This is a genomic window from Corynebacterium lowii, assembly GCF_001412085.1.
Taxonomy (GTDB): domain Bacteria; phylum Actinomycetota; class Actinomycetes; order Mycobacteriales; family Mycobacteriaceae; genus Corynebacterium; species Corynebacterium lowii.
Map to the genome: position 1 here is coordinate 344,062 of NZ_LKEV01000002.1, position 56,858 is coordinate 400,919.

The window sequence follows — 56,858 nt, forward strand, 5'->3', positions numbered from 1 at the left end:
CAGCACGTCGAGAACGTCGAGGGTAGAGGTATTGTGCAGAGCCGGATGCTCATGGGCGTGCATCATCGTGAGCAGCTGCACCGTCCACTCAATATCCGTTAGTGCCCCTCGGCCTAGCTTCGTGTGCGTATTGCGATCGGCTCCGCGCGGCAGGCGCTCCTCATCCACGCGCGCTTTCATACGCCGCACCTCCCTGATCGTGGAGGCCGAGATCCCCTCGCTGGGATAACGGAAACTATCAATCATGTGCAAGAAGTCCGTGCCAACGGCCCTATCACCGGCTACCACCGTGGCTCGCAAGAGCGCTTGGGTTTCCCAGACCTCCCCCCACGTGGAGTAATAGCGCCGATACGACTCGATGGATCGCACCACCGCGCCGCTGCGCCCCTCGGGGCGCAGACCCAGATCAACCTCCAATGGAGGATCGCCCGAGGGCTTAGCCAGACGCGTGCGCATAGATTCGCACACCCCTGCCGCCCAGCGCAGCGCCTCATGCTCCTCATATCCCGGCTGCGGCTCCGCCACGAACATCACATCGGCATCCGAGCCAAACCCCAACTCCGCACCACCGAGGCGCCCCATACCAATTACCGCAATACGCGCCGGAGGACCCTGCTCCTCTCCTTCTTGTTCTGCCTGGCTGTGGCGTATCTCCGCTTGGAGGGCAGCCTCTAGTACCGCATTCCATACCATCGACAGCCCACGGCACACCGAACGCACATCCATCATCCCCAGCAAATCTGCCGAGGCCAATCGCGCCAATTCCGCCCGGCGCAGGGAGCGCGCCACCGCAATCGCCTTATCCGGAGTCTTATGCCTATTCGCCGCCGCGACCAAGGAAGATGAGACCGTTCCCGGAGCCTTATCCAGAAGTTTTGGCCCGCTAGCGCCATCGCCCAGTGACTTCACGAACTCCGGCGCGGAAATGATGAGATCCGCAGTATAAGGGGAAGAGCCCAAAATCATCATGAGGCGTTGCCCCACGACACCCTCATCGCGCAGAAGGCGCAAAAACCAACTGCGCTCATAAGCGGCATCCGATAATTTTCGGTAATTGAGTAGGCCGGCATCGGGGTCTGCCGTCTGCGAGAGCCAATCCATCAACGTGGGCAAAAGCATGGCCTGAATCTTGGATTTACGGCTATTCCCCGAGGCCAAGGCCGTGAGATGCTCAAAAGCACGATCGGGAAAACGATAGCCCAAGGCGGCCAGCTGTAACTTAGCAGCATCGGGAGAGAGCTTAAGCGTATCTACCGTCATATTCACCACTGAGTTCAACAGCGGCCGGTAGAACAACTTAGAGTGCAATTCCAAAATGAGAAAACGCACGCGGCGCAGAATCGTCCGCAGGTTATCCACGGAGGATTTTCCGTCTTGAGCGGCATACCCCGATGTCAAAGCCAAGCGGGACATCGCCACTCGATCATCTTCGGCGGGAAGCGTATGAGTACGCCGCAAACGATAAAGCTGCAATCTATGCTCTAGCAATCGCAGAAACTCATAGGCATCAATAAGACCTTGGCCATCCTCACGTCCGATTGCCCCCGCCGTTACCAAGGCCCGCAGCGCTCCCACCGTAGCCGGTACCCGCAGAGATTCATCGGAACGGCCATGCACCAATTGCAGAAGTTGCACGGCAAACTCCACATCCCGCAATCCACCGCGGCCGAGTTTCAGTTCCCGATCCCGCATGTCCTCCGGAACGTTATCCAGCACGCGACGTCGCATAGCCTGCACATCCTCCACAAAGGATTCCCGCTGGCTAGCACCCCACACCAAAGGATCAAGGACTTCACGATAGCGCTGACCCAAGGGCATATAACCCGTTTGCGCACGAGCCTTTAATAAGGCCTGGAACTCCCAGGTTTCCGCCCACCGCTGGTAGTAAGTGAGATGAGATTCCACGGTACGCACCAGCGCCCCAGAGCGCCCTTCAGGGCGTAAATTGGCATCCACCTCAAAGAAAGATCGGGAACCAATGCGCGCACATTCTCCGGCAACACGGGTTATCCGCGGAGTCACGGTGCTGCCGACGAAGATGACGTCCACATCGGAGATATAATTCAACTCTCGCGCGCCGCACTTCCCCAATGCGATAACGGCCAGTCGAGCATCCAAAGGAGAATCTCCGTAGACGTTATTAACGGCAATGGCCAAACTAGCCGTGAGAGCGGCATCTGCGAGATCGGATAGGGACTCCGTAATTTGCTCGAAAGGTACCGTTTCAAGGCCCTCCTGTCGCTTCGTGGAGGGATACGTGCCAGCAAGGTCATGTGCGGCAATGCGCATGAGGAAAAGCCGGTAAGCCTCCTTTAAACGACGTTGGGCATCTCCATCTGCCACGCGGGCTCGATAGGTGCCGGCCACGCTTCTATCTGTACAAGCGGGATCGGGAGCATGTTTTTCCGCGGGGGCTCCTTCCCCGCCGTTTTCTTTTTCAGGTTGTTCTTGCTCCGCATCGCCGCTCTCCAGATCATCTTTCGCCAGATCACCCCCCTCCCGTTCGCCCTCCTCGGCAAAAATCGCGGGCACCGCGTCAACGACTTCTAGCAACCCCTTCATCATTTCCACGCGCGTGGGGAGTTCCTTAGTCAATTCCCTCCACGATTCCGGATGAGCCGCCAGTTCATCTCCCAGGGCCGCCGATCCCCCCACCAATGCCATCACCCGAATGCGGAAAGCATGATCTTCCCGCAGCACCCGCTGAAACTCTGCGGATTGCCCCTTTTCCTCCAAGCCCCCATGCAGACGCACCAATACGTTTAGAGCTTGATCGGGGTCTCCGCACCCAGCAAGGGCCCACAACACATCTACTGACTCGGCGGTATCCCAGCCCAAAAGATGAATGTCCTCCGCCGCACGAGGTCCACCCAACCCTAATACCGCTGGAGTGGGAATGGAGGCGCGTTTACCCGATAACGTCATACCGTTTTCCTGCTTTCTCACGGGCCTAGTAATTGAGGTTATGGCGCAATTCCCAAGGGGTGATCTGCTCTTGATAGTCATGCCACTCACGCCATTTGGACCTCAAGAAAAACTCATATACGCGCTCCCCTAGAATCTCCGCCATCAGCTCCGATTCCTCCAAGCGATGAAGGGCCTGGTCGAGGCTGGAAGGAAGATCAACGTACCCCATTGCGCGCCGCTCCCGGCGGGTGAGCTGAGAAATGTTGTCCTCTGCCGGTTCACCCAGCTCGTACCCTTCGCGTATGCCCTTCAAGCCCGCGCCCAGCAATACCGCATACGAGAGGTAGGGGTTGCACCCACTGTCCACGCTGCGCACCTCCACGCGGCGCGATTCCGCTTTAGTGAGGCGATACGTGGGAACTCGCACCATCGCAGAGCGATTGGATACCCCCCAGGTGGCTGCGGTGGGAGCCTCATCGCCAAAGATAATTCTCTTATAAGAATTAGCCCACTGATTCGTCACCGCAGTTATTTCCGGAGCATGCTTTAGGATACCCGCGATGAACTGCTTGGCCGTCTCAGAAAGCGAATATTCAGCGTCGGGGTCATGGAACGCATTACTATCCCCCTCGAATAGGGAGATATGGCTGTGCATGGCCGAGCCAGCCCACTGCTGGAAGGGCTTAGGCATGAAGGTCGCCTGAGCGCCATTATGCAGGGCTACCTGCTTCATCAAATAGCGGAAGGTCATAATGCTATCCGCCATCGGCAGAGCCTCGGCATGGCGCAAGTCAATCTCCTGCTGGCCGGGCGCCGTTTCATGGTGGGAAAACTCCGTGGCGATCCCCACCGCCTCTAGGGCCTGCATGGCCTGACGGCGGAACTTCGGGGTGTCGTTATGCGTGGATTGATCGAAGTATCCGCCATTATCGGTGGGTTTTGGCTTGGGATCCTCCCCTTCCTTAGCCGAGTTCGTGTGGAGGTAAAACTCAATCTCCGGAGCAATCATGCACGTAAACCCCTCATCGGCGGCCTGTTGCATCTGCCGCCGCAGCACCTGACGAGGGTCGTTCCACGAGGGCTGTCCATCGGGCATAGAAATGTCACAGAACATTCGCGCCGTCTGCACCTCAGCGCCTTCATCGAAAGGCAAGATCTGGAAGGTGGAAGGGTCGGGAAGCGCAATGGTATCGGCTTCCGAGATCCGCGAGAATCCCTCAATCGCAGAGCCATCAAACCCTACTCCCTCCTCAAAAGCGCTCTCTAGCTCAGAGGGGGACATCATGACGGACTTGAGGTATCCCAGAATATCCGTGAACCACAGGCGAATGAACTTAATATCGCGCTCTTCCACGGTGCGCAGCACGAACTCTTGTTGACTGTTCATGCCACCACCTTAGCCACGAACACGGACCCCGGCCCCACATTCGTACCAGCGGGGGTAAGGCGTCTATCGGATCGTCACTGCCTAGCAAGGTTAAGAGATCATATTTTCGAACAGTTGGGGGTAGAGACGCCACGGCCATGCCCTAAATTTTCCAAACAACAAGATCAGAACGATAGAAGGGGTATAGCCATGAACGGCAAAACGCAGGGAAGGGAATATATTTTCGATAAAGATTGCACCCCCACCCGCATCCATCTCCGACCTCCGTGGGTACGCCATCAGTTCTTCCTCTTACAGGTAGTAGCAGCTGCCCAAGGTGGTCAGGCCTTCTTGATCGACCAACGCGGTATCGCCCTACTTGGTTCGCCGCACCATGACCATGCGCGTACCCTTACGCTCTTCCATTGTCTCAACCAGCACCAACAGCACATTCTCTACTCCAATCCCCTCCCTTCCCGTCACCGCGCTTATCGCCCGAGTTTTATGCTCGGCTATGCGCACCACCTGGCCCAGGCCCTCCCACTCACGCAGACGTGTCCCCTCCCGCTACGCCCCCCGCACCCTCCGGGGTACCGCGACGGCATGATCGCCGCCAGCAACATGCTCGCCACGCCTCGGGCTACCCTGGTAGGCAAGCCATTGCCCTCAGAATCAAGCAGCGCAGATACGAAGGAGCATCATGAGCACCGATCAATTTCTTGAGGTAGAAACCAAGTACTCCGTGGATAACGATGCCGCGATACCGAATCTCACCAGGATTCTTAATGTGCACTCTGCGGCGGCAGCTCAGGATTACGAGCTCTCCGCTATTTATTACGACACGCAGGATTTACGCCTTACCCGAGCGAAGATGACCTTGCGGCGGCGCACCGGGGGCAAAGATGACGGCTGGCACCTCAAACTCCCCGATACTGGCAGCGGGCGCATGGAGATTAGTGCACCTCTTGCCCCGGAAGATAAAACGACGGACGGCGCAACCGTACCGGAAGAGTTACTGAGCCAGGTGCGAGCCATCGTGCGCGGACACCGGCTCGTTCCCATCGCCCAGGTAGATAATTTTCGCTCAGAATCCACTCTGAAAGCAGAAGATGGCAGTGCCGTAGCGGACTTCTGTGATGATCGTGTTACCGCGTGGTCTCTCCTCCCCGGCGCTTCTCCCGAGCAACGCCAATGGCGGGAGTGGGAACTAGAGCTCACGGGCTCCCTCGCCAATACCAAGTTAGGAAGGCAGATACTCGAATCTGCCGATGAACAGCTCACCACCGTGGGCGCGGTAGATTCTCACTCCCCCTCTAAACTCCTCACCGCTTTAGGGGAAAGTTTTGAGCTCGCCCCCACTCCGCCCACCCCTATTTCTTTCCGCAAGTACGATGATCGCGATGAAGCCTTTGCCGGGGTCTTGCATGCCATGATCGCCACCCGAGATTCTCTCGTAGAGCAGGATCCCGGTGCCCGGCGCGGGGATCACCGCTCGGTGCTCACTATGCTCAACGCAATCCGGGATCTCCGCAGCGTGCTCACTATGTTTATTGAGCTCTTTGACCACGAACGGTGGGATAATCGCATTGCCACGGCTTCTTCCATCGAGGAAGAGCTCAAGCAATTGACCCTCGTTTTGCATCGGGCTTGCGATGCCGATGCCGTGGCCCAGCAAGTTCATCATCTCCTCGAAACCGATCCCACGGGATTAGTAGATCAACAGGCCCATCAGCGTCTCCAACACGATGTGGATTCACGCAAGCAGCGCGCCTATTACCGGGTGGTTGCCGCCCTGGAATCGGAGCGCTATCTTTCCATGCTCGATGCGCTTGATGAGTTCCTGGCCGATCCGCCGCTGCCAGGGCGCATGGAGCGGCGTAAAGCCACGGCCATCATCGTCAGAGCCGTGAAACGCGCTTACGTTGATTTCAAAACTCTGCGTAGTTCGGCCCTGGAAGTCTTTGACGACCCCGAGGTCACCGAGGCCGAATATGAGGAACACCTTTCTCAAATGCACAAGGTGGCCGAGCGGCTCCGTACTGTCTCTCGCGTGGCCTTGGAGTTCACACCCTATGACTCCGCACGACTCTCGCAGGAGTCCAAGAAACTGGTGGGTGTTCTCCTGGAGGCACAGTATTCAATATCCGTATGCGAGCTGATCCTTCGGCGCGCGCGTCAAGCTGCAAACCGCGGTGAAGATACCTTCTCCTACGGTCTCCTCTATCAAGCGGAAAGGGAGCGTTCCAGGAAAGTTCTGCGCGCCATAGATCAGCGCCATCGTTCCGTGAAGTCCAGCTACAAGCGCTTTAAACGATCCATCGCCTAGGCGATATTTTCACGGACACCGCCACAGAAAAACCGAGGCAGCCGACTAGTCCCAATCCTCATCCTGAACATCATAGGCGCTGTTGCGCTTAGCAGCGGTCTCCAAGGCCTGCTCGGCTTCTTCCTTAGTGGCGTAAGGGCCCATGCGATCTTCCCATGAGCCCTGAACCCCTTGGGTTACCTTCCCCGTGGTGGGATGATAAAACCACTGTGCCTCGGTATTCTCCATAGCCCTTATCCCTGCCTTCTTCTCATCGGTTTCCACCGCTTGGTGTGCATCCGCGCGCGTCCGCATGTATCCGTACACGTATCCACGCGTATCCACCGCGAGATTACCGCAACATAGAATGTCCCTGTTCACCACTTCCGCATCGTCAGGAGTTATTGCGATCGTGCCGCAACCCACCGCTTCTTCCGTCGCAGACCGCGCCCGCGCTATGCACCAGGCTTTTTTTGGGGTTCTCCCTTCCCACATTGCTCAGGCTCCGGGCACATGGTGTGTTCTAGGAGAACAGACCGATGATTTCGGTGGAATCGTGGTGCTTTCCCGTTTAGATATTGCCACTGCGGTTGTCTTAAGCCCCCGCGATCCGGGCGACACCCACCAAGGCACCCCGGGCACCCCAGACACCCCGGCTATTCACCTGCGCGGTTCCTTCCCCGGCATAGAGCTTCCCGAGCTCAGCTCCGATATTCACGGCGCGCGCTCCGCGCAATCCTTCAAGGACCCCCAAGAGAGTGAGTCCTCCACACCCCAGTACCTCATACGCCGCGCCGCTCTCCTTATATCAACGCTCATTCAACGCCAGATGCTCAGCCGAGATACCCCCGGTTTTAATATCACCGTGTGCTCGGACATCCCCCTCGAATCCGGGCTCGGCGCCCTTCATTCCTTCGATGCCGCTCTCGGGCTCGCCCTTTACCCAGAAGCACACTCACTAGACGATCCTCCGGCGCGGGCACGCCTGGCGGCCGTGTGCTCTCACGTCGCCTCTGCCTTCCCCGATTCTTCTCCTCTGCGCGCCCGGCATACTGCTGCGCTGCGTTCTACCTCGGGTTCCATCTGCGTGGTGGACTACGCAGATGGCTCGGTCACCACCACCCCGGCGCTCTTGGAGGCCGATACCGTGGCCTTCGCGGTGGGCAACACTGACCTTCCTCGCACCCATAGCGACGAGCCGACCGTCACCATGAGAGCAAACCTCATCAACCAAGCGTCTCATGCCTTCGGCGCGGAACACCTGCGCTCGCTCCCCCACGCCACTCCCAGGGTTCTTGATTGGTTGAAGGCCGTTCACGATGTCCACGGCCCCCAGGGCTACCCCACGGTGGAGGAGGCTGCCACATGGCTGGCCTTCTGGGAAGAGGAAACACAGCGTTCCCGCACGCTGGTGTCCTTGTTGCGGGGGCGACGTCGCTCGGAGGTGGCGAGCCTGCTGCAAGAATCCGCAACGGCCCTGAGTACCACGTACTCTCCGCACACAGATGAGCTCGTCGCGCTGTGCCGTAGCCACGGTGCCTATAGTGCGCGGCCTGCCTGCGTGACTTCTTCCGGGTGGGTCACCGCCCTGGTTCCCGCTGCCAAGGCCACCGCGTTCCAGGAAGCACTAGAAGAAGCAGAGTATTCCGTGATCGCGCTGCTCCCTGGGGAGGTGGCCCAGGCCCAATAAAAGAGGCGAATGAGTCGATCTATGAGCCGGATTCTGTTCCGCCCACCATCGGTGGGCGGCGGTGAACATCCATCTGGGTCGATCATCGCTGATCGCCTCAAGCAGCTACCTGCGAACTCGGGCGGGCAGCCCTCAAACATTCGCTCCCGGCGCACACAGGGGTGCGCCTCGTTGCCTTGCTCCCGGTGGGGTTTACCTGGCCGGGATAGTCACCTACCCCGCCGGTGCGCTCTTACCGCACCCTTTCACCCTCACTCGCGCTCACGGCGCGGGCGGTCTACTTTCTGTTGCACTTTCCCGCGGGTCGCCCCGGGTTGCCGTTAGCAACCACCGTGCCCTGTGGAGTCCGGACTTTCCTCGGTGTTCCGCCTGGCCACATACGTGGTTGGTTCGGAGTGCCGCGTTCACCCGATCGGCTCATTCGCGGCTTTTAAGATTACCCCCGGCCCCGGCGCGAGTACAACGCCGACGCCGCGCAGAGCACAGCACACAGGCAACCTACTACTGCCCGATGTTGATTCCTCGCACCACGCCGCGCTCCCCCATGAACTCCACCACGGAGACCGAGGCAATATCCAGGAAAATCCCCCGGAAACATTCGGGGCCACCGCCGAGGGCCTGGCGCAGGAGGGACTTAATGGGGTTCACGTGGCTGACCAGCACCAGCGTGGCACCCTCGTGGTCTTTCACCAACCGCTCGCGCAGGGCACTCACCCGACGGTGAAGTTCGTCCAACGATTCCCCTCCCGGAGGGGCCACGGCGGTATCTTCCAACCACGCGGCGTGCTCTGCGGGGTAGGCGTCCCGCACCTGGGAGAACTCTTTGCCGTCCCAATCGCCAAAGTTCAGCTCGATAAGATCGGCCTCTACTTTCACGGCCGCGCCGATGGATTGCGCCACCGCTTGTGCCGTGTGGCGGGCGCGCCGCAGCGGGGAGGACAGCACAACAGCCTCCCTCGAGGAAACCAATCCCTGAACCAACTGCGCCGCGCGCTCCGCTTGAGCGGTTCCGATAGAGGTCAAGTCCGGATCGCTATGCCCGGAGTAGCAGCCGCGCACCGTGTGCTCGGTCTGGCCGTGACGCACCAGAATGAGCCGAGTAACCGGCGCTCCCTCGGGATTGAGCACCCGAGTGGGGCTAAACGAGGCCTCGCCGACGGTCTCCGCAGCAGCGACCTCAGCAGAGCCAGAAGTATCTTTCACCAACCCCGGCTTGGCCCCGGCCGCCGCGGCGTCCATCGCCACGTTGGAGAGTTCATCGGCCTTCTTGTTCTTCTCGCGCGGCACCCACTGGAAGGTCACGGAGTCAAAGGAGGCCATGATGTCCCTGGCGCGCAGGGCGAGTTTCTGCATGTCCGGGTGCTTGATCTTCCAGCGCCCGGTCATCTGTTCCACCACGAGTTTGGAGTCCATGTACACGGCCACCTCGGTGGCCCCGTAATCACGCGCAGCCTCTAGCCCGGTAATGAGCCCGTAGTACTCGGCCACGTTATTGGTAGCAGAGGTGCCCACCACATAAGCCTGCTCGCGCAGGATGGTGGTGCGGGTGGCGTCGTAAAGCACACTGCCGGAGCCCGCGATGCCGGGGTTGCCGCGCGAGCCGCCGTCGGCCTCGATGCAGACCTTCATTAGGACCCCTGCCGCACCAGGTAGGAGCCGCAGTTGGGGCACTGGGGCAGATCATCGGCAGGGGCGAGATTAATGGCGGAACGGTCGGCGGCGGGCAGCACGATGAAACAGCCGCCACAGGAACGCCCGTTGAAGGCGGCCGCGCCCACGCCGTTTTCCTCGCGCTGGCGCTGGTATTCGGCCACGATCTCCGCGCCCAGTTCTTCTTCGAGGGCGCTTATGCGCGCCTGAGTATCGCCTGTCTCCTCCCCGGACGCAGCAACAGCTTGCTCGGCTACCTCGATCTGCTTGTTGAGGTTGGCGAGTTTCTCCGCGTGCACGTCACTATTGGCGCGCAGGGCGTGAATCTCATTATGGGCCTCTTGGAGTTCGCTCATCAGGTCCGCGATGCGGGACTTCGCGGAATAGAGATCGTGTTCGAGGTCGCGGCGTCGCTCGCGGTCCTCGGTGGCCCCGAGTTCGCGCTTGTCCTCGCGCTCGCGCTTGCGCAGTTTGCGCTCGTCCTCCTGGATACGCAGGATTTCCACCTCCATGTCATCCACCGCCATACGGGCGCTGGCGGCGGCGCTGTGCAGGCGCTTGCGCTCGGCAAGCAGGCGCTCCAACTCTTCCGCCTCGGGGCCACGGGCGGGACGCGAGCCGGCCACCTCCGCGGAGCGTTGCAGGGTGGATAGTTCCAGCAGGGCGCGTTGTGCGGAGTTACTGAGCTTCATGTCTTTCCTTTTTACCCGCGCGGGTGGGCGGAGATGGTCCAGGGGTCGGTGCGAATGTCAATGACCTCGGTATCCAGCCCCGTTTGCTTGGCGACGATCTCCGCGGCCTGGGACGTCCACGGAAACTCACTGGCCCAGTGGGCGGTGTCGATCACGGCGGGCCCGCCCGCGCGCAGGTACTCGTCCACGGGGTGATGGCGCAGGTCAGAGGTGACATAGACATCCACACCGAGGTCGCGCACGGCGTCGAGAAAGCTATCACCGGAACCGGAGGAAACCGCCACGGTGCGCACCATCTGCTCCGGGTCGCCGGTGGCGCGCACGCCCCACGCGGTTTCAGGGAGGGCGTCAGCCACCTGCTGCACGAAGTCGCCCAGGCGCATGGGGGCGGGCAACTCTCCCACCCGGCCCAGGCCGGTGGCCTCATTGAGGGGCTGGAAGGTGGGGTCGGTGGGCTTGATGGGGCGGCCTGGGGTAATGCCCACCAGTTGCGCCAGGCGATCGTTCACGCCAGGGCGGGCGGAATCAGCGTTGGTATGCGCGGCTATGAGTGCCACGCCGCCGGTGATGAGCGTATGCAGCACCTTGCCTTTGGGGGTGTCGGCGGCCACGCTGTGCACCCCGCGCAACAGCAGCGGGTGGTGCACCGCGAGCATCTGCGCGCCGATCTCCACCGCGCGCTGCGCCACCGCCAGGGTGCAATCCAGAGCAAAGGCCACCTTGGTCACCGGGGCCTGCGGATCACCGCAAATGAGGCCCACCTGATCCCAACTCTCCGCGAGTTCCGGCGGATAAGCCTCCTCTATAACCTCGCGCACGCGCGCTACGGTATTCACTGCTGTGCCCCTTTCTTTTCTGCTGCAATCCCCCATAGTTTAGGTAATTTCTGCCAAACTAGAGAACAGCCTTTTCCCCTACCGCGATTGGGAGTTTTTTATGGCCCAGCACCTGCACATTGATTGCGTATGCACCGGCAATATCTGCCGCTCGCCGATGGCCGAGGCACTACTGCGCGACGCCGCCCTCGACGCCGGATTGGCCGACCGCCTCACGATTACCTCCTGCGGGCTCGGAGGCTGGCATGAGGGCAACCCCGCCGACCCGCGCACCCTGGCCGAACTTTCCGCCCACGGGCACGACGGCTCGAACTTGCGCGCCAGTATCTTTGGCCCCGCCGACGCCCAGGCCGATCTCCTGCTTGCCCTGGATACCGGACACCGCTCCCGGCTCATCGTGGAACACGGCGTGCCCGCCGAGCGCGTGCGCCTGCTGCGCAGCTTCGACCCCGACTCCCCGCCCAAGTCCTCCGTGGCCGACCCCTACTACGGCGGCCAAGAGGGGTTCCGCACCTGCTACTCGCAGATCAGTGCGGCACTCGACGGCATCCTTGATTGGGCGCGCGCCCGCCTGGACTAGGCTCGATAGGGTGAGCAGCACGACGGTCCAAGAACGCTACGGAAACCAGCGCCACCGCCCCACCTGGCGGACCTTCCTCAAACCGGGGTGGATCATCGCCGCCCTGCTGATCGTGGTGTTCTCCTACTTTGCCTTTACTTTCCTGGCGCCCTGGCAGCTCAACAAGGACTCCGACATCGTAGAGCGCAACGAGCGCATCACCACCGCCTTTGAGCACGAGCCCCTGCCCATCGGGGAGGTATTCACCGACGGCACTATCGACGCCGCCCAGGAATGGCAGCGCGTGAGCCTCACCGGGCGTTACCTCCCCGAGGACGAGGTGGTGCTGCGCATGAGGGCCAGCGAATCCGGGCCGGCGGTGCAGGTGTTGACGCCTTTTGTGTCGTCCTCTGACGGTGTTACTTACTTGGTGAACCGTGGCTTTGAGCCTGCCACGGGGGCCGGGGTGCCAGATTATGTGGCCGCACCCACGGGTGAGGTGAGCATTGTGGCCGTGGCCCGGCTCGACGAGGTGGAGCCCGATAGGCAGCCGATGGAGGAACAGGGGTACCTCCAGGTGTACGGGATTAATACCGAGCAGATTAGCGAGGCCACGGGGGTGGATCTGGCACGAGACTACCTGCAACTGACCGAGGGGCAGGCCGGTGAGGTGGCCGCCATGCCGATACCGAAGCTGGACCGGGGATCGCACCTCTCCTATGGGTTGCAGTGGATCGCCTTTGGCGTCATGGCCCCGCTGGGGCTGGGGTACTTTGTGTACGCCGAGATGCGCGAGCGGCGGCGGGCTAAGGAGGAGGAAGCGGAGATGATGGGGGGTGGGGTTGGTGCTGTTCGAGGTGGTTCTGGTGGTGAGGGGGCTGGTGATGCTGAGGGGGCTCCGGGTGGCACTTCCGCTTCTGGGAATGCTGACGTTGAGGGGGTTGCTGCTGGGACTACCACACCTGTGCGGCGGCTCTCCCGGAGGGAGAAGCGCAAGCGCTTTCAGGAGGAACTGTGGGATGAGGGGGAAGGTGACGGGCCTGGGAGGTTGGAGGGGAGGTATGGGGGTTAGTAAGGACTACCCCTCATTTCCTCCCGTTTCTCCAACAATGAGACCTCACCATAGCTAAAGTCATATACACCATCTCCCGCAGAAGGAAGATCATGCCTGCGTTGAATCTACATCAAATCGAGTCTCGAGTCGAAAATTTGGGAAACCGTGACGCTACCCGCGAGTTTAGGGCTATACGACAGTGCAGCTTCAGTCAAGTTTCTCGCGCAGGTCAACTACTACCGTTTCTTCGGATATTTCCAATACTGGCAGGATGACCCAGCTCGGGGCGACAACCAGTCCTTCAAAAGCACCTCATTCGAGACCATTTGTGCTCTCTATTACGCCGAGCAAGAGCCTGTGACTGTCTGCGATGAACTGTTACACCCCCTTGACGTTCTCCTTCGCGCCCGATTCGCTTATGCTTGTGGTCGCAGTGTAGGGGAAACAGGGATGTTTGCACACGATGTGGGCTTTATGCAATCGCCCATGCCGATGCTGAACGTGTCGAAGAATATGCGCTTTCTAACCTTGATCGCAGTAAAGAAGCATTCGTCGCTCACTACCGCGGTGACATCAAGCAAGGATGCACCTACAAACCTGAAACCTACGACCGCATGTCGGTTTGAGTCGCCGTGGAAACATGCTCTTTGATAATCTGTCGCGTCTTATCGAAGCTTCGAGCGATTCTGGGAGGGTGTCTGGTGGTTGTGTACGGGGTGACCCCGTACACAACCACCAGACACCCTCGCGGAGGTCGAGACCGAGTTTTGGAGCCAGCAGCAGGCCTCAGCGATACTGGAAACTATGGAAAACGCCTAGGAAGGAAACCCGACACGCTCTCATAGTGACCCCTTGGGTGACCGACCCAGCACCAACCAGGCTTTCACTGCATTGTCTGGCGCAAACCCATCTACCCCTTCAACACGAAACAACAAGCGGCGAACAACGTCCGGAACCATCAAGAAAAAGGTGTAACAATGAAGTTCCTACAAGAACTCGAAGGCGTGCTCAAAAGCGATGAACGTTTCGTTACCCAAGACGGCCAACTACTCAAACCACGAATCCAGGATGCGGTCAGACAGCTCGACTCACAGCTGATCCGCTATCTCATGACATCACCAGTACTGAAAGAACACTTCTTCAAAGACGTCGACGGCGTGACTATCTTCGACCAAGAGAAATTCATGTGGGTCGTCAACTCCAAAGAATTCCTGCCCGACAGCTACACCAGTTACCGAAACAAAATCGGCCTCTCCACCAACGACCACGACCTCCTCACCTCCTCAAACGAAGTCTCCCTCGTGTGGCCATACAAAGACTGCGTACTTGAAGGCAGTCAAGACAAAGAAGACGAAAAACGCGACGAAATCTTCTACAACGAAACCCTCGCCCCAGACGAAGTCGGCAGATTACTGGCCCCGAAAGCATTCTGTAACGCAGCCCGCTACACCGAAGACGGATCGACGCCAGTGTCCGAGTTCAATCCTGACGATAACCTCATCATCAAAGGCAACAACCTCCTGGCTCTAAGCTCACTGATTGAACGCTACGAGGGGCAAGTCAAATGTATCTACATCGACCCGCCATATTACTTCAAGAAACGGCGTGGCGAAGACACGTTTTCTTATAATTCAGATTTTCATTTGTCTACGTGGCTGACATTCATGAAAGTTCGTCTCGAGATGGCGAAACGATTACTTATCGCCGGTGGCGTCATTTGGATCAGTATCGGCGAGGACGGGATGCATTATCTTAAAGTTTTAGCTGACGACATTTTTGGTCCTGAACACTTTGTAGCAACTGTTCCGAGGCGAACCAGATCTGGAAAGTCTGACGTGTCGTTTAACATGTCACAGGATTTCGATTGGGTACTCCTTTATGCAAATTCTTCCGCCTCAGAACAGCCCGTAGGGCGGTCTGTGGAGCGGAAATACTATGAGACGGAAGACTATCCTGGACGTCCCTGGAGAATCGCAGATTTAAAGAAGCAAACCACAGCATCGGCACGTCCGAATTCTTATTTCACGATGGTAGATCCAAAGACAGGCAAGGAGTATCCCGCATCTAAAAACAGGACTTGGGCTATTACAAAAGATACTTTTCAGAAACATTACGATGCTGGATACATAGTTTTCCCTGATGACTATGACTTCCTGGACATATCTGGACCTGTTGCAAGAAAATTCAAGGTTCAAGACGATAGTAGTGGAAGGCTTTCAGCTGTTCTATCTGATTTCTTGATCGGAGATTTCCTGAAAGCTGTGCTCGGCGGAAGCAAAAATGCGAAAGGAAACCAGCAAATAGGTGACTTGTTTTCGCGAGATGCATTCAGCTTTGCAAAGCCAGAGGAACTACTCGAGGCGATTATCTCAGTATCAACTTCACCTGGTGATTTTGTTCTTGATTTTTTCGCTGGTTCTGGGACGACTGCGGCTGTCGCCCACAAGATGGAACGCTGCTACATCGGGGGCGAGCAGATGGACTATATCGATGAAGTTACTGTCCCTCGGTTGGAGAAGGTTATCGCCGGCGAGCAGGGCGGCGTCTCGAAGACTCAGAAATGGGAAGGTGGTGGTTCATTCGTCTACGTCGAGCTCGCTGAACAGGGAGAGGAGTTGATGAGTGAGTTGCAGGACGCGATGACCACAGATGCGGTTCAGCGAGTTCTGGATCGAGCGACTGAGAGCGGTTTGCTGAGGCCGTCTGTTCTTCCTGATCAAATAACGTCCGCCTGCACGGAGTTTGAGCAGCTTCCGCTGGAGGATCAGAAGAGGATTGTGGCCGAGTTGTTAGACAAGAACCGGCTGTACGTCAACGCTTCGGAGATCGAGGATGCCGACTTCGGTTTATCGGAAGCTGACATCGCGTTCACGAAGTCCTTCTACCAGAAGGGCGAATAATGAGCGTCCCCACTACCAAAGACATGTTCCTGTTCCAGCAACTCGACTTGTTTTATAAATTCGGGACGCGACACGAGCCGCCTGCACACATAAAGCAGAATCTCGCTCCGCAGATCGAGCTGCGTGAGTACCAGGAGCATGCGTTCTCAAATATGCTCGAGTATTTGAGCAATGACAAGTTGCCGAAGAACCGTCAGACTCATCTCCTCTATCACATGGCGACGGGCTCAGGTAAGACCGTGATGATGGCTGGCCTTATCCTGCATTACTATTCGCTCGGCTACCGCAATTTCCTGTTCTTCGTGAACCAAACGAATATCATCGAGAAGACTAAAGCTAACTTCTTGGACTCGTCCTCAGCGAAATATCTTTTCGCGGAGTCTATCGAGATCGACGGCATACGAGTTCCCATCAACGAGGTCAGCAACTTTGCTGCCACCGACCCGAACGCAATTAACCTCTGCTTCTCGACGACCCAAAAGCTCCATCTGGATTTTCTTGATCCGAAGGAAAACGCGCTCACAAGTGATGACTTTGAGGATGCTCCTGTGGTGATGATTTCTGACGAGTCACATCACGTGAATACGCGAACCAAGAAGGCAACAAAAGCTGAGGATGAGGAGGACCGCTCGTGGGAGTACACGGTCAACTCAGCTTTCCTGGGTAACCGGGATAATGTGCTCCTTGAGTTCACGGCAACTGTTGATCTGCGTGACCGCAACATTCTGCAGAAGTACAGAGATAAGATCGTCTTTGACTACCCCCTGGCATGTTTCCGTGAGTCTGGGTTCACGAAGGACTTCCAGAACTTCCAGTCTGTCCTCAATCCGTGGGAAAGAACTCTTCAAGCTCTTGTCTTGTCGGAGTATCGTCGCGCGCTGTTTGCAGACGGTGGCGTCTACTCAAGACCAGTAGTGTTGTTGAAATCACAACGAATTGATGACTCGAAAGCGTTCTACGGTGAATTCTTTAAACGACTCCAACGACTCACCGAGAGCGAGATCCTCGAGATGGCCACCGATGGCCTGATGAAACAGGCGATCGGGTACTTCTATGAGAAGGATCCGAGCCTGCGCTCCCTGCGTTCAAGTATCCAGCAAGGATTCGCTGAAGAGAACGCCATTATCATGAATGGCTCGACTGACAACTCGACTGAGAAGCAGCTGGCGGTGAACTCGCTCGAAGAGCATTCCAACCCGTATCGGATAATCTTCACAGTGGACATGCTCAATGAAGGCTGGGACGTACTCAATCTCTATGACATCGTCCGCCTCTATGAAACACGTCAGGGAGGAAAAGCAGGAAAGCCCGGAGCGTACACAATCAAAGAAGCACAATTGATCGGCCGTGGGGCACGATATTTTCCGTTCCTACTCGACAACGAGGCAATCGATCGCGATCAGGCAGACAAATCTGTCCGCAAATACGATCACGACCTTGACAGCCCAAATCGGCTCCTTGAAACCCTGCTCTACCACTCCAAACAGGACTCTAAGTACATCACCGAGCTACGCCTCGCGCTACGTGAAACAGGCTTGCTTCCCGACGAAGTCACCGAAGTCACCTACGAACTCAAACCCTCATTCAAACAGACAGAGTTCTATCACAACGCGATGGTGTTCAGCAACAACCGCGAGGAAGTCACCCGCGAGGAAGTCACCCAATTGGATAACCGAGTAAAGTCGGCTATCTACCAACTTGATGTCCGCCACGCGCCCTCACAACTCGTGAGCCTCTTCGGAACAGACACCGAGCAAACAAAACTATCCGAGAACCCGAAAGTGTATACGATCCGCCGCAAGATCAACGACATGCCGCTGAATGTGGTGTTAGGGTCGTTGGCGTGCAACGACGCGCTGCGCTTCGAGGTACTCAAACACTATTTCCCCCACCTCAACTCAATCCGCGAGTTTATTACGTCAGCGGACTATCTCGGAGAAACTGAGATCACCTTCCAAAGCGACACCGAAAACCTCACTGCGGCTAATCTGCGGCAGGTCTGAACAAAGTGTTCCGAGCCGTTGCCAACTATATGGCTGGCATCAAGGTCACCTACCGAGGCACGTACCAGTTCGAAGCCAAACGATTGAACGAGGTACTACGAAACAAGCGTCTACAGATTGCGAACCCGGTTGAGGGTGGGATCGGCACCAGCCAATGCAGCGATCCTGATTCCAGTCGTCGCGTTAACCTTGACACCGCCGAATGGTATGTCTACAACGACAACTACGGCACTAGCGAAGAGAAGTCCTTTGTCAAATACTTCTCGACCGTTATCGACGACCTTAAAGAACAGTATGAGAAGGTTTACCTGGTGCGCAACGAGCAGCTCGCACCGCTAGCCATTTACTCGTTTGAGACCGGCGAGCGATTCGAACCTGACTTCCTCCTCTTCTTGTGCAAGAAGGGTCAGCCCTACCAACAGCAACAGATCTACGTGGAGCCGAAGGGTACGCACCTGCTCGAAACCGACAAGTGGAAGGAAGAATTCTTACTCTCCATCAAGCAGAACGCGATCCCGCACACCGTCTACGTCGACAACACCGACTACCGCATCATCGGCCTACCGTTCTACAACCAGGAAAACCGCATTTCCGAATTCAGGGAAGCGCTCAAAACCTCAACAGGCATCTGACAGATAGAGCCTGGAAACGTGACAGTCTGACCGTTAACGACGCCCTCGACTGTTACCCTCCTGACTGCGCTCCTGCAAGAAAGGAGCAGCCGGAGATTACGCGAGCCAATAATGCTGCGGTTAGCTGCTGACTCGCTATTATTGCGCGCGAAATCCTGACTGGTTCACTGCATCACGGAAGTCGGGCGAGACTTCGGGGAATCAGCTTCAAACATGCATGGCAACCCAACGCTCAAGCCGTTGTTTCCGCGCAAAGCTGCCGGTCTTAGCGGACATCTATGCTCGACGGTGACACATCTCGAACCGAGCTCTTGTATCCATCTCGTGACCACTTGTGCGATCCCGCTTGCGGTAATGGAAACTTCCTTGTTATTGCATATAAAGAGCTACGCCGACTGGAACACAAGATTCTAGAGCGGCTAGCTGGCCTAGACCAGAAACACAGCACTCTATTCACAGACTCCTGCATCAATATCGAGAACTTCTACGGCATAGAGATCGACGATCTTTACCGTAGAGGTAGCAATCCTCTCCATGTGGATCGCAAAGCATCAGATGAACGTTAAGTTCAAAGATAAGTTTGGCGTAACAATCCCCCTCAAAGAATCTGGACAAGTACGCGCAGGGAACGCTAACTGCATCGACTGGAACGAAGTCTAACCCAATAATGGGAAAGATGAAATCTATCTGATCACCAATGACATCATTAACGTGACCTTCGATCGGCAACAGCAATGCCTCGTCGAGGCCGATACCAGGGAACCTGTCTAAAAGCGCTTCCCCTCACCGATCCACATGCCTCGCCCTCCGCTCTGGGTCGCGGCGAGCTCTCCAAGGCGTATGCGGGTTAGGAGCCAGCGTCGAGGTCACCCAGGTCTTACTCAACCCTATGGTCTTTCCAACTTTGCGTATCTCATCGGTCAGCGGGCTCAAGAGCCCATGAATCTGCTTTTCTTTGCGCCCCGCGTCCTTCACCTCTATATGCAGTGCAAGGTGAATCGCCTTAGCGGCCCGACATCTCACGGCAAACTCCTTGGCCTCAGAATCTGCCTTCGCTCGCTCCAGTGAATAGAGCAGCGCCATCGTTCCTGCGGCCTTCTGTCCCAGGATCACCGGTAATTCCTGCGGCTGCTGAGCATCGGGGTAAGTGTAGTCTTTCATCTCAATTAGCCACAGATCTCTCTCATGGAGGGCCACCACGTCCACTCCTTTGAGCCCCACCCCACCGGCTGCCTTACGATATTGGGGCCACTCATCAAACACCGCTACCGCCCAATCGCGTGGAAAAGAAAAGAACGTACCATCAACGTTGACCTCACCACTCCCCCGCTGCTTCACCCCTACCACCCCAAATACCGCTGTGCTTGCTCGGATTCCGCCCTGAGTGCAGCCACGTAGTCCAGCTCATCGAGGTCATCAACGGCCTGGGCCTGCACAGCAGCCATCGCAGCGCTTTCCTCCGTGGTTTGCACTCGACTGAGTCCCACATAGCGCGGATTGATCCCTTCCCCCAACATCTGCAATTCGCGTAGAAGGAACATGCTGTGTGTGGCCACAAAAACCTGGGCTCCCGCACCAGCAAGGTGCACCAGTACTGTGGCTATCGCTCGTTGGGAGGCTGGGTTCAGATTCGCCTCCGGTTCGTCCCAGAAGAGGTACCCGCCTTGGAGCAGCACTCCATTGGCGATGAGCCGAGCGATCATCGCGACCTTGCGCTGCCCCTCCGCCAGAAGAGGTGCCTCCAGTGTTCCGATTCCCGGCTGGTGTAAATAAAAGTGTCCGTTGTTCTCCGTTACCGTTCCTTCCTGCAACAGGCCTGAGAAGGAATCCAGCATCTCATTGGCCTGCTGCGCCCTGGGGCCACGTAAGGCGGGGCGCAGCAGCAACTCCACGGTATCGCGCCAGGTCTCATCAAAGCCCGTCTCGTAACTATCAAAGAGCCCCAGGAAGCTGGCCGAGAGCGAGAGCAATTCTTGCGGGGGTAGATACACCGGTTCATCATCAAGCGAGCGCTCGGGAACACTCCCTACTGCCACTTCGCGCTTGGCGTGCGAGCCAAAAGTGAACTCCAAGGGCACTTCTATTTCCGCAAAGGTCAGCCCGACCTTTGCGCTTACCCGCCCCCGGGTTCTGCGGGTTAGTCGCCCCAGGTTATCGGGGCGTAGCGTCCCCATCAGCTTGGTGGCAAGGCTGGGATTGAGCTCTTTCTTGGTCAAGGCCTCGGTGTCTCGCAGTACCTTCGTGCTGGAGTACATGGCCTTGAGCAGTTGAGACTTCCCCGTTGCGTTATCCCCCACGATCACGTTCAGTCCGGGCGACCACGTCACGTCGATCTCCTCAAAAGGGCCAAAAGCTGCAAGCCTGAGCCGTGAAATGGGGTGCTTCGCCATGCGTACCATCATAAAACACCCCACTCCCACCCCGCCTTCCCCAAGCACCCCCCCAAACAAGCACGCAGAACCCCTCACCCACCCGCCGCCAGATACTCCAAAATCGCCTTCACCCTGCGGTTCTCCTCCGCGGGTGAGAGCCGCAGCTTGCTGAAGATGTTGGATACGTGCTTGGCCACCGCCGCCGAGGAGAGCACCAAACACTGCGCGATCTCCCTGTTGGATTGCCCGCGGCTCATCAGTTCCAGCACTTCCCGCTCCCTCGGGGTGAGTTCCCCCAACCCACTGCGCCCGGAGGCCATGAGCGCGCTGGCCACGGTGGGGTCAATCACCGTGCCGCCCTGGGCCACCACGGCCAGGGAGTTCAGAAAGTCCGCTACCTCGGATACTCGATCCTTGAGCAGGTACCCCGTCCCGCTCGTGGCATGGGCAAAGAGTTCCACCGCGTAGGCCGGGGCCACGTATTGGCTCAACACCATCACTGCCAGGTCCGGGTGCTCTGCGCGCAGCCGCACGGCGGCTTTGAGGCCATCGTCGGCCATGTTTGGGGGCATGCGCACGTCGGTAATCAGCACATCTGGCAAACTCCCCTGCACGGCAAAGGCCCCCATCACCTCCATGAGTTCCCCGCTATCGGCGGCCTGCCCCACGATGCGGTGGCCTCGGCGTTCCAGGAGTGCAGCTACTCCCTCCCGCAGCAGGGCGGAATCATCGGCAATCACCACCGAGAGCCCAACCCCAGCACCACTAGCGGCCAAGCCTCCACCAAAGCCACCAGCAAAACCCACCCCAGAACCCTTCCTCATAGCGCAACCCCGCTCTCCCCTCGCTCCAACAACAACGGAATCGCACACCCCACCCGCGTGGGCCCACCGGCCGGAGAGGTCAAGCGCAGCTCCCCACCAAAGGCCACCAGCCGCTCCCTCATCCCCACCAGCCCATGCCCGGCGCGCAACGTAGCCCCGCCAGGCCCTTCGTCCACCACGGTGATCCGCAGGGCGGCGTCGGCAGCCAAAAGCACGCTCACCTCGGCCCCCGGCGCGTGCTTGGCGGCGTTGGTGAGCGCCTCGGCGGTAAAGAAGTACCCGGCGGCGAGCACGCTGGGCGAAAGCTCCGGCAGTTCGTGCGGGGTGTGTACGCTCACGTGCGGACCGTAGCTAGCGGCGATGTCGCGCACGGCGGCGGCGAGCCCGTGGTCGCTGAGCACCTGGGGGTGTACTCCGCGCACGGTGGCGCGCAGGGCGGCAAGGCCGGCGTCGAGGTCTGCTTTGGCGGCGCGCAGCAGGTCAAAGGTCTGCCCCTGGGCGTCGAGGGTGGCTTCCCCGAGCTTGATGGAGGCCGCCACGAGGTACTGCTGGGTGCCGTCGTGGAGGTCGCGCTCGATGCGCTGGCGCTCAACCTCGTAGGCGTCGGCAATGGCGCGGCGCGAGGCCGTGAGTTCCGCGATGGTTTGCGCCTGGCGTTGCTCGTGGCTTAGGCCCTGGCGCCGGGTACGTTTCATTCTGCGCACACACCCACGATACGAGCCCCAAACCCGCGCAGCAGGGCCGGGGGTAGTGCTGGCACTACCATCAAGATCATCGCTGGCACCATGTACTTGCGCGCCGCGCCCGGCTGAAATGAACACCATGACACATTCATTGCAACTTCACGACATCACCAAGAGCTTCGGCGCCCAGCCGGTGCTCTCGGGCATATCGCTCACCATCAACCCCGGCGAGACCGTGGCCGTGATGGGCCCCTCGGGTTCCGGCAAATCCACGCTGCTGCACTGCATGTCCGGCGTACTCACCCCCACCCACGGCACGGTGCGCTTTGGGGATGCGGAACTTTCCTCGCTTTCCGACGCCGCCCGCTCCCGCCTGCGCCTGCACCACTTCGGCTTTGTGTTCCAGGACGGCCAATTGCTCCCTGAGCTGAGCAACCTAGAAAACATCGCCCTGCCCGCCATCCTCAACGGCACCAGCCGCTCCAAGGCCCGCAAGAAGGCCCAAAGCCTGCTGGATCAACTGGGCCTGGGCGATCTCGCTTTGCGACGCCCCGGTGACGTCTCCGGCGGCCAAGCCCAGCGCGTGGCGATCGCCCGTGCGCTGTGCGCCGAGCCTTCCCTCATCTTTGCCGATGAGCCCACCGGCGCGCTCGACCAGAGCACCGGGCACGAGGTCATGCAGATGCTCAGCACCCTAGCCAAGCGCTCGGGCGCCAGCCTGGTGATGGTCACTCACGACGCCCAGGTGGCTCAGTGGATGGAGCGGCGCATCGAGATCCGCGACGGCATCATTCACGACGACCGCCTGCTGCGAGGTGCCCGATGAACTCCGCCCAACTCGTCTTTGACCTGCACAAGGCCAGCACCCGGGCGCGCACCGGCACCGGGGTGGTCAGCCTCATCGCCATTTTTAGCCTCACGGTGAGCGCCACGGTGGCCTTCCTCGTGGCCGGGGGAACCTGGATGTTCTACCAGCGCTCCCTCCACCCGGAACAGGCCTCCGCCTTCGTACAGGAGCAGCAAGCTACCAACGAGTTCTACCTCATCACATGGTTCTACCTGGCGGTCTTTGCCTGCGCCTTCATCCTCCCCGCGCTCTTCGGGCTCACCGCCCAGGCCGCCGTGCTGGGGGCGTCGGGAAGGGAGCGCCGCCTGGCCACCCTGCGCCTCATCGGGCTTTCCTCCCGGCAGGTCACCCGCATGACCATCGTGGAAACCGGCTTCCAGGCCCTCGTGGGCATCACCCTGGGCCTGGGTCTCAGCTTTTTGCTCGCGCCGTTTTTTACCCGGCTTTCCTTCCAGGAGCGCGCCATTGCTCTCAATGAGATTTTGTTGCCCTGGTGGGGTTACCTCCTCGTAGCGGCGATCCTCTTCCTGCTCGCCCTGGGGGCTGCTTTTGTGGGCATGCAGCGGGTGCGGGTGAGTCCCCTGGGGGTGGCCCGGCGCGAGATGCCCGCCGCATTGAAGCGCTGGCGATTTTATCTCTTCATCGCCATCTTTGTGGCTACCGTTGTGGCGCTGCGTTTGATTAACATCTCTTCTTCCGACGTCGCTTCCATCATCGGCGTCATATCTTTCCTTCTCATCGTGTTCATGGCGATCAACCTCGTTTCCCCCTATATCCTCCAGGTATGCGCCTATCTCTTCGCCTATCTGCCCGGTAACGCGCATCTGGTGGCCTGCCGCCGCATCTCCAGCAACGCTCGCCTGGCTTGGAAGCGCAGTTCCGCCATCGCCTTCTTTGGTTTCCTCATCGGCTACGTCATGGTCAGCCCCCTGGCCAGCGATGGACTCACCGAGCTCTATAAGGAGGAGCAGGAGGTGGGTATTTTCTTTAGTGATGTCAGCGTGGGAATCCTGCTCACCCTGGGATTCGGCTTCACCATCACCACCGTGTCCGTCTTCTTAGGCCAGGCCAGCGAGGTCTTTGCCTCCGCCGACCTCACGCGTTCCTTGCAACTCATGGGCGTACGACGTCGCTTCTTTAGCTCCGTAGCACTCATCGAGATCATGCTGCCCATCGTCATCGTGAGTCTCTTCGGTTTCCTCTGCGGTGCCCCGGTGGGTCTGGTCATGCTCACAGTACAGGCGGAAGTAAATATCCCCGCCCGCCTCGGCTTCGCCCTGAGCCTACTCGGCGCGGGCTGGCTGGTTACCTTCCTCGCCGTACTCGCCGTGGAGCCTCTGCGCTCCCGCGTACTGGCCACATGGCGGCGTAAGAACGACTAAAACGAAAACCCCTTTCTTCCTGGTGTTTACTTCCAGGAAGAAAGGGGTTTCCGTGCTGTATGGATAAGGCTGTATGAATCAGCTTGAGAATTAGCCGACGAAGCGAGCCACGGTGTCAGCGATGGTCTTAACGACCTTGGCGAAGATGTCCACGCCCTTATCGGCGTTCTCCAGGCGCTGCTTCTGAGCCTCGGCCTCATCCTTGGCGGAGTTGGAGGGGGCCACTACTTCCTGCTGGCCGTAAGCAGGACGATCCTGGCCCACAACGGTCTCAGCGGTGGCGGGGGCGATCGCAGCGGTAGCGGCGATGGCGATGGTGGCGGCAGAAACGGCAAACTTGCGCTTCAGGTTCATGATGGTTCCCTTCAGATTCGGTCAAGACTGGTACGGAATATCCACCTTTTAGCGGATATTCCTCTCTTGTGCGGATAACAATAGGGGATATGGCAACATTGCGCGAGGGTACGAAAGTACCTTCTTTTTGGAGCGTGGGGATCGGAAGTATCGAAAAGGCTTCTTAAGGTGAGGAAACCCCCGCACACGCAAAACTCCCAAGCCCTATAACTAAGGCCCGGGAGTTTCCTTGTGCGTCCTGACGGGCTCGAACCGCCGACCTGCTGGGTGTAAACCAGCTGCTCTCCCAACTGAGCTAAAGACGCTTAAGCCTGTGCTACTAACCAGCGCAGGCAGCCCGATTACTATAACACAGGCGATTACTTTCGCGTAGAACCGCGCTGTACCAGGCACGATCCTTGCCATTGCCCCAGCCGCTCGGCCTTAGTTTGCACCAAACCGGATAGCTGAGCCGATTCCGCGATCACGCCGGGTTCAATCGTCCCGGAGCGCCCCGCCCCTGGGGTCAGCAACCACACGCGGCCGTTATCGGCCAGGGGGCGCACAGCATCGACGAGACCATCAACGAGGTCTCCGTCCTCTTCTCTCCACCACAGCAGCACGACATCGCAAATATCGTCCGTATCCTCATCGAGCAACGCCGCGTCGAGGAAGTCCTCGACGGACTCGGAGATAGCGCTATCGCAATCCTCGTCCCAGCCCACTTCTTGAACGACGTCGCCATGCTGAATACCAAGGCGCTGTGCATAGTCCTGGACGTCTTTGTTCATAACGTCCGGAGCGTCCACCACTGTGATGATCCTCCCGTTCCTGCTCCCCGGTGGTACGCCACCAGCCATGTGCGTGGCACGTCCCCGGGCACAATTTTCTCTTTGCAAGCAGGATACAGCCTTCCGCGCATTTTCTCCTTATTTTCAGCCCCGATCCCGGTGTAACGCACACCCCGGCTTATCACTACACTTGGTGAAGGTGCGCGTGGTAGTTCGCATGTGAGGAAAACCCAGGCGCGAACCCCGCCCGTCTATACCTGAACAACCCCAGGAGGTTCACCTATGGCTGAGGGCAATCTCAGCGGCAAGCCCACGGAGGACACCAACTTCGCCCTCATTCGCGATGGCGTAGCGTCCTACCTGAATGACTCTGATCCAGAGGAAACCCGAGAGTGGATGGACTCGCTCGATGGGCTGCTGGATAGCTCTAGCTCCGATCGTGCGCGATACCTCATGCTCCGTCTCTTGGAGCGGGCGTCGGCAAAGCGCGTTCAGCTCCCCCCGCTCCTGTCCACGGACTTCGTGAACACCATCCCCACCTCCTCCGAGCCAGAGTTCCCCGGCGATGAGGAGATTGAGAAGCGCTACCGCCGCTGGATTCGCTGGAACGCCGCCATCATGGTGCACCGCGCCCAGCGCCCCGGCATCGGCGTGGGCGGGCACATTTCCACCTACGCGGGTGCCGCCCCGCTCTACGAGGTGGGCTTCAACCACTTCTTCCGCGGCAAGGATCACCCCGGCGGCGGCGATCAGGTGTTCTTCCAGGGCCACGCCTCCCCCGGCATGTACGCCCGCGCCTTCATGGAGGGTCGCCTCACCGAGGATGACCTCGACGGCTTCCGCCAGGAAGTCTCCCGCGAGCAGGGCGGCCTGCCCAGCTACCCGCACCCGCACGGGATGAAGGACTTTTGGGAGTTCCCCACCGTCTCGATGGGCCTGGGCCCGATGGACGCGATCTACCAGGCACGCTTCAACCGCTACCTGCACAATCGCGGCATCAAGGACACCTCCGACCAGCACGTGTGGGCCTTCCTGGGCGATGGCGAGATGGACGAGCCGGAGTCCCGCGGTCTGCTCCAGCAGGCGGCGCTGAACAACCTGGATAACCTCACCTTCGTGGTGAACTGCAACTTGCAGCGCCTGGATGGCCCGGTACGCGGCAATACGCAGATCATTCAGGAGCTGGAATCCTTCTTCCGCGGTGCCGGCTGGTCCGTCATCAAGGTCGTGTGGGGCCGCGAGTGGGATGCGCTGCTGGAAAAGGACAAGGACGGCGCGCTCGTGGAGATCATGAACAACACGCCGGACGGTGATTACCAGACCTTCAAGGCTAACGACGGCGCGTACGTGCGCGAGCACTTCTTTGGCCGCGATCCGCGCACCGCCAAGCTGGTGGAGGACATGACGGACGACGAGATCTGGGCACTGCGCCGCGGCGGTCACGATTACCGTAAGATCTACGCCGCCTACAAGCGCGCCCTGGAGACCAAGGATCGCCCCACCGTGATCCTGGCGCACACCATTAAGGGCTACGGCCTGGGCCATAACTTCGAGGGCCGCAACGCCACCCACCAGATGAAGAAGCTCACGCTGGAAGATCTCAAGCTCTTCCGCGATAAGCAGGGTATTCCCATCTCTGATGAGGAATTGGAGAAGGACCCCTACCTGCCCCCGTACTTCCACCCCGGCGAGGATTCCCCGGAGATCAAGTACATGAAGGAACGCCGCCGCGAACTCGGCGGTTACCTGCCGGAGCGCCGCGAGAACTACGAGCCGGTTGAGGTTCCGAGCATCGACAAGCTGCGCTCCGTGCGCAAGGGTTCCGGCAAGCAGACCGTGGCCACCACGATGGCCATTGTGCGTACCTTCAAGGAACTCATGCGCGATAAGGGATTGAAGGACCGCCTGGTGCCCATCATCCCCGATGAGGCCCGCACCTTCGGCATGGACTCCTGGTTCCCCACCATGAAGATCTACAACCCGCATGGCCAGAACTACGTACCGGTGGACCACGATCTCATGCTCTCCTACCGCGAGGCTACCGACGGCCACATCCTCCACGAGGGCATTAACGAAGCCGGTTCGATGGCCTCCTTCATCGCCGCCGGTACCAGCTACGCCACCCAGGGCGTAGCCATGATTCCGCTGTACATCTTCTACTCGATGTTCGGCTTCCAGCGCACGGGTGATTCCATCTGGGCGGCCGCCGACCAGATGGCCCGCGGCTTCCTGCTGGGCGCCACCGCCGGGCGCACCACGCTCACCGGCGAGGGCTTGCAGCACATGGACGGCCACTCGCAGATCATCGCCTCCACCAACCCCGGCGTGGTGAGCTACGATCCCGCCTTTGCCTACGAGGTGGCCCACCTGGTACGCGAGGGTATTGATCGCATGTACGGACCCGACCGTGGCGAGGACGTGATCTACTACCTCACCATCTACAACGAGCCCATCTCCCAGCCCGCCGAGCCGGAGGATCTGGACGTCGAAGGCCTACACAAGGGCATCTACCTCTATGATCGCGGCTCTCAGGGCAGCCACGAGGCCTCCATCTTGGCCTCCGGCATCGGCATGCAGGCCGCCCTGCGCGCCCAGGAGATTCTGGCCGAGGATTACGACGTGCGTGCCTCGATCTTCTCCGTGACCTCCTGGGTGGAACTGGCCCGCGAGGGCGCCAAGCTCAACAAGGAGGCCCTGCGCCACCCCGGCAAGGAACTCCCCGAGCCCTTTGCCACCACGCAGCTCAAGAAGGCTGCGGGACCGTACGTGGCGGTCTCCGACTATGCCTCGGACCTTCAGGAGCAGATTCGCGCCTACGTGCCCGGCGAGTACATCGTGCTGGGTGCCGATGGCTTCGGCTTCTCTGATACCCGCCCGGCCGCCCGCCGTCACTTCAACATCGACGCGGAATCCGTGGCCGTGGCGGTGCTGATCGGCCTGGCCCGCGAGGGCAAGATTGATATGCAGGTGGCTGCCGACGCCGCCGAGCGTTTCCACTTGGACGATCCCACCAAGGCCTAAACGCCGCTCTCCGATAACCGGGTGCTGCCTCTCCCAGCGAGGGGCAGCACCCGGTTTTTCTTATGCCGCTACAATCGCCCCCAGGATTCAAGGAGGAAGCATGGGCAATCTGGCCGATCAGCTGGCCGCCAAGTTTGCGGTATCAGAGGAGAAAGAACAAGAGCAACCGGAGGGCACCCTGGCCCGGCTGGCCCTCATCATCGCGGACGTCACCGGGATTGAGGCCCAGGAGATCACCGCTGGGACCCCCCTGCGCGAGGGGCTTGGCACCACCTCCCTTGACCTCGTGACCATTACCGTGCGCACCGAGGAAACCTTCGGAGTGCCCCTGGAGAGCCGCACCGTGGCCGATTTTGACACCGTGGGGGACGTGGTGGAGTTCCTGGATAACACCTCGGCCTAAAAAGAGAGCACAATAGGGGGTATGACTGCCCAGATTTCCTACCTCTCTGACATGGACGGCGTGCTCATCAAAGAGGGCGAGATGATCCCCGGCGCGGATCGCTTCCTCCACGCCCTCTACGAGAACGACATTAACTTCATGGTTCTCACCAACAACTCCATCCATACCCCCCGCGATCTCTCCGCTCGGCTGCGCAGCACCGGGCTGGATATTCCCGCAGAGAGGATCTGGACCTCCGCCTCCGCCACGGCACACTTCCTCAAGAGCCAGGAGGAGGAAGGCACCGCCTACGTGATCGGGGAATCCGGGCTCACCACCGGCCTGCACGAGGCCGGGTGGATTCTCACCGACACCGATCCCGAGTTCGTGGTGCTGGGAGAAACCCGCACCTATTCCTTCGAGGCGATCACCACCGCCATCAACCTCATCCTGGGCGGGGCGCGCTTCATCTGCACCAACCCGGACGTCACCGGGCCTGCTCCTCAGGGTTTGCTGCCCGCTACCGGCTCCGTGGCCGCGCTGATTACCGCCGCCACGGGTCAGGAGCCCTACTACGTGGGCAAGCCCAATCCCGTGATGATGCGCTCGGCGCTGAATACCATCGGCGCGCACTCGGAGCGCACCGTGATGATCGGTGACCGCATGGATACCGATATGAAGTCCGGCCTAGAGGCCGGTATGCGCACCATCTTGGTGCGCTCGGGTATCTCGGATAACGCAGAGATTAACCGCTACCCCTACCGCCCCACCCGCGTGGTGGACTCGGTGGCCGACCTCGTGGATTCCTGGGCCGATCCCTTTGGGGACGGCAGCTTTTATGACTCCGCGGAGACCTCCTCCACCGAGGCATAAAAGCCCTCCTCCTGCGCCAGGCCGCTTAGCGCCCGATGCAGGCGGGAGAACTCCGCAGGCGTGGCCGTGAGAATCTCGCGGCAGCGCACGGTGGCGCGGCCATCGCGCTCCCAGCGGGTACACCAGTGGGCGTAGAGGGGGTCTACGCCCGGCAGCGCGGCGGTGGGTTCGCTGCCCAGGTATCGCACCATCAGTGCTTCTACCTCGGCCCGCAGGCGTTTAGGTAGGCCCTCAACGCGCAGCACGCCGTACCGCACCTCCGTGGAATCTCCGGCCGAGGAATCCACGGGTTTATCGAGCAAAAGAGTGGTCATGTGTGGTGTTCCTTCGGCATAGCAAACGCCGCGACTATAAGCGGCGGCGTAAGACGAGTTTCGTCTTCCCCAACGATCTCGCGTGCGCCTCGTACCACGTACATGCGAGTTTCCCCTTTATAAACAGCACCAGGCAACCCTCAAGTGGTGCTTTATCCCCCGATTATTCAAGTTCTAGTTCAGGCTTAAGACAATGCCGCCCATATCCGCTCATTCGTTTCTGCCCAGAGCGGCTGCGCCCAGGGGCCGAACTTCCTATCCGTGAGCAGCACCATCGCCTTAGCGCTGCCCGGCTCTACCCACAGATAGGTGCCCGCCATGCCAAAGTGGCCCACCGTGCGCGCGGGCATATTCTCACCCATCCAGTGCTGGCTCTTTTCCCCGTGAATCTCAAAGCCCAACCCCCAGGGGCAGGGCTTATACATTCCATAGCCCGGCACGATTCCGCGCAATTCCGAGAATTGCACCGAGAAAGCCTCCCGCAGGGTTTGTTCGCTCAATAAGCGCGGGGCGAGCAATTCTTGGGCAAAGAGCACCAAGTCTCCCAACGTGGATACCGCGCCGTGTCCCGCCGAACCCTCCAAGGCGGTGGAGTGCATGCCTAGCGGCTCACACACCCCCTCGCGCAGGTACTCCCGGAAGGGAATCTCGGTGCGTTCCGTCAGGGCGTCGGCAAGCCATTCATAGCCCGCTGAGGAGTAGATGCGGCGCTCCCCCGGTGCTTTGAGGACCTCCCGGGTATCAAAGGCCACCCCGGAGGCGTGAGCGAGCAGGTGACGCACCGTGGAGCCCGCGGGGCCGCAAGGGTCGTCGAGTTCCAGCGCCCCCTCTTCTACCGCCAGGAGCACCGCGTAGGCGGAAATCAGCTTGGTCACGCTGGCAAGCTCGAAAGGCCGCTCCCGATCCCCCACCGCGGCCTCGCCCGCGGGCGAGAGCACGGCCGCTGCCACGTGCTCGGCGGGCCAGCGCTGGATTGCCTGTAATTCCTCCATGAGGGCGGGGTTATTCATGCCCTCATGCTACCCGGCCTCACACAGGCTCAGCCCAGGGAAACATTGCCATCGGGGCCGACCACGGGCTGCGCATTCCACGCCGCTACCAGGTTCAGGCGCTGCCAGGAGCCCTCCGCCTTATCCAGCGGATAGCCGGAATCCTGGGCCGTGAGTGCGAGCACCTGGGCGCGCTGCTCCCAGCTCAGTTCCGGGAAGCGCGCCTCCAACAGCACCGGGGCCGCCTGGGGCACCACCATCGGCTGCCCCGGCGCGCCCACCTGCTCAAAGCCGTAGTTCATGCGCTCGCTAAAGATCTCCTGAGCGCCCTGCGTGCTCAGGTATTGCTCCCCGCGCTGTGCACATTCGGAAAGGGCGGCTCCGCAGCGCCATTCCAGTTCCGCGCGCAACTCCGCGCCGGCCTCCTGGATTAGCGCCTTGAACTCGGGATCGTTGAGGCGATCGGCGGCGGCCGCCATGCCCGTCATGCGCCCGCCGATCACGTCCAGCGGGTAGTGCACCCCCATCACCAGGCGGTTATAACCCACCTCGGAGCCGCGCGCGAGCATCTGCACACCCAGTTCCGGCAGCAGCGCGGCCATCACCGCGGATTTCCAGGTGGCCATGTTCGTGTGCCCCGAGGGGAAGGAGGGGGTGGTGGAGTATTCATCGTCGGCGCCCTCGCGGTGGTAGCGAGTGATGCGCTCCGGGGCCACCACGAAGGGGCGATCATAGTCGAACCAGTACTTCTCCGCGAAGGTGGAGGAGGCCACCCCGCCACCGCGCGCCAGGCTCCCGGAAAGCAGCTGCGTGGTCTTGGGCAGGCGATGCTCGGCCACGGCCTCGCGGAAGGCCTGGGCCAGTTCCGTTCCCCAGGCATCGGCCATCGTGAGCATCACGTCATCGTGGTCATCGGCCAGGGCGCGCTCCACCTGGGCAGGGCTGGCGGCGTTATTGATCGCCACCACCTGATCCAGGTTCTGCTCCATCACCTCGGGGTGCTCGCGCTCCAACTGGCTAAAGGCATCCACCACCGGGAAGTAAAACACCCCGTGGGAGGAAATATCGGACTGGTACCACCGCGCAATCTGCTCCGGCCCAAAGGCCTGCGGGGTGGGCGCGCCCTCGTGAGCCACCGGCGCGGGCAGCAACACCGGGTTCTCCGGCAGGTGCTCCGCCACGCTTGCCGACGCCCCGGAGGACAGCTCCTGCGGCCCCTGCTGCGCGAGCGCGGGGGTGCTCGCCCCCGCACCGATACCCAGCGCTACCACCAGGCTAGAGGCCACCACGGCCCGGCTGATTCCCTGCTTCATCTTCTACTCTCTCCCTCATCACCGTTTATCTGGGATAAAGATGCCCCATGCGGGTAAACGCACAGTTACGTCCGTGTAAACGCTACGGCAATTTTAGGGAGAGGGAATAGCAAAAACCCGCTCAATTTTCTTGAGCGGGTTTAAAGTGGCTCCTCCAACTGGGCTCGAACCAGTGACCCTTCGATTAACAGTCGAATGCTCTGCCAACTGAGCTATGGAGGAATATGTCGTGCGGGTTACCCCTGCGGCAACGAGAAGTTACTATAGCGCTCATGGAAAAGAAGGGGCAAATCTGCTGGTCAGCGCATTTATCCCCACCCATCTTTGGCCGCCGCTATGCGCTGTATATACTGATACCGCTGCGGCACACAGTGCGGCGGCGGAGGGGCTATAGCTCAGTCGGTTAGAGCTACGGACTCATAATCCGCAGGTCCCGGGTTCGAGCCCCGGTGGCCCCACCACATCTGCCTGTAGGATGTATCAAAATGTGGCTCTCGCAAGCTCAGTTAGGATATTGATACTCCATGATCCAGCTCGTTATCGGCGCCGCCGCCGGATACGTCTTTGGCACCAAGGCCGGCCGCAAGCGCTACGAACAAATCAAGAAGGGCTACCAGGCCGCCGTTAACTCCCCGGTGACGCAAAATGCCGTCAAGGCCGGGCGCAAGGCCCTGGCCGATCGGCTCGATCCGCAGCCCCGCATGAAGGAGGTAAAAAACCTCCGCAAGGATGATTCCGGCCCCACCGTCCTGGAACCGGACGAGGATTAACCCCGCAGCGCTCTATCTTGAAGGTCGCGCCGCGCCTTTTCCAAAGCCACCAAATCCTCAAAAAGCGAGTTATACGTCACCTCATCATCGGAGGGGCGCATCCTTTGCAACTGCCCCTTGAGCTCCGCGATCTGGTTGCCCACCTGCACCTCCTGGATCCGTGAGAGCACCGAATCCGCATACTTGCTCATCTGTTCTTCTTCTACCCGCACTTCCTCCACTGCCAGCTCGGAAACCAGAGAGCGGCCGGTGAGGTCGGCCATGTGGTCCGCCACGCGCGCGATCCACTCCGCACCCGTTGGGGCGGCGGCGCAGCCCCCGGCGTCGGCAATAGCGGTGCGCACCGCCCGATAAGCCTGGTGGGTATAGGCATCCTTGCCCATGCCATCGAAGTAACTGCCCGTGAGCTCCGGGTATTGCAGCGCCAACTTGAGCGATTCCCGCTCCGGCCACAGCGTGGGATTGCGGGGATTGGGCATGGCCAAGGCGGAGGCCTGCGGCACGGGTTCGCTCGCGGCGGCGTCGAAACGCCGGGCGCGGCGCGGCTGCTCCTTCTTAGGCCGCGCGGCCTCCTGGCGCACCTGACGCAGCACCTCGTTGGGGTCAGACCAGCCAATCCAGCCCGCCAACATGCGGGAATACTCGGTTTGCAGCACCCGATCCTTGATTCCCGCCACCACGGGGACGGTGCGGCGCAAGGCCTGCAAGCGGCCCTCCACCGTGTCCAGGGAGTACTGAGCGAGCATGGAACGCACCACGAACTCGAACATCGGCACCCGGTTAGCCACCAGATCGCGCACGGCGGCGTCGCCCTTATCCAGGCGAAGATCGCAAGGGTCCATGCCCTCGGGGGCCACGGAGACGAAGGACTGCCCGGTGAACTTCTGATTGCCCTCAAAGGCGCGCAGAGCGGCCTTCTGCCCGGCCTCATCCCCATCGAAGGTGTAGATCAACTCCCCGCGGAAGTAATGATCGTCCAGCATGAGGCGGCGCAGTGTTTGCAGGTGCTCATCGCCAAAGGCCGTGCCACAGGCGGCCACGGCGGTGGTCACCCCGGCGGCGTGCATAGCCATGACGTCGGTATAGCCCTCCACCACCACCGCCTGATGGCCGGAGGCGATGTGCTTTTTAGCCTGGTCGAGCCCAAAGAGCACCTTGGATTTGTGGTACAGCAGGGTTTCTTGGGTATTCATGTATTTACCCAATTTGTCATCGTCAAAGAGCTTGCGCGCCCCAAAACCAATGACGTCGCCGGACATATTCTTAATGGGCCACAGCAGGCGCCTGTGGAACTGATCTATCGGCCCGCGCCTGCCCATCTTGGAAATACCCGCGGCCTCTAGCTCCTTGAAGCTAAAACCCTTGCTCAACAGGTGCTTGGTGGTGGTATCCCACCCCTCCGGGGCATAACCGCACTCGAAGGTATAGATGTGCTCCTGAGAAAAACCGCGATCCAGCAGGAATTGCCGCGCGGTAGCGGCCTGCTCCGTTTCTAATTGCTCCCGATAAAACTGGTGTGCCGCCTTATTGGCTGCGATCAAGCGCTGCCGGGTGCCCGGCTCCTCGCGGCGGCCAGGCCCGCCACCCTGGTAATTGATCTGGTAGCCGATCTTTTCCGCACATAATTCCACGGCCTCGGGGAAGGTGATGTGCTCCATCTCCATGAGGAAGGAGTAGACGTCACCGCCCTTGCCGGTGGAAAAACAGTGATAATAGCCGCGGTTGGGGCGCACGTGGAAGGAAGGGGTCTTTTCATCCTTAAACGGGGAAAGCCCCTTGAGCGAATCCGATCCACCCGGTTTAAGCTGCACGTACTCCCCCACGATCTCCTCGATGGGCGTGCGCTCGCGGATTGCCTGAACATCGCTATCCGGTATGCGTCCCTTTGCCATGCCTCCAACTTACCGGCGCGGTCAAACGGCGCGGGTCCGTAGTACTGCCCGCTCCCGCATAACCCCGCGTAACACCGCCGTGTCACAATAGAAGCCATGAGCCCTCAACCACGTACCCGGCTGCGCACAGCCCTTGCCTCGCTGGGCGGCATAGCGGTGGCGGCCACCGCCGCCTGGTTCGGCCTGGACCTGGGGGATTCTTCCAGCACCGAGGCTTCCTCCTCTAGCAGCACCAGCAGCCAGAGCGATACCAGCGCCCTCGGCGATACCTGCCCCCTGGCCGACCTCCCCGAAGAGGCCGATGACCTCGTGGAAACCATCAAGGCGGGCGGCCCCTTTGACTACCCCGATAATGACGGCGTGCGCTTTGGCAACTACGAGGGCCTGCTCCCCCAGCAAGATCGCAACTATTACCGCGAATACACCGTGGAGACCCCCGGCCTTTCCCATCGCGGGGCGCGGCGCATCATCACGGGCGGTTCCCAATCCACCGACCCCGAGGTGTGGTACTACACCTCGGATCACTACGAATCCTTCTGCGAAATACCCGATGCCGAATAACCCCCTCCTGCTCACTGGCCCCCTGACCTCCCGCCAGGACCTCTACGCCGCGCTGGCCTGCTGCCTGTGCAGCGATAACCGCCCCGCGCCCAAGAATCTCGACGCGATGGCGGACCTCCTGCGCGAGGCGCAGGTGCGCACCATTATCTGTGCGCAGTGGGAACTTCCGCCTCCCGATGACCGTGCCGTGCGCGCCGTATTCCACGACCTCGGCATTGCGTTCCAGCGCTAGGCGCCAGCCCCTCCGCCCTCCGCCTGGCCCCGGCTAACCCTGCCTAGCCCTGACTCCGCCCCTGCTCAGCCCCAGAAGTCCGCCAGGCTCGCCGCCCGGCGCGCCAGGCGCTCCAAGCGCGATTCCGTCATGGAGGCAATCTGATCCACCACCACCCGCTGCCGGGCGGCGTCGCTTTCCGCCTCCTGCCACCACTGGCGGAACATGGGGTCAAGAGCCCCTGGCGCTCCCGCGCAGAGGTAATCGAATACTCGGTAGATACGATCGCGCTGTTGATCCTGGCGCACCAGGTGGCGGTGTTCGTCCATCACGTAGAGCACCGCGATGGTTTTGAGGAGCTTCACCTCCGCTCGGGCTTGATCGGGAACCGCGAGGTTGCCCTGGGTGCGCCCCAACCAGCCGGAACCTCCCGGATTGGCGGCCAGGGTGGCGTCGATAGTAGCGGAGACGTAGCGCCCCACGAGCTCACTGGTGAGTTTCTTGAGCGTGGCGTGGGCGCGCAGGCTCGCGTTGAACTCCACGCAGGCGGATACCAGGGGAAGTTGGCGCAGACCATCAGCGGCCTCCACCAGTTCCTCCTGGGTTCCACCAAAAGCACGGGCGCCCTTTTCCGCCAGTTTGGCCAGCTCCACGAAGTCCCAGAGCACCCCCAGGGAGATGCGCCCGGAGACGATGCCGTCCTCCACGTCATGCACGGAATAGGCCACGTCATCGGCCCAATCCATCACCTGAGCCTCCATCGCCGGGGTTTCATCCTCGTGGCCCCGGCGCACCCATTCCAGTACCGCGGCGTCCTCGTCGTAGCAGCCGTATTTTTTGTTCTTCTCACCATCCGCGCGGGTGCGCAAGCGCGGGTACTTGCAGGTGGCGTCGAGAGCCGCGCGGGTGAGGTTGAGGCCGTAACTTCTCCCCTGTTCATCGAGCACCTTGGGTTCCAGGCGCGTGAGAATCCGCAGCGTTTGCGCATTGCCCTCGAAACCGCCGCAATCCTGGGCCACGTCGTTGAGCGCCCGCTCTCCGTTGTGCCCGTAGGGCGGGTGCCCAATATCGTGCGTGAGTCCCGCCAACTCCGCCAGGTGCGGATCGAGCCCCAGGCCCGTGCCCATGCCCCGGGCGATCTGCGCCACCTCTAGGGAATGGGTCAGGCGGGTACGCGGGGTATCGCCATCGCGGGGGCGCACCACCTGGGTTTTATCGGCTAATCTGCGCAGCGCCGCGGAATGGAGCACCCGGTCCCGGTCGCGGGAGAAGGCACTGCGTTGCTCCTGGGTGGTTCCGCCCAGGGTGCTGCCCTTGGCGTGCTCTGCTAATCGACGTCGCGTGTCCTCGGCGGTATACGAGTGCGTGTTCCTCGTGCTCATCGCTCCTATTCTAGGCAGTTGAGTATCCTGGCCCCCATGAACGTTATGCCCTCCCTCAAACGATCCCTCGCCGCAGCGGCGGCCTGCACCATCGCGCTCAGCCCCGCCGCTATGGCTTTGGCCCAGGACAACGCGGATACGCAGGTGCTCGCCGCCGCCCCGGTGGCCTTCGGGGAGGCGATCTATGACGAATCGGGGGTGCTGAGCGACGCCCAGGTTACCGAGCTAGAGCAGGCGGTGGCCCAGTTTCAAAAGGCCCATCAGCGCAACCTCAAGATCGCCTTTGTGGGGAGTTGGGATGGGTTAAGCAATGAGCAGTGGGCGAAACAAAGCCTTAATGCCAATGGCGGGGGCAATCTCGCCTTATTGGCTGTCAATACCACCGATGAACAATACATAGTGGCAAGCGGGCAAACCTGGTCTACCTCGGAGACCCGCGCGCTAGAAAACGCAGTACAGTCCTCGCTCAGTAATAAAGATTGGTACGGCGCCGCCACCGCCTTCATCGACACCGCTAATTCCAGCGGCCAGGTATCCAGCAACTCTATGGTTTGGCTGGGTGCCGGGGCCGTCGCTGTGGCCGGAGCCGGAGGTGGCATTTGGTACACCAGCCGCAAACGCCGCAAGAAGGAAGATCGCGCGGTAGTAGAAAGCGCCCGGCGCATTGACCCCTCCGATACCACCTCGCTGGCCCAGCTCCCCATCCCCGCCCTGGGTCAGGTGGCCGACGATTACTTCGTGGCCACCGATGAATCCATCCGCCGGGGCGAGGAAGAACTGGCCGTGGCTACCGCCGAGTTCGGCTCCGCGCGCACCCGCCCCTTCCGCCGCGCATTGGATAAAGCCCAGACTGCCATCAAGCGGGCCTACGATATTCACGATCAGCTCAACGACGCCATTCCCGAGACCAACGAGGAAAAGCGCGCGCTGCTCACCGAGGTTATTACCTCCTGTTCCACGGCCCAGCAGGCCTTGGACGAGCAGGCCAAGGACTTTGCCGAAATGCGCTCCTTGCTCCTCAACGCGGATGCCAAGATCGCTGAGATCACCCAACGCACCGTGGATATTCGCGCCCGCCTGCCCAAGGTGGAAGGCATCCTCGATAACTTGCGCAAGCGCTACCCCGAGGCCACCGTGGCCTCCGTGCAGGACAACCCGGAATTGGCCGCCGCCAGCCTCGACGCCGCCGAGAACTCCCTGAGTGCCGCGCGCGGGTTGGCTCAAAAGCCCGCTGGTCAGCAGGGCGGCCTGGTGATGGTGCTGCGCGAGGCCGAGCATGCCGTGGAGGTGGCCGACCGCATGCTCACCGGCGTGGAGCACGCCGATGAGAATATCGCCACCGCTCGTGCCTCCCTGCGCTCCCTCATCGAGGAGGTGGAAGAGGAGATCACCGAGGCCGAGGAATTGCGCGCCCGCGGCACCGCCAATGGGGCACAGGCCGATTGGACGAGCCTGGAAGCCACCGTGGAGGAGGCCCGCCGCCTGGTAGATGAGGCCAGGAACAAGGGCGAGGAGGACCCCCTGGGGGCCTATACGGAGCTCAATGACCTCGACGCCCGCCTGGATGAGCAGCTCGATAGCCTCCGCGAGACCACCTCCACTCAGGATCGCCTGGTGCGCCTGTATCGGCAGCACAGCGATGCCTCCCGCACCGCGATCCAGAGCGCGGAGGACCTCATCGCCTCGCGCGGGCGGCTGGTGGGTACCCAGGCCCGCACCTATCTCTCCGAAGCCAAGCAATTAGCGCAGCGCGCCCAGGAAACGCAGGAGAGCAATCTGCGCCAGGCCATCGAGCAGGCGCGTCAGGCCACCCAGCGCGCCCAATCCGCCATGAAGGCCGCACAGAGCGATATTGATGAGCACTATCGACGCCAACGCCGCCAGGATTTCAGCTCCGGTGCGGGTAGCCTGCTCACGGGCATGGTGATCGGCAATATCCTCAGCGGCGGCCACGGCCACGGCGGGGGCTTTGGGGGCGGTTTCGACGGCGGTGGAGACTTTGGCGGCGGGGATGACTTCTTTGGCGGTAGCTTCTAACCCCGGCTAAGCCGGGGGCGCCGCACCGGGGAATCCACCAGCACGCACCCCCAGGACATAAACACCACGTCGAGGGGGATCAAGGCGGAGGCGGCTCCGCTGGCCTCCTCAATCTCCACCCTTCCACTAATCAGCGGGCGCACCACGGCTAAGGCGCTCCCCTCGCGGTTAATCACCCGTTGCTTACGCCAGGGGCTGGTGCGCACCAGCTCGTATTCGCGTTCCATGCACCGCGCGTGAAGGTGCTGCACCGTCAATCCCGTCTGCGCGATGGTGAACACTCCCCCGGTCATAGAGGTGGCTCGGGCGCGAAAGCGCGGGCCCTCGGCGGCGTGCTCGATGAGCAGGCGCTCCTCCCCGTAGTGCAGCACATCGGAACGCACGGAGGCGATGGAAACCCCGTTGGCGTCGATAAGCTCATTGCCTTCCCACGCCCATATCCCGTTGCCTTCGCGCTCTGCCATGATGCTCCTATAACAACACCGTGAGGATCGCAATGAGGGTGGCGGCCAGGAGCGTAACGATGAGCACCGTGGTGGAGGCGTTTAAGCGGGCTTCCAGAATCAGGCGGACAAACCAACTCAGCGCCACCACCTCGGCGGTGCTGAACTGAGCGTCTTCTTCTAATTCCAGCACGCAGCGGCGCACGCCGTTATTCCCACCGGAAAACTGCGCCACCTTGGTACCTTGAGCGTCCTCCACCACCCAATCGTTGCGATTCTCGTTGACCAGATTCACAGCACGCCCAGCGAGGCTCACCTCGATATTCTTGGCACGCGCGAGGTTCCCGGTGGCGGTGAACACGCGGCCGTCGTCCGTAGTGGCGGTGGCCGCTTTCTTGGTGGTGCTGAGAATCCAGGAATGACCGCCCACGCTGGCGCGCTCCACGCCAAAGGTGCCCAGTTCCTCCGGGCCGTCCTCCACCAGGAGCGGAGTGGACTTACCGCGCGCTCCCCAGGAGGTGTAGTGGGCCTGGTATGCCATCTCAGCACCCCAGCAAGCGCTGCGCCAAGTAGGCCTCAAGATCGGCAATCTTCACGCGCTCCTGTTCCATCGTGTCGCGCTCGCGCACCGTCACGGCCTCGTCCTCCAGGGTGTCGAAGTCCACGGTCACGCAGAAGGGGGTGCCGATCTCGTCCTGGCGCCGGTAGCGGCGGCCGATGGCACCGGAGGTGTCGTAGTCCACGTTCCAGTAGGCGCGCAGCTTATCGGCCAGTTCCTTGGCCTTGCCCGCCAGCGGCTCCTTCTTGGATAACGGCAGCACGGCCACCTTCACCGGGGAAAGGCGGTAATCCAGCTTGAGCACCACGCGCTTATCCACCCCACCCTTGGCGTTCGGGGCCTCATCCTCGGTATAGGCGTCCACCAGGAAGGCCATCATGGAGCGGCCCAGGCCCGCGGCGGGTTCGATGCAGTAGGGAATCCAGCGCTCGTCGGCCTCCTGGTCATAGAAGCTCAGATCCTCACCGGAGCTCTCCGCATGCACGCGGAGGTCATAATCGGTGCGGTTGGCCACGCCCTCCAACTCGCCCCACTTGGAGCCGGCAAAACCAAAGGCGTACTCCACGTCCACGGTGCGCTTGGAATAGTGCGAGAGCTTTTCCTGCGGGTGCTCGTAGAGGCGCAGGTTCTCCGGCTTGATGCCCAGGTCCACGTACCACTGGTAGCGATCGTCAATCCAGTACTGGTGCCACTGCTCGTCCTCGCCGGGCTTGACGAAGAACTCCATCTCCATCTGCTCGAACTCGCGGGTGCGGAAGATGAAGTTACCGGGGGTGATCTCGTTGCGGAAGGACTTGCCGATGTTCGCAATGCCGAACGGGGGCTTCATGCGCGCGGAGTTCATCACGTTCTTGAAGTTAATGAAGATACCCTGGGCGGTCTCCGGGCGCAGGTAGTGCATGCCCTCCTCATCGTCCACCGGGCCAAGGAAGGTCTTGAGCAAGCCGGAAAAGGCCTTGGGCTCGGTCCAGTTGCCGGGCTGGCCGGTCTCGGGATCGTTGATGTCCGCCAGGCCATTTGCCGGAGGATGACCGTGCTTTTCCTCGTAGGCTTCCAGGAGGTGATCGGCACGGTAGCGCTTGTGGGTGTACAGGGATTCCACCAGCGGATCGGTGAATACCTCCACGTGCCCGGAGGCCACCCACACCTGACGCGGCTGAATCACCGAGGTATCCACGCCCACCACATCGGCGCGCGAGGTGACCATGTGGCGCCACCACTGCTTCTTGATGTTCTCCTTGAGCTCCACGCCCAGGGGGCCGTAATCCCATGCCGAGCGGGTACCGCCATAGATTTCACCCGCCGGGTAGACCAGACCACGCCGCTTACAAAGGTTCACCACGGTATCAATGACGGACTGCTGCGCCATAAGGGAACACGCCTCCTAGATGCTTAATCGCTGATTCACCCTGACGCGCCATCCGCGCCCGGCAAAGGAATGGCGGGCATTTGGCTTAGGTTGCCCGTCACCCCACGCCGCTGGGGAAGATTCCCCGCCATTCTAACCGCTCTCGCCCCGGCTTCTCGCGTCGCCCGCCCCGGAAGTGGTTTTCTCCTTCCGAGCCTCTTCCGAACCACTGCCGAGCCCCTATCAAGATTGAAAATATTTACGGTGTTTTCCTGAGAATGTGACTAGACTCATCCGGGAAAATGCTCCCTGTGCTGCAAACCACGTGCATTTGGTCTATCATTTTTGACTATCACTTGCTGGACGATTTATAGGCGAGAATCTCATGCCAGAACACACCGATGCCTCATCCGCGCTTCACGCCCATAACCGGGCCGCAAGCACGGTACTCGGCGCTCTCGGCTCGGAAATCCGCATCAGTATCCTCGCCCTCCTCATAGAACGCGAATATCTCGTCAGCGAGCTCGTCACGCAGCTACACCGCCCCCAGCCCCTCATCAGCCAACACCTCCGCGTGCTCAAAAACGCCGGCATTGTGGTTTCCCACCCCCAGGGCCGCAGCCGCTGCTACCGCTTGAGAACCCCCGAGCTGAGCGATCTTTTCCGCGAGATCATCTCCCTGGCCGCCACCGCTCACCAATACCTCCCCCCGGCCACTTCTGCGCACACGGCCACCCAATCCGACGTCGATTAGCACAACCGGAAAAGCCCCAGCGCACCGCCGAGCCAAGCGAGGCTGTAGTACGCTGCCCAACAGACCCCAGGGGAAGGAGCAACGGAAAGTGAATAAGAAAACCACTGCACGTACCCCGCAGCTCGGCGCTCGAAATACCAAGCAGCGCGCCGCCGTGGTAGAGGCACTCGTCTCCCTCAATAATTTTGCCTCGGCCAAAACCATCCATCACGAACTCACCGAGCGCGGCACTCCCGTGGGGCTTTCCACGGTGTACCGCACCCTGCAATCCCTCGCTGATATTCACGCGGTGGATGTGCTCAGCGTCGCCGGGGGCGAAAGCCTGTACCGCCACTGCCTCAGCGAGGATCACCACCATCACCTAGTGTGCACCCAGTGCGGCTCCACCAAGGAAATAGACGGCGGCCCGGTGGAGCGGTGGGCTCAGGAGGTGGCCACGCACTACGGCTTTGCCCTGACCGGCCACGACGCCGAGATTTATGGGCTGTGCCCCGCCTGCCAGGCCAAGCAAGAAAGCCCGATCCAAGGTAGCCCCGACGCAGCGGACGCGGCAAATACAACAGGCACAGACGGCACGAACTAAGCTCAGGCTAAGGCGCGTAACCTTCCGTTCATCTACTTTTTACCTCAAAGGATACCGCCATCCACATGCCGTTTACAGAAACCACATACCTTTTCCAGTGAGCAATGCTCGTTTTGTCCTTCGGTTCATCACTACCTGGAAGAGTAGTTATGTCTTATTCCCTTCGTTCCTCCCTGCGTCGCTCTGTTCTCCCCGCAGCAGCCGTCATGACGAGCCTCGTTCTCGTTACCTCTTGCTCTAGCTCCGAGAACACCGATCAGCAGGCCGAGGCCTCGGCTCCGCAGACGAGCACCAGCCAGATCGCCCAGGTTTCCAAGGCGGAATCCACCCCCCGCGAGGCGAACGGCAATCTTTCCGAACACGGCGGAGCCCGCCGCACTGAGGGCGATCAATCCCAGGCCCTCCAAGAGGCCATCAGCCAGACCGGCGCCAAGAACGTCATCCTGCTCATCGGTGACGGCATGGGCGATTCCGAGATTACCGCCGCCCGCGACTACGCCGAGGGGGCCGGCGGCTCCTTCAAGGGCCTCGACGCCCTGCCCGTGACCGGCCAGTACACCCACTACTCGCTGTACAAGGATGGCAAGCCGAACTACGTCACCGACTCCGCCGCCTCCGGCTCCGCCTGGGCCACCGGAACCAAGACCTACAACGGCGCCATCTCCGTAGACATCGAGGGCAAGGACCAGGAAAGCCTGCTAGAGCGCGCCAAGAAGGCGGGCCTGGCCACCGGCAACGTCTCCACCGCCGAGCTCCAGGACGCTACCCCCGCCGTGCAGGCCGCCCACGTGACCCACCGCAAGTGTTACAGCCCGGATTCCACCTCCGAGAAGTGCCCGGATAACGCCCTGGAAAACGGTGGCCGCGGCTCCATCTCCGAGCAGATCCTCGATACCCGCGCGGATGTGACCCTGGGCGGTGGCTCCGAGAGCTTTGAGGAAAAGGCCAAGGCCGGCGAGTACAAGGACAAGACCCTGCTGGAGCAGGCCCGCGAGCGCGGCTACCAGCTGCCCACCAATGCCGAGGAACTGAGCAAGATCACCGAGGCCAACCAGGATAAGCCGGTGCTGGGCCTCTTCTCCGAGGGCAACATGCCGGTGCGTTGGGAGGGCCCCAAGGCCGCCAAGGGTGGCTACAAGGAGGAGGCCGCCACCTGCACCGATAACCCCGAGCGCACCGCTGAGGTGCCGCTGCTGGCCGATATGACGCAGAAGGCCATCGACCTGCTCAAGGATAAGGAAGAGGGCTTCTTCCTCCAGGTGGAGGGCGCCTCCATCGACAAGCAGGATCACAAGGCCAACCCCTGTGGGCAGATCGGTGAGACCGTGGACCTCGACGAGGCCGTGCAGAAGGCCCTGGAGTTTGCCAAGCAGGACGGTGAAACCCTCGTGGTGGTCACCGCCGATCACGCCCACACCAGCCAGATCGTGCCCACCATCGTGGACGAGGAAGATGACGTGGAAGGCCTCTACCCCGGCTTGACCCGCAAGCTCATCACCCGCGAGGGCTCCGAGCTGACCATGAGCTACGCCACCAATGAGGACGCGGAGGAATCCCAGGAGCACACCGGTACCCAGTTGCGCATCGCCGCTTATGGCCCGAACTCGGCTAATGTGGCCGGCCTGACCGATCAGACCGACCTCTTCTTCACCATCAACGACGCGCTCGGCCTCTAACCGGCCTGAGACGCCAGCACCGCGCGGTATCGCTGCGGTTCCTCGCCCCAGGTGCCCATCAGGGTTCCTGGGGCGTCGTCGTTGCGCTGATCGTCCAGCACCACCAACACCTCGGCCCCTTCACCGGGGATAACGCGGAACTCCACCTGCGGGGGCTGCACCTCGCCGGTGCTCAGATCGCGTTTCGACGCCGCCGTGCCTCCTTCGCGCACCACCGCGTTCAGGGCATCGCGGAAGGCCGGATCGCGGCGGGCGTCGTAAATATAGCGGGTGCCCAGCACGGAATGGGCCATCTCGCCCAGCGTGGGAACATCTGCGGGTAGCGGCTCGGGGCGGTAGGTCAGCGGCACCTGGAAGAGGCGTTCGCCCACGCTCACTATGGTTACCTCCATGCCCACCTGGCCCTCGGGATCGATCAAACGCCAGGCGGCCTGCTGGGTGTGGGCCTCGCCCTCCCTCAGCAATCCCTCACTCAGCAGGAAGCGGCGTTGAAACTCTGGCTTGCCGGGTTCCAGCGTGGCATCGCTATAAACTTCCGCAACGTATGTGTTCTGATTCTCAGCCATGCACCCCAGAATGCCACAACGCAGCGAACGCTATCAGCCCACAACCTGCCCGAAGAGCGAGCCCAGCAGGTAGGTCACCGCCGTGGCCCCCATGCCCACCAGCCATTGGCGCAGCGCCCTGGCCAGCGGCGGCTTTCCAGAAAGAATCCCCGTGAGTGCCCCGGTGCAGAGCAGCGCCACGGAAACCATCGCTATGGCCAGGATTCCGCCCAGCATGGTGGAGGCACCAAAGAGGAAGGGCAACACCGGAATGAGCGCCCCGGTGCCAAAGCAGAGGAAACTCGATAGCGCGGCGGACCACGCGCCGTCCTTGGTGCTTTCCTGCTCCTCGATGGCCTCGGAATTATGTGAGTTCATGTGAGCAAAGGCCTCGCGGGCGCGGCGCTCGGCCTCCTCCTCGTCATAGCCGCGGGCGCGGAATACCAGGGCAAGTTCGTTGGCGTTCACGTCCAGGTCCGGCAGCAAGGTGGCGGTATCGTCCTGGGGAGTGGAGGCCTCCAAGAGCTCCGATTGGGACTTCACCGAGATATACTCCCCCGCCGCCATCGAAAGCGCCCCGGAGAGCAGGCCGGAAATACCCGTGAGCAGGATGATCGAGGAGGATACCCCCGAACCCATCACGCCGATCACCAGCGCAAGGTTGGATACCAGGCCGTCGTTAGCCCCGAATACCGCCGCGCGGAAATCGCCGGACATTCGCTCCCTGCTGCGCGCGGCCAGCCCCTTGACCACCTCGGAGTGCACGCGCTCGTCAGCGGCAATCTGATCGGGGGCGTCCTCATCGCTGTTATAGGGGTTGCGCACCTCCGCGCTCTGCATCATCGCCAGCACAAAGACGGAGCCGAAGCGCTGCGCCAGCCACCCCGTGAAGCGGGTGCGCAGGCCGGGACGCTGCGGCATGCCCACCTCATCACCGAGTTTTTTGCGCCAGTATTCCTCATGGCGGGATTCGGCCTCGGCTAGTTTCAGCAGAATATCGCGTTCCTCGCCCGTTTTTTTGCGCGCCAGCTCGCGGTACACCGCCGCCTCGGCGCGTTCATCCGCAAGGTACTGCCGCCAGCGCTGAATCTGCTTGCGGGTGGGGGGAGATGAGGTATTCACGCGTTTTCTTCCGTGTGATGGGCAAAATCCCTCATCATGCTACGCCGCCTGGTGCGCCAGGGGAAGGGCTCGGGTAAGGCTTCAGAGGGCAGAGCTACAGGGGCAGACCCAGGGGCGGTTATGTTTCCTGCGTTTCCTGCGCCCCGCCAAAGCGACGGTCTCGCCGCGCATACTCCTCCACGGCGGTAAAGAGATCCTGGGCACCGAAATCGGGGAAGAGTTTATCCTGGTAAATCATCTCCGCGTAGGCCGATTCCCAGAGCAAAAAGTTCGAGGTGCGCTTCTCCCCCGAGGGGCGCAGGAAGAGGTCTACGTCCGGCATCTGCGGATCGTAGAGCCACTGCTGAAAGTTCTTTTCCGTAATCTGTTCCGGGCGCAGCCTTCCCGCAGCGACCTCGCGGGCGATGTGGCGGGTGGCGTCGATAATCTCGGCGCGGCCACCGTAATTCACGCACATCACCAGGGTCATGCGGGTGTTGTTCCGGGTCAGTTCCTCGGCGGTTTCTAACTCCCTAATCACCGAGCGCCACAGGCGGGGCCGCCTGCCCGCCCACACCACGCGCACGCCCTTTTCGTGCAGAATATCGCGCTCGCGGCGCAGCACATCGCGGGAAAAGCCCATGAGAAAGCGCACCTCCTCCGCGCTGCGCCGCCAATTCTCCGTGGAAAAGGCATAAGCAGAAAGGTACGGCACGCCCATCGCCAGGCAGGCATCCACGGATTCCATGAGCACGGCCTCGCCACGCCGGTGGCCCTCGGTGCGCTTCATGCCGCGCTGCTGGGCCCAACGGCCATTGCCGTCCATCACCAAGGCGATGTGCCGGGGCATGAACTCCGCGGGAATCTGCGGGGGCTTAAGGTGCTGTTGCTCAGAGGTCACCCAGCTATTCTACGCGGAAGAAACCAGGGTGCCGATCCGCTGCTCCACGTGGTGTTGCAGGTGCAGGCTGGTGAGCCGGTGCACCTGATCTGCGAGGTCGTGCTTTTCCACGATCTCCTGGGCGGCCTCGCGGTGGCCGTGTTCCAGCAGCCACATGGCGTGCAGCGTCTCCGGGGGAACGTCCGACGATCCCGGCGGGCGGCAGCGCACGCACACCGCCCCGCCCGCAACCGGGTGAAAGGCGTGATGGGGCCCGGAATCCCCGCACTGCGCGCAGGCAAAGAGGCTGGGAGCCCAGCCCGCGTGTCCCATCGCGCGCAGCAAGAAGGCATCGAGGCACAGCTCCGGGTGTTCTTCCTTTTGCATGGCGGCCAGGGTGTTCACCACGGCGTCGAAAAGAAAGGGGTCCTCCCCCGTTTCCGCCGTGCACAGCCGCTCGGCGCAGTCCACCACCGCGCAGGCGGCGGTGTAACGGGAGTAGTCCTCAATAATCCCGGAGGCATAGTAGGCCACGGTATCGGCGCCGGTGAGCGTGGCGAGATTGCGGCCGGGATAGAGGTGCACGTCTAAGTCCACGAAGAGCTGCACCCGCGAACCAAAGCGGGACTTAGCGCGGCGCACCCCCTTAGCCACCGCGCGCACCAATCCGTGCCCCCGGGTGAGCAGCACGACGATGCGGTCGGCCTCCCCGAAGTCATAGGTCCGCACCACCACGGCGCGATCGCGGTAACTAGGCCTGCGCACGGCTTAAAAGCCCAACCGGCCCAGGGCCTTGGGATCGGATTGCCAGTTCTTCAACACCTTAATGCGCAGATCGAGGTAGATATTCTGGCCCAGCAATTCCATGATCTCGCGGCGGGAATTGTGAATAATGCGCCCCATGCGCCGCCCCTTGTAGCCCATGATGATGTCCTTTTGCCCAGGGCGCTCCACGTACACGATGGCGTGCACGTCGAGGACGCCCTCGCGCTCCTCGTTGGGCAGAATCTCATCGACCTCCACGGCCACGGAGTGCGGGAGTTCATCCTTGAGGCCGGAAAGCGCTGCCTCGCGGATGAGCTCGGCAATGCGGGTATCGCGGTCATCGTCGGTCACGTGATCGTCGGGGTAAAGTTTAGGCCCCTCGGGGAGATAGGTGGTGACCACCTTGGTGAGCACGTCTAGTTGCAGGCCATCGGCGGCGGAAACCGGCACCACGTCGGAATCGGGGCCCAGCAGTTCGTGAAGGGCCAGCAACTGCGCACCCACCTGGTCCTTGGAGGCGGCGTCGATCTTGGTCACCACTCCCACGATCGGGGTGCGCGGGGCCACGGCACGCACATTCTCCAAGATCCAGCGGTCGCCGGGGCCGATCTTCTCGTTGGCGGGAATGGTCAGCGCGATGACATCCACGTCCGCGTAGGTATCCTTCACCGCCGCGTTAAGGCGCTCGCCCAGCAGGGTGCGGGGCCGGTGCAGCCCAGGGGTATCCACCACCACGATTTGGGCGTCCTCGCGGTGCACGATTCCGCGGATGGGATGGCGGGTGGTCTCGGGTTGATCGGCGGTAATGGCGATCTTCTGCCCCACCAGGGCATTGGTCAGCGTGGATTTGCCCGTATTTGGGCGGCCCACAAAACTCAAAAACCCGGAACGAAAGCCCTCGGGCGTCTCTGCAAAGCTCACCTATCTCCTTAGATATGTCTCACGTACTGCCACATAATATAGGCCGCTACAGCGCGCGCACCTCGAACTGACACTGCGGCGGCGCATAGTAATCCTGCGCCGCCACCAGTTCCAGCTCCGGGCTCTCGGCCTCATACGTCACCCGCAGCAGATCGAAAACGCTCGACGCCGTGCGCGCTAGCGCCTCGGCGGCATCTCCCGACGCCCCGTAATGGCCAGTAAAGAGCGCCGCGGCGACGTCGCCGGAGCCATTGCGTTTGAAGGGTAGGTGCGGGGTTTGCACCAGCCAGGCGCCCTGGTCGTTGGCGGCCAGCATCTCGATGGTGCCCTCGGGGCGGTCGGGACGCTCCACGGAGGTCACCAACACCGTGTTCGGTCCCATCGCGCGCGCCGCCTCCACGGCTTTCAAGGTGGATTCGAGGTCGTGGGCGGGCAGGCCGGTGAGGTAACCCAGCTCAAACTGATTGGGGGTAATAATGTCGGCCGCCGGTACCACGAGGTCGCGCAGCAGCGGCGGAATGGCATCGTCCACGTGGCAGCCGGATTTAGCGTTGCCCATCACTGGATCGCAGGCATACAGTGCCTTGGGGTTAGCCTCCTTGACCTTGGCCACCGCGTCCACGATCACCTGGGCAATATCCGGGCCACCCTGATAACCGGAGAGCACGGCGTCCACCGTGCCGAGCGCACCTCGCTCCCCGATACCCTCGATCACCTCGGCTACCTGAGCAGCCGGAATCACCGGGCCGCGCCAGGCACCGTAGCCGGTGTGGTTGGAGAAGTTCACGGTGTACACCGGCCACACCTCGTGGCCCAAGCGTTGAAGGGGAAACACCGCCGCGGAGTTACCCACGTGCCCGTAGGCCACGGCGGATTGAATGGAGAGGATATTCATTCCCCTATGGTGCGCCATGACCTCCCCAATAACCAACTAATCGGCGCTCAAGACCTCCGCTACCACGTGGCTCACGCGCACGCGCCCTCGGCGATCATGCCCGCCCTCGGTATGCAGGCGCAGGCCCGCCACCTCCACCGTGGAACCGGGAAGGGGGACGCGCCCCATCGCATAGGCCACCAGGCCGGCGATGGTATCCACCTGGTCCTGAATCTCCTCGTCAAAGTCCAGCTTCTCCCCCAGGTGTTCGCTGACTTCCTCGGCCAGATCGTCCAGGGATACGCGGGCCACCACGCGGAAGGTGCGTGGGCCAATCTGCTCGATGGGCACTTCTTCCTCGGAATCGTACTCATCGGTAATCTCCCCCACGATCTCTTCGAGCACGTCCTCCATAGAGATCATGCCCGCGATACCGCCGTACTCATCCACCAGCATCGCCAGGTGGTTGTGGCTGCGCTGCATATCGTGCAAGGTGGCGTCCAGGGGTTTGGAGTCGGGGATAAACACGGCCTCGCGCATAACCTCCGCCACCGTCACGGAGCGCCCGCTATCGCTCATGTGGTAGGTCTTAGCCACCAGGTCCTTGAGGTAGACCACCCCCACGATGTCATCAATATTCTCCCCCACCACGGGAATCCGGGAATGGCCGGAACGCACGCACAAGGTAGTGGCCTGGCCTGCCGTTTTGCTCTCCTCAATCCAGATCATCTCCGGGCGCGGCACCATCACCTGACGTGCCGTGGTGCTCGCCAGGTCAAAGATGTTCTGAATCATCCGGCGCTCTTCCACCTCCACCACGCCGTGTTCCTGAGCCATATCCACCATCTCGCGCAGTTCCACCTCGGTAGCATAGGGACCATCGCGGAAACCCCGGCCAGGAGAAAGCAGGTTGCCCAGGGAAATGAGCAGGCGGGCCACCGGACCCAGCACGGTACCCACCGCCCCCAACAGCACGGCGGCACGCATGGAGATGGAATAAGGATTCTTGCGGCCCGCCGAGCGGGCAAAGACCCCACCCACCACGAAGCTCACCAGGGTGACCCCGCCGATGGCGGCGGCAAAGGCCCAGCCCTGGGAGTCGATGAGTCTAAAGGCGAGGGAGGCGGCAAAGACGGCCGCCGTGGCGTCGAGAAGCGTGTGCAGCAGTACCAAGAGGTTGATGTGATCGGCGCGGCGGTCGAGTACCTTGAGCAGGCGCAACGCCCCTGGGCGTTCTTCCTCGGCCAGTTGCTCCACACTGGCCCGGGAGATGGAACTCAGCGCGGATTCCAGGGTGCCCAGCAACCCCGCCAGCATCAGGGCCACGAAGGTGGCGCAGGTGAGTAAGGCGGGGGTCATGAGTTCTTGGGCTCCCCGATCGCGGGTATGCCCCCTCCGGGCACCTCTTTATCCAGCGCGGCCCTATCGGCGGCCGTGGGGAAGGCCTTGGCCCCGCTGGGCTTGGGCTGGTATTCCACTCCACGCGTGGAAGCATCGTCATACCAATCCGCCAGCAGCTCATTTTGCAGGGCGAACATCTCGCGTTCCTCGGCGGCGGTGGCGTGATCGTAGCCCAGCAGGTGCAGGCAGCCGTGCGTGGTGAGCAGGGCCAACTCGTGTCCGAGGTCGTGGCCGGCCACCTCGGCCTGGCGCAGGGCAAACTCCGGGCACAGCACAATATCGCCCAGCATCTGCGGGCCGGGGTCGGCGGCGTCGGGCCGCCTGCCGCGCTGACCGGGGGTGAGTTCGTCCATCGGGAAACTCATCACGTCGGTGGGACCTTCCAGGTCCATCCAGCGCACGTGCAGGTCCGCGATGGTATCGAGGTCCACGATGGTGATGGTCAGCTCGGCGTCGGGGTGAATGTCCATGCGCCCCAGGGCGAAGGAGGCGACGTCAATAAGCATCTCCTCGTTGACCCCCGGATAGCCGGACTCGTTGAAAACCTCAATGCTCATCGGCGCTGCCCTTCCTCGTATTCCTCATAGGCCTCTACTATCTTGCCCACCAGGGCGTGACGCACTACATCGGCGCTGCCCAGTTCCGCGAAGAAAACATCGGGGACCCCGCGCAGAATCTCGCGTACCCCGCGCAGGCCCGAGCGCTGACCACCGGGCAGGTCTACCTGGGTGACGTCTCCGGTGACCACCATCGTGGAGCCAAAGCCTAAGCGAGTAAGAAACATCTTCATCTGCTCGCGGGTGGTGTTCTGGGCCTCGTCCAGAATCACAAAGGAGTTGCTCAGGGTACGTCCACGCATATAGGCCAGGGGCGCTACCTCGATGATTCCGGCGTCCATGAGTTTGGGAATGGTCTCCGGCTCCACCATGTCGCGCAGGGCGTCGTGCAGCGGGCGCAGGTAGGGGTCGATCTTCTCCCCCAGCGTGCCGGGCAGAAAGCCCAGCTTTTCCCCGGCCTCCACGGCGGGTCGGGTGAGGATAATGCGGTTGACCTCCTTGGCCTGGAGGGCCTGGACGGCCTTAGCCATCGCCAGGTAGGTCTTGCCCGAGCCTGCGGGGCCGATGCCAAAGGTCACGGTGTGGCTATCAATGGCATCCACGTAGGCCTTTTGGCCCAGCGTTTTGGGGCGAATCACCTTGCCGCGCCGCGAGATAATCTCCGAGCTGGCCAGTTCCGCCGCACTCTGCGGCGCCTCGGCGGAAACGATATTGACCGTGTGCCGCACGCTATCGGGGGTTATCACCACGCCCCGGCGCGCGGTGGCCTGCATCTCCGCCAGGGCGCGCTTGGCGCGTTGCACCTCGGGGCCGGGCCCGGTGAGGCTCACCTCGTTGCCGCGGGCAAAAATATCGGCATCAATGAGATCGCTGAGCACCCGTATGTGCTGATCGTTCACGCCCAGCACATACGGGGCTAAGGCGTCATCCAGGCTCACTCGTGCCGTCACCACGGGAACCGCGCGCCTCTGTTTTGGGGTACTTCCTGCCACGGCGCACTAGCCTACCAGCGGGCGGTGAGCACCCCGAGGGCGGCGAGCCCCACCATCGCGGCACTCGCCGTGCGCAGCACCTCCGGCCCCAGATGCACGGGCACCGCCCCCGCCTCGCGCAGGCGCGCGGCCTCCTCTGCGCCGATTCCGCCCTCGGGTCCCACGATGAGATAGAGGTGTTCGGCCTTCAGATCGCAGGAGGCCAGGGGCGCGGCGGCTTCCTCGTGCAGCAGCAATGCCCGCGCCTGGGGTTCCGCCCCCAGCGACTCCTCTCGCAGCAACTCCACCAACCCGGCGGTATCCACGGGTTCGTACACCTCGGGCACCCGCGCCCGGCGCGCCTGCTTAGCGGCCTCGCGGGCGGCGGCCTGCCACTTGGCCTGCCCCTTGGCGGCCTTAGGGCCTACCCACTTGGCCACGCAGCGCTCCGCCTGCCAGGGAATAAAAGCATCGGCCCCAGCCTGGGTCGCTAGGTCGATAGCCAACTCGGAGCGCTCCGCCTTGGGCAGGGCTTGGACCACCGTCACTCGGGGGCGCGGCGGTTCTTCCACCACCACGCTTTCCACCTCGGCGCGCAGGCTGGCCTTGCCCTCGACGGCCTGCACCCGCGCCGTGGCACGCACCCCGCGGGTATCCACGAGTTCGAGGCCTTCGCCCACCCGCAGGCGCTTGACGGTCACAGCGTGGCGGCCCTCGGGGCCGTCGAGAAGCAATACCTCGCCTACCGGGGTATCGGCGCGCAGGGCTTCGCAGAGGAAAACGGGCAGTGACATGCGTGCTTACCTGCGGAACTTATTACGCAGGCGACTAAAGAGGCTTTCCTCCTCGTCCTCGCTGCTGCGCACCTTGGCGGTCTCGCCGTGCTGCTCGCGCACCTCGGTGAGCAGGGCGCGGGTGCGCTCGTCGAGGTTGGTGGGCACGGTGACGTCGATGTGTGCCAGCATGTCCCCGTGGCCCTCGCGGCGCAGGTGCGGCATGCCCGCGCCTTCCAGGCGTATGCGCTCGGCGGGCTGGGTACCCGGCGCGATGGTGAGTTCGCGCTCCTCGCCATCCAGGCCCTTGATGCTTACCGACGCCCCGAGGGCCGCGTCCACCATCGGCACCCGCACGGTGAAGTGGAGGTCATCGCCCTCGCGCTCGAATACGGCGTGCTCCTTAGTAGTGACCTCCACGTAGAGATCACCGGCCGGGCCGCCGCCGTGGCCCACCTCGCCCGCACCGGACATGCGGATGCGCATGCCGCTGGAAATGCCCTTGGGCACGGTCACGGTGATGTCCCGGCGCGAACGCACCCGGCCCTCCCCGTCGCACTTGGAGCAGGGGTCTTTAATAATTTCGCCGTAGCCGTGGCAGGAGGGGCACTCCCGGGTGGTCATCACATTGCCCAGGAAGGAGCGCTGCACCTCTTGTACCTCGCCCATGCCATGACAGTGCTCGCAGGTCACGGCGTCGGCCTTGGATTCCGAGCCGGTGCCCTGGCAGCGATCGCACAAGATGGCGGTATCCACGGTGACCTCGCGGCGTACCCCGGCAAAGGCATCTTCCAGGCTAATATCCAGGCGCAGCAGGGCGTCGTTGCCCGGCTGCACGCGCGAGCGCGGCCCCCGCGAGGCCGCTCCCCCACCAAAGAAGGCCTCAAAGATGTCTCCCAGGCCGCCACCGGCGAATCCTCCGGCACCGGGGCCGGGTGCCCCGCCGCCCTGGGCCAGGGGATCGCCGCCCATATCCACGATGCGGCGCTTTTCCGGGTCCGTTAATACCTCATAAGCGGTGGAGACCTCCTTGAACTTCTCCGCCGCCTCTTCCGAGGGGTTGACATCCGGGTGATATTTGCGGGCCAGGGAACGATAGGCCTTTTTAATCTCCTGCTCGGTGGCAGAGGAGTTCACGCCGAGAATCCCGTAGTAATCACGAGCCACAGTTATAGAGTGCTTCCTAGTTGGTGCCAGTACATACCCAGCACAGTGTAATAGCGCACCTTACTTGCCCGCGAGCACCCTGCTAACGTACCTCGCCACCGCCGAGACCTTGGACATCGTTCCCGTGTAATCCATATAGGTAGGCCCCACCACGCCCAAGCCGCCCAGGGAGGCACCGTCGGCACCATAGGCGGTGGTCACCACCGACGCCCCGTGGAACTCCTCGTTCTCGTTTTCCTCACCGATGAGCACGTTGACGTAACCCAGCTCCGGGGCGTCGGCCAGCAGGCGCAGCACCACCACCTGCTCTTCGAGGGCGTCGAGCACCATCGGCAGGTTCTCCGGAAGGTCGTAACTCATGCGGGTCAGGTGCGAGGTACCCGCCAGGATGAGGCGATCGGTGGGCTGCTCCACCAGCGTCTCGATGAGCACGGTGCAGGTGCGCGCGAGCGCCCCGCGCAGGTCGGCGGGGGCCTGGGCCATGAGGTCGCTCAAGCCCACCGAGGCCTCGGCAAACTTCTTGCCCTCCAAGACCGAGTTCAACATCTGGCGCAGGCGGGCCACCTGTTCCTCGTCCACCGGCTCACTCAGAGCCACGTTGCGCTGCTCCACCCGGCCGGTATCGGTGATGAGTACCAAAAGCAGGCGCAGCGGGGAGAGCGCCACCACCTCCCAGTGCTTAATCCGGGAGACGGTGAGCGTGGGCAGCTGCACCATCGCCACCTGGCGGGTGAGCTGGCTGAGCAACTGAACCGAACGGCGCAGCACATCTTCGAGGTCAATGCCCGCTTCTAAGAAGGTGAGAATGGCGCGGCGCTCCGGAGCGGAAAGGGGCGCGAGTTCGTGAATGGAATCCACAAACTGCCGGTAGCCCTTTTCTGTGGGAATACGCCCGGAACTGGCGTGTTGCTGCTGGATATAGCCCTCCGATTCCAGCACGGCCATATCGTTGCGAATGGTGGCAGAAGAAACGTTGAGTTTATGGCGCTCTAGCAGCGCTTTTGAGCCCACGGGCTCCTGCGAAGCGATGTAGTCAGCCACAATGGCGCGCAGCACCTCGCGGCGGCGCTGATCGGTGGCCCCGGCCATGTTCCTGCACCTCCGTGATGGTTTCTCTGGCGTATCTGCCGCCTTATTCTACGCGGCTTCCTCCGCCACCAGCAGATCGGCAACGATCCCATCGGCAAAGAGGCGGCCCGCCTCCGTGACGGCCACGCGCTCTCTCCCATCGGGAGCTTCCGACGCCGCCCCGGCACCACTTGTCACCCGCAGCAGGCCGCGCTCCCGGTATTCCTCCACCACCGGCCAGGCCTTATCTGCAATCCAGGAACTCGGCACCCCGCGCCGCATACGCAGCCCCAGCATGAGGCGTTCGGTGTGCTGCTCCTGCGGGCTCAACCGCTCGCTCTCCTTGATCGGCAAGCGGCCCTCGGCCAGTTCGCGGGCGTAGGTGGCCGGGTGCTTGACGTGATAGAAACGCTCTCCTTCGATGTGGGAGTGCGCCCCCGGTCCTGCTCCCCACCACTGCCCATCGCGCCAATAAATCTCGTTGTGGTGGCACTCCCCTCCGGGCCGCGCCCAGTTGGATACCTCGTACCAGTCCATTCCCGCCTCGCGCAGGTAAGAATCAATCATCTCGTAGCGGGCGGCCAGCACGTCCTCCTCCGGGGCGGGCAACTCCCCACGGCGCACCTTGCGCGCCATGCGGGTGCCGTCCTCCACGATGAGCGAGTACGCCGAGACGTGATCCACCCCGGTGCTCACAATGGCCTCCACGGTGGCGCGCACGTCGGCGTCGGTCTCGGTGGGAGTGCCGTAGATCATGTCCAGGTTCACGTGCTCAAAGCCGGCCCCCAGGGCCTCGCGCGCCGCCGCCACCGCGCGGCCGGGGGTGTGCTTGCGCTCCAAGATCGCCAGCACGTGAGTGGCCGCCGATTGCATGCCCAAAGAAACCCTGGTGAACCCGGCA

General features: G+C 61.6%; 53 protein-coding genes, 3 tRNA genes, 1 other RNA gene and 1 pseudogene (2 of these 58 only partly in view). 22 read left to right on the top strand and 36 right to left on the bottom strand.

All coding sequences use genetic code 11. From position 1 onward, the window contains the following. Together Clow_RS04955 and glnA are read right to left on the bottom strand one after the other, a co-directional pair. Window positions 1-2,925: the 5' portion of a bifunctional [glutamine synthetase] adenylyltransferase/[glutamine synthetase]-adenylyl-L-tyrosine phosphorylase gene (locus Clow_RS04955; protein ID WP_055177169.1), read on the bottom strand. 270 nt of this gene lie to the left of the window's left edge; the window shows 2,925 of its 3,195 coding nt (coding positions 1-2,925); its start codon is at window positions 2,923-2,925; the stop codon falls past the left edge of the window. 25 nt (window positions 2,926-2,950) lie between these two features. Next, a complete protein-coding gene (gene glnA, locus Clow_RS04960; RefSeq protein WP_055177172.1) occupies window positions 2,951-4,294 on the bottom strand; it encodes a type I glutamate--ammonia ligase in 1,344 nt (447 codons plus the stop codon). Window positions 4,295-4,973: 679 nt separating this feature from the next. Between glnA and Clow_RS04970 the strand changes: the two genes are divergently transcribed. Next, window positions 4,974-6,599: a CYTH and CHAD domain-containing protein gene (locus Clow_RS04970; RefSeq protein ID WP_055177178.1), complete on the top strand. Its 1,626-nt coding sequence runs from the start codon at window positions 4,974-4,976 to the stop codon at window positions 6,597-6,599. A 45-nt stretch (window positions 6,600-6,644) separates the two neighbouring features. Here Clow_RS04970 and Clow_RS04975 read toward each other — a convergent pair whose 3' ends face one another. Continuing rightward, entirely contained in the window at window positions 6,645-6,827 is a 183-nt protein-coding gene (locus tag Clow_RS04975) for a hypothetical protein (protein ID WP_055177181.1), read from the bottom strand. Between the two features lie 163 nt (window positions 6,828-6,990). Between Clow_RS04975 and Clow_RS04980 the strand changes: the two genes are divergently transcribed. Beyond that, on the top strand, window positions 6,991-8,268 hold the full coding sequence (locus Clow_RS04980) for a galactokinase family protein (protein ID WP_055177184.1): 1,278 nt from the start codon (window positions 6,991-6,993) through the stop codon (window positions 8,266-8,268). A 6-nt stretch (window positions 8,269-8,274) separates the two neighbouring features. Here Clow_RS04980 and rnpB read toward each other — a convergent pair. The 4 genes from rnpB to Clow_RS04995 all read right to left on the bottom strand — a co-directional run bounded on the left by rnpB (window position 8,275) and on the right by Clow_RS04995 (window position 11,482). Beyond that, window positions 8,275-8,688, bottom strand: an RNA gene (gene rnpB / locus Clow_RS05615) — RNase P RNA component class A. Between the two features lie 81 nt (window positions 8,689-8,769). After that, window positions 8,770-9,897: a bifunctional RNase H/acid phosphatase gene (locus tag Clow_RS04985; RefSeq protein ID WP_055177187.1), complete on the bottom strand. Its 1,128-nt coding sequence runs from the start codon at window positions 9,895-9,897 to the stop codon at window positions 8,770-8,772. After that, window positions 9,897-10,610, bottom strand: coding sequence for a zinc ribbon domain-containing protein (locus Clow_RS04990; protein ID WP_055177190.1), 714 nt, complete (start codon window positions 10,608-10,610; stop codon window positions 9,897-9,899). Before Clow_RS04990 ends, Clow_RS04985 begins: the two co-directional genes overlap by 1 nt. Window positions 10,611-10,621: 11 nt before the next feature. Continuing rightward, window positions 10,622-11,482 carry a Nif3-like dinuclear metal center hexameric protein gene (locus Clow_RS04995; RefSeq protein ID WP_055177193.1) on the bottom strand — a complete coding sequence of 287 codons (861 nt, stop codon included), beginning with the start codon at window positions 11,480-11,482 and terminating at the stop codon, window positions 10,622-10,624. Between the two features lie 64 nt (window positions 11,483-11,546). Between Clow_RS04995 and Clow_RS05000 the strand changes: the two genes are divergently transcribed. The 7 genes and pseudogenes from Clow_RS05000 to Clow_RS12065 form a co-directional block, all read left to right on the top strand. Then, entirely contained in the window at window positions 11,547-12,026 is a 480-nt protein-coding gene (locus tag Clow_RS05000) for a low molecular weight protein-tyrosine-phosphatase (RefSeq protein WP_055177196.1), read from the top strand. 10 nt (window positions 12,027-12,036) lie between these two features. Further along, window positions 12,037-13,077, top strand: a complete 1,041-nt coding sequence (locus tag Clow_RS05005) for an SURF1 family cytochrome oxidase biogenesis protein (RefSeq protein WP_055177199.1) — start codon at window positions 12,037-12,039, stop codon at window positions 13,075-13,077. Between the two features lie 147 nt (window positions 13,078-13,224). Then, complete coding sequence (locus Clow_RS12230; protein WP_169786569.1) at window positions 13,225-13,710, top strand: Abi family protein; 486 nt, start codon at window positions 13,225-13,227, stop codon at window positions 13,708-13,710. Between the two features lie 326 nt (window positions 13,711-14,036). Further along, window positions 14,037-15,959 (top strand): DNA methyltransferase, encoded by a 1,923-nt coding sequence (locus Clow_RS05010; protein WP_055177201.1) that lies wholly within the window; start codon window positions 14,037-14,039, stop codon window positions 15,957-15,959. Next, complete coding sequence (locus Clow_RS05015) at window positions 15,959-17,962, top strand: DEAD/DEAH box helicase family protein (protein ID WP_211256929.1); 2,004 nt, start codon at window positions 15,959-15,961, stop codon at window positions 17,960-17,962. Before Clow_RS05010 ends, Clow_RS05015 begins: the two co-directional genes overlap by 1 nt. A 29-nt stretch (window positions 17,963-17,991) precedes the next feature. Then, window positions 17,992-18,594, top strand: coding sequence for a hypothetical protein (locus tag Clow_RS11960; protein WP_211256930.1), 603 nt, complete (start codon window positions 17,992-17,994; stop codon window positions 18,592-18,594). 338 nt (window positions 18,595-18,932) lie between these two features. Next, window positions 18,933-19,251: pseudogene (locus Clow_RS12065) on the top strand (DNA methyltransferase); the annotation flags it as partial. Window positions 19,252-19,377: 126 nt separating this feature from the next. Here the strand turns inward: Clow_RS12065 and Clow_RS05020 are convergent. The 4 genes from Clow_RS05020 to Clow_RS05035 form a co-directional block, all read right to left on the bottom strand. Then, window positions 19,378-19,932 carry a hypothetical protein gene (locus tag Clow_RS05020; RefSeq protein WP_245625701.1) on the bottom strand — a complete coding sequence of 185 codons (555 nt, stop codon included), beginning with the start codon at window positions 19,930-19,932 and terminating at the stop codon, window positions 19,378-19,380. A gap of 2 nt (window positions 19,933-19,934) precedes the next feature. Beyond that, a complete protein-coding gene (locus tag Clow_RS05025; protein ID WP_069724577.1) occupies window positions 19,935-20,984 on the bottom strand; it encodes an AAA family ATPase in 1,050 nt (349 codons plus the stop codon). 74 nt (window positions 20,985-21,058) lie between these two features. Further along, window positions 21,059-21,790 (bottom strand): response regulator transcription factor, encoded by a 732-nt coding sequence (locus Clow_RS05030; RefSeq protein WP_082418531.1) that lies wholly within the window; start codon window positions 21,788-21,790, stop codon window positions 21,059-21,061. Further along, window positions 21,787-22,485, bottom strand: coding sequence for a sensor histidine kinase (locus Clow_RS05035; protein WP_055177212.1), 699 nt, complete (start codon window positions 22,483-22,485; stop codon window positions 21,787-21,789). Before Clow_RS05035 ends, Clow_RS05030 begins: the two co-directional genes overlap by 4 nt. Window positions 22,486-22,612: 127 nt before the next feature. Here Clow_RS05035 and Clow_RS05040 point away from each other — a divergent pair, with 127 nt between their 5' ends. Together Clow_RS05040 and Clow_RS05045 are read left to right on the top strand one after the other, a co-directional pair. Further along, window positions 22,613-23,299, top strand: coding sequence for an ABC transporter ATP-binding protein (locus Clow_RS05040; RefSeq protein WP_055177214.1), 687 nt, complete (start codon window positions 22,613-22,615; stop codon window positions 23,297-23,299). Beyond that, window positions 23,296-24,702, top strand: coding sequence for an FtsX-like permease family protein (locus Clow_RS05045; protein ID WP_055177216.1), 1,407 nt, complete (start codon window positions 23,296-23,298; stop codon window positions 24,700-24,702). Before Clow_RS05040 ends, Clow_RS05045 begins: the two co-directional genes overlap by 4 nt. Window positions 24,703-24,792: 90 nt before the next feature. Here Clow_RS05045 and Clow_RS05050 read toward each other — a convergent pair whose 3' ends face one another. The 3 genes from Clow_RS05050 to Clow_RS05060 all read right to left on the bottom strand — a co-directional run bounded on the left by Clow_RS05050 (window position 24,793) and on the right by Clow_RS05060 (window position 25,826). After that, entirely contained in the window at window positions 24,793-25,056 is a 264-nt protein-coding gene (locus tag Clow_RS05050) for a hypothetical protein (RefSeq protein ID WP_055177218.1), read from the bottom strand. A 232-nt stretch (window positions 25,057-25,288) separates the two neighbouring features. Next, window positions 25,289-25,361 (bottom strand) — tRNA-Val (locus Clow_RS05055). Window positions 25,362-25,415: 54 nt separating this feature from the next. After that, the gene (locus tag Clow_RS05060; protein WP_156334684.1) at window positions 25,416-25,826 is read right to left on the bottom strand and encodes a DUF3052 domain-containing protein; all 411 of its coding nucleotides are present in this window, start codon (window positions 25,824-25,826) and stop codon (window positions 25,416-25,418) included. 282 nt (window positions 25,827-26,108) lie between these two features. On the opposite strand from Clow_RS05060, the gene aceE reads away from it, so the two are divergent. The 3 genes from aceE to Clow_RS05075 all read left to right on the top strand — a co-directional run bounded on the left by aceE (window position 26,109) and on the right by Clow_RS05075 (window position 30,102). Then, window positions 26,109-28,847 carry a pyruvate dehydrogenase (acetyl-transferring), homodimeric type gene (gene aceE / locus Clow_RS05065; protein ID WP_055177226.1) on the top strand — a complete coding sequence of 913 codons (2,739 nt, stop codon included), beginning with the start codon at window positions 26,109-26,111 and terminating at the stop codon, window positions 28,845-28,847. A 100-nt stretch (window positions 28,848-28,947) separates the two neighbouring features. Further along, on the top strand, window positions 28,948-29,250 hold the full coding sequence (locus tag Clow_RS05070) for an acyl carrier protein (RefSeq protein WP_055177228.1): 303 nt from the start codon (window positions 28,948-28,950) through the stop codon (window positions 29,248-29,250). A gap of 21 nt (window positions 29,251-29,271) precedes the next feature. Further along, window positions 29,272-30,102, top strand: a complete 831-nt coding sequence (locus tag Clow_RS05075; protein WP_055177230.1) for an HAD-IIA family hydrolase — start codon at window positions 29,272-29,274, stop codon at window positions 30,100-30,102. Here Clow_RS05075 and Clow_RS05080 read toward each other — a convergent pair. The 4 genes from Clow_RS05080 to Clow_RS05095 all read right to left on the bottom strand — a co-directional run bounded on the left by Clow_RS05080 (window position 30,066) and on the right by Clow_RS05095 (window position 32,940). Further along, window positions 30,066-30,416, bottom strand: a complete 351-nt coding sequence (locus Clow_RS05080) for a hypothetical protein (protein ID WP_055177233.1) — start codon at window positions 30,414-30,416, stop codon at window positions 30,066-30,068. The genes Clow_RS05075 and Clow_RS05080 overlap by 37 nt on opposite strands. Before the next feature lie 185 nt (window positions 30,417-30,601). Next, on the bottom strand, window positions 30,602-31,408 hold the full coding sequence (locus Clow_RS05085; RefSeq protein WP_055177599.1) for a serine hydrolase domain-containing protein: 807 nt from the start codon (window positions 31,406-31,408) through the stop codon (window positions 30,602-30,604). Between the two features lie 47 nt (window positions 31,409-31,455). Further along, window positions 31,456-32,718 (bottom strand): acid phosphatase, encoded by a 1,263-nt coding sequence (locus Clow_RS05090; protein ID WP_082418533.1) that lies wholly within the window; start codon window positions 32,716-32,718, stop codon window positions 31,456-31,458. 146 nt (window positions 32,719-32,864) lie between these two features. After that, window positions 32,865-32,940, bottom strand: a tRNA-Asn gene (locus Clow_RS05095). A gap of 162 nt (window positions 32,941-33,102) precedes the next feature. Here Clow_RS05095 and Clow_RS05100 point away from each other — a divergent pair. Both Clow_RS05100 and Clow_RS05105 read left to right on the top strand, forming a co-directional pair. Beyond that, window positions 33,103-33,179, top strand: a tRNA-Ile gene (locus Clow_RS05100). A gap of 63 nt (window positions 33,180-33,242) precedes the next feature. Further along, window positions 33,243-33,488 (top strand): hypothetical protein, encoded by a 246-nt coding sequence (locus Clow_RS05105; RefSeq protein ID WP_055177236.1) that lies wholly within the window; start codon window positions 33,243-33,245, stop codon window positions 33,486-33,488. On the opposite strand, the gene dnaG is transcribed toward Clow_RS05105, so the two are convergent. Beyond that, complete coding sequence (dnaG, locus tag Clow_RS05110; RefSeq protein ID WP_055177238.1) at window positions 33,485-35,380, bottom strand: DNA primase; 1,896 nt, start codon at window positions 35,378-35,380, stop codon at window positions 33,485-33,487. The two genes, Clow_RS05105 and dnaG, sit on opposite strands and share 4 nt — an antisense overlap. A 96-nt stretch (window positions 35,381-35,476) precedes the next feature. On the opposite strand from dnaG, the gene Clow_RS05115 reads away from it, so the two are divergent. Next, entirely contained in the window at window positions 35,477-35,941 is a 465-nt protein-coding gene (locus Clow_RS05115; protein WP_055177240.1) for a guanyl-specific ribonuclease, read from the top strand. Continuing rightward, window positions 35,931-36,173, top strand: coding sequence for a hypothetical protein (locus Clow_RS05120; protein ID WP_055177242.1), 243 nt, complete (start codon window positions 35,931-35,933; stop codon window positions 36,171-36,173). Before Clow_RS05115 ends, Clow_RS05120 begins: the two co-directional genes overlap by 11 nt. Before the next feature lie 65 nt (window positions 36,174-36,238). Here the strand turns inward: Clow_RS05120 and Clow_RS05125 are convergent, their stop codons facing one another. Continuing rightward, a complete protein-coding gene (locus tag Clow_RS05125; RefSeq protein ID WP_055177245.1) occupies window positions 36,239-37,534 on the bottom strand; it encodes a deoxyguanosinetriphosphate triphosphohydrolase in 1,296 nt (431 codons plus the stop codon). A gap of 36 nt (window positions 37,535-37,570) precedes the next feature. Between Clow_RS05125 and Clow_RS05130 the strand changes: the two genes are divergently transcribed. Beyond that, window positions 37,571-39,571: a TPM domain-containing protein gene (locus Clow_RS05130; RefSeq protein ID WP_069724569.1), complete on the top strand. Its 2,001-nt coding sequence runs from the start codon at window positions 37,571-37,573 to the stop codon at window positions 39,569-39,571. Here Clow_RS05130 and Clow_RS05135 read toward each other — a convergent pair. From Clow_RS05135 to Clow_RS05145, 3 genes are read right to left on the bottom strand one after another with little or no spacing between them, the layout of a single operon-like run. Then, window positions 39,568-40,035, bottom strand: a complete 468-nt coding sequence (locus Clow_RS05135) for a hypothetical protein (RefSeq protein ID WP_055177248.1) — start codon at window positions 40,033-40,035, stop codon at window positions 39,568-39,570. The two genes, Clow_RS05130 and Clow_RS05135, sit on opposite strands and share 4 nt — an antisense overlap. A 7-nt stretch (window positions 40,036-40,042) precedes the next feature. After that, window positions 40,043-40,555, bottom strand: a complete 513-nt coding sequence (locus Clow_RS05140) for a hypothetical protein (RefSeq protein WP_055177251.1) — start codon at window positions 40,553-40,555, stop codon at window positions 40,043-40,045. Between the two features lies 1 nt (window position 40,556). Beyond that, on the bottom strand, window positions 40,557-41,942 hold the full coding sequence (locus Clow_RS05145) for a glycine--tRNA ligase (RefSeq protein ID WP_055177254.1): 1,386 nt from the start codon (window positions 41,940-41,942) through the stop codon (window positions 40,557-40,559). A gap of 364 nt (window positions 41,943-42,306) precedes the next feature. On the opposite strand from Clow_RS05145, the gene Clow_RS05150 reads away from it, so the two are divergent. The 3 genes from Clow_RS05150 (at window position 42,307) to phoA (ending at window position 44,934) form a co-directional block, all read left to right on the top strand. Further along, window positions 42,307-42,675 (top strand): ArsR/SmtB family transcription factor, encoded by a 369-nt coding sequence (locus Clow_RS05150; protein ID WP_055177256.1) that lies wholly within the window; start codon window positions 42,307-42,309, stop codon window positions 42,673-42,675. Window positions 42,676-42,763: 88 nt separating this feature from the next. Then, window positions 42,764-43,258, top strand: coding sequence for a Fur family transcriptional regulator (locus Clow_RS05155; protein ID WP_055177259.1), 495 nt, complete (start codon window positions 42,764-42,766; stop codon window positions 43,256-43,258). A 149-nt stretch (window positions 43,259-43,407) separates the two neighbouring features. Further along, window positions 43,408-44,934, top strand: coding sequence for an alkaline phosphatase (gene phoA / locus Clow_RS05160; protein ID WP_245625702.1), 1,527 nt, complete (start codon window positions 43,408-43,410; stop codon window positions 44,932-44,934). Here the strand turns inward: phoA and Clow_RS05165 are convergent. The 13 genes from Clow_RS05165 to hemW form a co-directional block, all read right to left on the bottom strand. Further along, window positions 44,931-45,500 carry a maltokinase N-terminal cap-like domain-containing protein gene (locus Clow_RS05165; protein WP_055177262.1) on the bottom strand — a complete coding sequence of 190 codons (570 nt, stop codon included), beginning with the start codon at window positions 45,498-45,500 and terminating at the stop codon, window positions 44,931-44,933. The two genes, phoA and Clow_RS05165, sit on opposite strands and share 4 nt — an antisense overlap. A gap of 33 nt (window positions 45,501-45,533) precedes the next feature. After that, window positions 45,534-46,601 (bottom strand): VIT1/CCC1 transporter family protein, encoded by a 1,068-nt coding sequence (locus Clow_RS05170; protein WP_055177264.1) that lies wholly within the window; start codon window positions 46,599-46,601, stop codon window positions 45,534-45,536. Window positions 46,602-46,719: 118 nt separating this feature from the next. Next, complete coding sequence (locus Clow_RS05175; RefSeq protein WP_082418534.1) at window positions 46,720-47,481, bottom strand: isoprenyl transferase; 762 nt, start codon at window positions 47,479-47,481, stop codon at window positions 46,720-46,722. A gap of 9 nt (window positions 47,482-47,490) precedes the next feature. After that, window positions 47,491-48,225 carry a DNA repair protein RecO gene (gene recO, locus Clow_RS05180; RefSeq protein ID WP_055177266.1) on the bottom strand — a complete coding sequence of 245 codons (735 nt, stop codon included), beginning with the start codon at window positions 48,223-48,225 and terminating at the stop codon, window positions 47,491-47,493. Between the two features lie 3 nt (window positions 48,226-48,228). Next, window positions 48,229-49,146 carry a GTPase Era gene (era, locus tag Clow_RS05185; RefSeq protein WP_055177269.1) on the bottom strand — a complete coding sequence of 306 codons (918 nt, stop codon included), beginning with the start codon at window positions 49,144-49,146 and terminating at the stop codon, window positions 48,229-48,231. Window positions 49,147-49,192: 46 nt separating this feature from the next. Beyond that, window positions 49,193-50,041, bottom strand: coding sequence for a pyridoxal kinase PdxY (gene pdxY, locus Clow_RS05190; protein ID WP_156334653.1), 849 nt, complete (start codon window positions 50,039-50,041; stop codon window positions 49,193-49,195). 36 nt (window positions 50,042-50,077) lie between these two features. Beyond that, complete coding sequence (locus Clow_RS05195) at window positions 50,078-51,379, bottom strand: hemolysin family protein (protein ID WP_055177286.1); 1,302 nt, start codon at window positions 51,377-51,379, stop codon at window positions 50,078-50,080. After that, complete coding sequence (gene ybeY / locus Clow_RS05200; RefSeq protein ID WP_055177289.1) at window positions 51,376-51,978, bottom strand: rRNA maturation RNase YbeY; 603 nt, start codon at window positions 51,976-51,978, stop codon at window positions 51,376-51,378. Before ybeY ends, Clow_RS05195 begins: the two co-directional genes overlap by 4 nt. Further along, a complete protein-coding gene (locus tag Clow_RS05205; RefSeq protein WP_425388405.1) occupies window positions 51,975-52,916 on the bottom strand; it encodes a PhoH family protein in 942 nt (313 codons plus the stop codon). Before Clow_RS05205 ends, ybeY begins: the two co-directional genes overlap by 4 nt. Before the next feature lie 65 nt (window positions 52,917-52,981). Further along, a complete protein-coding gene (locus tag Clow_RS05210; protein WP_055177293.1) occupies window positions 52,982-53,743 on the bottom strand; it encodes a 16S rRNA (uracil(1498)-N(3))-methyltransferase in 762 nt (253 codons plus the stop codon). 6 nt (window positions 53,744-53,749) lie between these two features. After that, the gene (gene dnaJ / locus Clow_RS05215; protein ID WP_055177296.1) at window positions 53,750-54,889 is read right to left on the bottom strand and encodes a molecular chaperone DnaJ; all 1,140 of its coding nucleotides are present in this window, start codon (window positions 54,887-54,889) and stop codon (window positions 53,750-53,752) included. Between the two features lie 60 nt (window positions 54,890-54,949). Then, window positions 54,950-55,978, bottom strand: coding sequence for a heat-inducible transcriptional repressor HrcA (gene hrcA, locus Clow_RS05220; protein ID WP_055177298.1), 1,029 nt, complete (start codon window positions 55,976-55,978; stop codon window positions 54,950-54,952). Between the two features lie 48 nt (window positions 55,979-56,026). Further along, window positions 56,027-56,858, bottom strand: the 3' portion of a protein-coding gene (gene hemW, locus Clow_RS05225) for a radical SAM family heme chaperone HemW (RefSeq protein ID WP_055177300.1). It continues 365 nt past the right edge of the window; only the last 832 of its 1,197 coding nucleotides appear in the window; the start codon falls outside the window, past its right edge; its stop codon occupies window positions 56,027-56,029.

Excerpts from the sequence above, each read along its gene's own strand:
- Clow_RS04970 (WP_055177178.1), top strand. The coding sequence starts at position 4,974 with ATGAGCACCGATCAATTTCTTGAGGTAGAAACCAAGTACTCCGTGGAT.
- pdxY (WP_156334653.1), bottom strand. The coding sequence starts at position 50,041 with ATGAATATCCTCTCCATTCAATCCGCCGTGGCCTACGGGCACGTGGGT.
- Clow_RS04995 (WP_055177193.1), bottom strand. The coding sequence starts at position 11,482 with ATGGGGGATTGCAGCAGAAAAGAAAGGGGCACAGCAGTGAATACCGTA.
- Clow_RS05060 (WP_156334684.1), bottom strand. The coding sequence starts at position 25,826 with ATGAACAAAGACGTCCAGGACTATGCACAGCGCCTTGGTATTCAGCAT.
- Clow_RS05025 (WP_069724577.1), bottom strand. The coding sequence starts at position 20,984 with ATGGCGAAGCACCCCATTTCACGGCTCAGGCTTGCAGCTTTTGGCCCT.
- Clow_RS05030 (WP_082418531.1), bottom strand. The coding sequence starts at position 21,790 with ATGAGGAAGGGTTCTGGGGTGGGTTTTGCTGGTGGCTTTGGTGGAGGC.
- Clow_RS05045 (WP_055177216.1), top strand. The coding sequence starts at position 23,296 with ATGAACTCCGCCCAACTCGTCTTTGACCTGCACAAGGCCAGCACCCGG.
- Clow_RS05050 (WP_055177218.1), bottom strand. The coding sequence starts at position 25,056 with ATGAACCTGAAGCGCAAGTTTGCCGTTTCTGCCGCCACCATCGCCATC.
- Clow_RS05035 (WP_055177212.1), bottom strand. The coding sequence starts at position 22,485 with ATGAAACGTACCCGGCGCCAGGGCCTAAGCCACGAGCAACGCCAGGCG.
- Clow_RS05000 (WP_055177196.1), top strand. The coding sequence starts at position 11,547 with ATGGCCCAGCACCTGCACATTGATTGCGTATGCACCGGCAATATCTGC.
- dnaG (WP_055177238.1), bottom strand. The coding sequence starts at position 35,380 with ATGGCAAAGGGACGCATACCGGATAGCGATGTTCAGGCAATCCGCGAG.
- glnA (WP_055177172.1), bottom strand. The coding sequence starts at position 4,294 with ATGAACAGTCAACAAGAGTTCGTGCTGCGCACCGTGGAAGAGCGCGAT.
- Clow_RS05130 (WP_069724569.1), top strand. The coding sequence starts at position 37,571 with ATGAACGTTATGCCCTCCCTCAAACGATCCCTCGCCGCAGCGGCGGCC.
- Clow_RS05120 (WP_055177242.1), top strand. The coding sequence starts at position 35,931 with ATGCCGAATAACCCCCTCCTGCTCACTGGCCCCCTGACCTCCCGCCAG.
- Clow_RS04990 (WP_055177190.1), bottom strand. The coding sequence starts at position 10,610 with ATGAAGCTCAGTAACTCCGCACAACGCGCCCTGCTGGAACTATCCACC.
- Clow_RS05150 (WP_055177256.1), top strand. The coding sequence starts at position 42,307 with ATGCCAGAACACACCGATGCCTCATCCGCGCTTCACGCCCATAACCGG.
- Clow_RS11960 (WP_211256930.1), top strand. The coding sequence starts at position 17,992 with ATGGCTGGCATCAAGGTCACCTACCGAGGCACGTACCAGTTCGAAGCC.
- Clow_RS05070 (WP_055177228.1), top strand. The coding sequence starts at position 28,948 with ATGGGCAATCTGGCCGATCAGCTGGCCGCCAAGTTTGCGGTATCAGAG.
- aceE (WP_055177226.1), top strand. The coding sequence starts at position 26,109 with ATGGCTGAGGGCAATCTCAGCGGCAAGCCCACGGAGGACACCAACTTC.
- ybeY (WP_055177289.1), bottom strand. The coding sequence starts at position 51,978 with ATGAGCATTGAGGTTTTCAACGAGTCCGGCTATCCGGGGGTCAACGAG.
- hrcA (WP_055177298.1), bottom strand. The coding sequence starts at position 55,978 with ATGGCCGGGGCCACCGATCAGCGCCGCCGCGAGGTGCTGCGCGCCATT.
- Clow_RS05085 (WP_055177599.1), bottom strand. The coding sequence starts at position 31,408 with ATGGAGGAATTACAGGCAATCCAGCGCTGGCCCGCCGAGCACGTGGCA.
- Clow_RS05090 (WP_082418533.1), bottom strand. The coding sequence starts at position 32,718 with ATGAAGCAGGGAATCAGCCGGGCCGTGGTGGCCTCTAGCCTGGTGGTA.
- phoA (WP_245625702.1), top strand. The coding sequence starts at position 43,408 with ATGTCTTATTCCCTTCGTTCCTCCCTGCGTCGCTCTGTTCTCCCCGCA.
- Clow_RS05140 (WP_055177251.1), bottom strand. The coding sequence starts at position 40,555 with ATGGCATACCAGGCCCACTACACCTCCTGGGGAGCGCGCGGTAAGTCC.
- Clow_RS05010 (WP_055177201.1), top strand. The coding sequence starts at position 14,037 with ATGAAGTTCCTACAAGAACTCGAAGGCGTGCTCAAAAGCGATGAACGT.
- Clow_RS05135 (WP_055177248.1), bottom strand. The coding sequence starts at position 40,035 with ATGGCAGAGCGCGAAGGCAACGGGATATGGGCGTGGGAAGGCAATGAG.
- Clow_RS05015 (WP_211256929.1), top strand. The coding sequence starts at position 15,959 with ATGAGCGTCCCCACTACCAAAGACATGTTCCTGTTCCAGCAACTCGAC.
- Clow_RS05125 (WP_055177245.1), bottom strand. The coding sequence starts at position 37,534 with ATGAGCACGAGGAACACGCACTCGTATACCGCCGAGGACACGCGACGT.
- Clow_RS05040 (WP_055177214.1), top strand. The coding sequence starts at position 22,613 with ATGACACATTCATTGCAACTTCACGACATCACCAAGAGCTTCGGCGCC.
- Clow_RS05105 (WP_055177236.1), top strand. The coding sequence starts at position 33,243 with ATGATCCAGCTCGTTATCGGCGCCGCCGCCGGATACGTCTTTGGCACC.
- Clow_RS05195 (WP_055177286.1), bottom strand. The coding sequence starts at position 51,379 with ATGACCCCCGCCTTACTCACCTGCGCCACCTTCGTGGCCCTGATGCTG.
- Clow_RS05165 (WP_055177262.1), bottom strand. The coding sequence starts at position 45,500 with ATGGCTGAGAATCAGAACACATACGTTGCGGAAGTTTATAGCGATGCC.
- Clow_RS05210 (WP_055177293.1), bottom strand. The coding sequence starts at position 53,743 with ATGTCACTGCCCGTTTTCCTCTGCGAAGCCCTGCGCGCCGATACCCCG.
- Clow_RS04975 (WP_055177181.1), bottom strand. The coding sequence starts at position 6,827 with ATGGAGAATACCGAGGCACAGTGGTTTTATCATCCCACCACGGGGAAG.
- Clow_RS05075 (WP_055177230.1), top strand. The coding sequence starts at position 29,272 with ATGACTGCCCAGATTTCCTACCTCTCTGACATGGACGGCGTGCTCATC.
- Clow_RS05080 (WP_055177233.1), bottom strand. The coding sequence starts at position 30,416 with ATGACCACTCTTTTGCTCGATAAACCCGTGGATTCCTCGGCCGGAGAT.
- Clow_RS04985 (WP_055177187.1), bottom strand. The coding sequence starts at position 9,897 with ATGAAGGTCTGCATCGAGGCCGACGGCGGCTCGCGCGGCAACCCCGGC.
- Clow_RS05115 (WP_055177240.1), top strand. The coding sequence starts at position 35,477 with ATGAGCCCTCAACCACGTACCCGGCTGCGCACAGCCCTTGCCTCGCTG.
- Clow_RS05145 (WP_055177254.1), bottom strand. The coding sequence starts at position 41,942 with ATGGCGCAGCAGTCCGTCATTGATACCGTGGTGAACCTTTGTAAGCGG.